Source organism: Microcoleus sp. N3A4, assembly GCF_036701805.1.
Lineage (GTDB): Bacteria > Cyanobacteriota > Cyanobacteriia > Cyanobacteriales > Microcoleaceae > Microcoleus.
The window spans coordinates 1-48,094 of the sequence record NZ_JAUBRJ010000062.1; the positions used below are offsets into that span (position 1 = coordinate 1).

General features: G+C 45.6%; 37 protein-coding genes. 20 read left to right on the forward strand and 17 right to left on the reverse strand.

The window, feature by feature from the left end:
- Positions 1 to 111: 111 nt before the first annotated feature.
- From QUA56_RS27450 to QUA56_RS27460, 3 genes are all read right to left on the reverse strand, one after another.
- Positions 112 to 5,307 (reverse strand): PAS domain S-box protein, encoded by a 5,196-nt coding sequence (locus QUA56_RS27450; RefSeq protein WP_333364362.1) that lies wholly within the window; start codon positions 5,305 to 5,307, stop codon positions 112 to 114.
- Positions 5,308 to 5,723: 416 nt separating this feature from the next.
- Complete coding sequence (locus tag QUA56_RS27455) at positions 5,724 to 7,016, reverse strand: ATP-binding protein (protein WP_333364365.1); 1,293 nt, start codon at positions 7,014 to 7,016, stop codon at positions 5,724 to 5,726.
- 172 nt (positions 7,017 to 7,188) lie between these two features.
- Entirely contained in the window at positions 7,189 to 9,507 is a 2,319-nt protein-coding gene (locus QUA56_RS27460; protein WP_333364368.1) for a tetratricopeptide repeat protein, read from the reverse strand.
- A gap of 160 nt (positions 9,508 to 9,667) precedes the next feature.
- On the opposite strand from QUA56_RS27460, the gene QUA56_RS27465 reads away from it, so the two are divergent.
- Positions 9,668 to 13,174 (forward strand): glycosyltransferase, encoded by a 3,507-nt coding sequence (locus QUA56_RS27465; protein WP_333364371.1) that lies wholly within the window; start codon positions 9,668 to 9,670, stop codon positions 13,172 to 13,174.
- A 136-nt stretch (positions 13,175 to 13,310) separates the two neighbouring features.
- Positions 13,311 to 14,639: a GH39 family glycosyl hydrolase gene (locus tag QUA56_RS27470; protein ID WP_333364375.1), complete on the forward strand. Its 1,329-nt coding sequence runs from the start codon at positions 13,311 to 13,313 to the stop codon at positions 14,637 to 14,639.
- A 132-nt stretch (positions 14,640 to 14,771) separates the two neighbouring features.
- On the opposite strand, the gene QUA56_RS27475 is transcribed toward QUA56_RS27470, so the two are convergent.
- Together QUA56_RS27475 and QUA56_RS27480 are read right to left on the reverse strand one after the other, a co-directional pair.
- Positions 14,772 to 15,071: a contact-dependent growth inhibition system immunity protein gene (locus QUA56_RS27475; protein WP_333364378.1), complete on the reverse strand. Its 300-nt coding sequence runs from the start codon at positions 15,069 to 15,071 to the stop codon at positions 14,772 to 14,774.
- On the reverse strand, positions 15,068 to 15,607 hold the full coding sequence (locus QUA56_RS27480; protein WP_333364381.1) for an RNase A-like domain-containing protein: 540 nt from the start codon (positions 15,605 to 15,607) through the stop codon (positions 15,068 to 15,070). The genes QUA56_RS27475 and QUA56_RS27480 overlap by 4 nt, the downstream gene beginning before the upstream one ends.
- 427 nt (positions 15,608 to 16,034) lie before the next feature.
- Here QUA56_RS27480 and rfbF point away from each other — a divergent pair, with 427 nt between their 5' ends.
- The 6 genes from rfbF to QUA56_RS27510 all read left to right on the forward strand — a co-directional run bounded on the left by rfbF (position 16,035) and on the right by QUA56_RS27510 (position 22,435).
- Positions 16,035 to 16,811 carry a glucose-1-phosphate cytidylyltransferase gene (rfbF, locus tag QUA56_RS27485; RefSeq protein ID WP_333364385.1) on the forward strand — a complete coding sequence of 259 codons (777 nt, stop codon included), beginning with the start codon at positions 16,035 to 16,037 and terminating at the stop codon, positions 16,809 to 16,811.
- Between the two features lie 241 nt (positions 16,812 to 17,052).
- Entirely contained in the window at positions 17,053 to 18,117 is a 1,065-nt protein-coding gene (locus QUA56_RS27490; protein WP_333364388.1) for an acyl-CoA dehydrogenase family protein, read from the forward strand.
- A gap of 118 nt (positions 18,118 to 18,235) precedes the next feature.
- Positions 18,236 to 18,967 carry a cyclase family protein gene (locus QUA56_RS27495; RefSeq protein WP_333364390.1) on the forward strand — a complete coding sequence of 244 codons (732 nt, stop codon included), beginning with the start codon at positions 18,236 to 18,238 and terminating at the stop codon, positions 18,965 to 18,967.
- A gap of 176 nt (positions 18,968 to 19,143) precedes the next feature.
- Complete coding sequence (locus QUA56_RS27500; protein ID WP_333364393.1) at positions 19,144 to 19,890, forward strand: DUF1995 family protein; 747 nt, start codon at positions 19,144 to 19,146, stop codon at positions 19,888 to 19,890.
- Positions 19,891 to 20,186: 296 nt separating this feature from the next.
- Positions 20,187 to 20,957 carry a metallophosphoesterase family protein gene (locus tag QUA56_RS27505; RefSeq protein WP_333364395.1) on the forward strand — a complete coding sequence of 257 codons (771 nt, stop codon included), beginning with the start codon at positions 20,187 to 20,189 and terminating at the stop codon, positions 20,955 to 20,957.
- A gap of 734 nt (positions 20,958 to 21,691) precedes the next feature.
- A complete protein-coding gene (locus QUA56_RS27510) occupies positions 21,692 to 22,435 on the forward strand; it encodes an HAD family hydrolase (RefSeq protein ID WP_333364398.1) in 744 nt (247 codons plus the stop codon).
- A gap of 7 nt (positions 22,436 to 22,442) precedes the next feature.
- Here the strand turns inward: QUA56_RS27510 and QUA56_RS27515 are convergent, their stop codons facing one another.
- The 3 genes from QUA56_RS27515 to tsaD all read right to left on the reverse strand — a co-directional run bounded on the left by QUA56_RS27515 (position 22,443) and on the right by tsaD (position 24,423).
- The gene (locus tag QUA56_RS27515) at positions 22,443 to 22,631 is read right to left on the reverse strand and encodes a hypothetical protein (protein WP_333364401.1); all 189 of its coding nucleotides are present in this window, start codon (positions 22,629 to 22,631) and stop codon (positions 22,443 to 22,445) included.
- An 82-nt stretch (positions 22,632 to 22,713) separates the two neighbouring features.
- On the reverse strand, positions 22,714 to 23,205 hold the full coding sequence (locus QUA56_RS27520; RefSeq protein ID WP_333364404.1) for an N-acetyltransferase family protein: 492 nt from the start codon (positions 23,203 to 23,205) through the stop codon (positions 22,714 to 22,716).
- A 144-nt stretch (positions 23,206 to 23,349) separates the two neighbouring features.
- Positions 23,350 to 24,423, reverse strand: a complete 1,074-nt coding sequence (gene tsaD / locus QUA56_RS27525; RefSeq protein WP_333364406.1) for a tRNA (adenosine(37)-N6)-threonylcarbamoyltransferase complex transferase subunit TsaD — start codon at positions 24,421 to 24,423, stop codon at positions 23,350 to 23,352.
- A gap of 332 nt (positions 24,424 to 24,755) precedes the next feature.
- On the opposite strand from tsaD, the gene QUA56_RS27530 reads away from it, so the two are divergent.
- The 5 genes from QUA56_RS27530 to QUA56_RS27550 all read left to right on the forward strand — a co-directional run bounded on the left by QUA56_RS27530 (position 24,756) and on the right by QUA56_RS27550 (position 27,951).
- Positions 24,756 to 25,244 carry a Photosystem I reaction center subunit III gene (locus QUA56_RS27530; protein ID WP_333364408.1) on the forward strand — a complete coding sequence of 163 codons (489 nt, stop codon included), beginning with the start codon at positions 24,756 to 24,758 and terminating at the stop codon, positions 25,242 to 25,244.
- A 117-nt stretch (positions 25,245 to 25,361) separates the two neighbouring features.
- Positions 25,362 to 25,490 carry a photosystem I reaction center subunit IX gene (gene psaJ / locus QUA56_RS27535; RefSeq protein ID WP_333364411.1) on the forward strand — a complete coding sequence of 43 codons (129 nt, stop codon included), beginning with the start codon at positions 25,362 to 25,364 and terminating at the stop codon, positions 25,488 to 25,490.
- A gap of 164 nt (positions 25,491 to 25,654) precedes the next feature.
- A complete protein-coding gene (locus QUA56_RS27540; protein ID WP_333364414.1) occupies positions 25,655 to 26,467 on the forward strand; it encodes a carbon-nitrogen hydrolase family protein in 813 nt (270 codons plus the stop codon).
- 473 nt (positions 26,468 to 26,940) lie between these two features.
- Positions 26,941 to 27,459 (forward strand): acetolactate synthase small subunit, encoded by a 519-nt coding sequence (ilvN, locus tag QUA56_RS27545; RefSeq protein ID WP_333364463.1) that lies wholly within the window; start codon positions 26,941 to 26,943, stop codon positions 27,457 to 27,459.
- A 126-nt stretch (positions 27,460 to 27,585) separates the two neighbouring features.
- On the forward strand, positions 27,586 to 27,951 hold the full coding sequence (locus QUA56_RS27550; RefSeq protein WP_333364417.1) for a four helix bundle protein: 366 nt from the start codon (positions 27,586 to 27,588) through the stop codon (positions 27,949 to 27,951).
- 57 nt (positions 27,952 to 28,008) lie between these two features.
- On the opposite strand, the gene QUA56_RS27555 is transcribed toward QUA56_RS27550, so the two are convergent.
- Entirely contained in the window at positions 28,009 to 31,554 is a 3,546-nt protein-coding gene (locus QUA56_RS27555) for an EAL domain-containing protein (RefSeq protein WP_333364419.1), read from the reverse strand.
- Between the two features lie 133 nt (positions 31,555 to 31,687).
- On the opposite strand from QUA56_RS27555, the gene QUA56_RS27560 reads away from it, so the two are divergent.
- Positions 31,688 to 32,707, forward strand: coding sequence for a zinc-dependent alcohol dehydrogenase family protein (locus QUA56_RS27560; RefSeq protein ID WP_333364422.1), 1,020 nt, complete (start codon positions 31,688 to 31,690; stop codon positions 32,705 to 32,707).
- A 47-nt stretch (positions 32,708 to 32,754) separates the two neighbouring features.
- Here the strand turns inward: QUA56_RS27560 and argJ are convergent, their stop codons facing one another.
- From argJ to QUA56_RS27580, 4 genes are all read right to left on the reverse strand, one after another.
- On the reverse strand, positions 32,755 to 33,996 hold the full coding sequence (gene argJ / locus QUA56_RS27565; RefSeq protein ID WP_333364425.1) for a bifunctional ornithine acetyltransferase/N-acetylglutamate synthase: 1,242 nt from the start codon (positions 33,994 to 33,996) through the stop codon (positions 32,755 to 32,757).
- A 313-nt stretch (positions 33,997 to 34,309) separates the two neighbouring features.
- On the reverse strand, positions 34,310 to 34,450 hold the full coding sequence (locus QUA56_RS27570) for a hypothetical protein (RefSeq protein WP_194009217.1): 141 nt from the start codon (positions 34,448 to 34,450) through the stop codon (positions 34,310 to 34,312).
- A 60-nt stretch (positions 34,451 to 34,510) separates the two neighbouring features.
- Positions 34,511 to 34,705, reverse strand: a complete 195-nt coding sequence (locus QUA56_RS27575) for a hypothetical protein (RefSeq protein WP_333364429.1) — start codon at positions 34,703 to 34,705, stop codon at positions 34,511 to 34,513.
- 24 nt (positions 34,706 to 34,729) lie between these two features.
- A complete protein-coding gene (locus tag QUA56_RS27580) occupies positions 34,730 to 34,927 on the reverse strand; it encodes a hypothetical protein (RefSeq protein ID WP_333364432.1) in 198 nt (65 codons plus the stop codon).
- 1,316 nt (positions 34,928 to 36,243) lie between these two features.
- Between QUA56_RS27580 and QUA56_RS27585 the strand changes: the two genes are divergently transcribed.
- Positions 36,244 to 38,373 (forward strand): tetratricopeptide repeat protein, encoded by a 2,130-nt coding sequence (locus tag QUA56_RS27585; protein WP_333364435.1) that lies wholly within the window; start codon positions 36,244 to 36,246, stop codon positions 38,371 to 38,373.
- Positions 38,374 to 38,441: 68 nt separating this feature from the next.
- On the opposite strand, the gene QUA56_RS27590 is transcribed toward QUA56_RS27585, so the two are convergent.
- Both QUA56_RS27590 and QUA56_RS27595 read right to left on the reverse strand, forming a co-directional pair.
- A complete protein-coding gene (locus tag QUA56_RS27590) occupies positions 38,442 to 39,176 on the reverse strand; it encodes a hypothetical protein (protein WP_333364437.1) in 735 nt (244 codons plus the stop codon).
- On the reverse strand, positions 39,173 to 39,499 hold the full coding sequence (locus QUA56_RS27595; RefSeq protein WP_333364440.1) for an MgPME-cyclase complex family protein: 327 nt from the start codon (positions 39,497 to 39,499) through the stop codon (positions 39,173 to 39,175). Before QUA56_RS27595 ends, QUA56_RS27590 begins: the two co-directional genes overlap by 4 nt.
- A 114-nt stretch (positions 39,500 to 39,613) precedes the next feature.
- Between QUA56_RS27595 and QUA56_RS27600 the strand changes: the two genes are divergently transcribed.
- Positions 39,614 to 39,838: a hypothetical protein gene (locus QUA56_RS27600; RefSeq protein ID WP_333364442.1), complete on the forward strand. Its 225-nt coding sequence runs from the start codon at positions 39,614 to 39,616 to the stop codon at positions 39,836 to 39,838.
- A gap of 1,522 nt (positions 39,839 to 41,360) precedes the next feature.
- Here QUA56_RS27600 and QUA56_RS27605 read toward each other — a convergent pair.
- Together QUA56_RS27605 and QUA56_RS27610 are read right to left on the reverse strand one after the other, a co-directional pair.
- Entirely contained in the window at positions 41,361 to 42,314 is a 954-nt protein-coding gene (locus QUA56_RS27605; protein ID WP_333364445.1) for a PIN domain-containing protein, read from the reverse strand.
- 240 nt (positions 42,315 to 42,554) lie between these two features.
- Positions 42,555 to 44,186, reverse strand: coding sequence for a site-2 protease family protein (locus tag QUA56_RS27610; protein ID WP_333364448.1), 1,632 nt, complete (start codon positions 44,184 to 44,186; stop codon positions 42,555 to 42,557).
- 542 nt (positions 44,187 to 44,728) lie between these two features.
- Here QUA56_RS27610 and QUA56_RS27615 point away from each other — a divergent pair.
- The 4 genes from QUA56_RS27615 to QUA56_RS27630 all read left to right on the forward strand — a co-directional run bounded on the left by QUA56_RS27615 (position 44,729) and on the right by QUA56_RS27630 (position 47,880).
- Complete coding sequence (locus QUA56_RS27615) at positions 44,729 to 45,940, forward strand: tyrosine-type recombinase/integrase (RefSeq protein ID WP_333364451.1); 1,212 nt, start codon at positions 44,729 to 44,731, stop codon at positions 45,938 to 45,940.
- Between the two features lie 260 nt (positions 45,941 to 46,200).
- Positions 46,201 to 47,091, forward strand: coding sequence for a BRO family protein (locus tag QUA56_RS27620; RefSeq protein WP_333364454.1), 891 nt, complete (start codon positions 46,201 to 46,203; stop codon positions 47,089 to 47,091).
- Complete coding sequence (locus QUA56_RS27625) at positions 47,088 to 47,519, forward strand: hypothetical protein (protein ID WP_333364456.1); 432 nt, start codon at positions 47,088 to 47,090, stop codon at positions 47,517 to 47,519. Before QUA56_RS27620 ends, QUA56_RS27625 begins: the two co-directional genes overlap by 4 nt.
- Entirely contained in the window at positions 47,512 to 47,880 is a 369-nt protein-coding gene (locus QUA56_RS27630; protein WP_333364460.1) for a hypothetical protein, read from the forward strand. Before QUA56_RS27625 ends, QUA56_RS27630 begins: the two co-directional genes overlap by 8 nt.
- Positions 47,881 to 48,094: the final 214 nt, after the last annotated feature.

Sequence of the window (48,094 nt, forward strand, 5' to 3'; positions counted from 1 at the left end):
TAATAACTAATAACTAATAACTAATAACTAATAACTAATAACTAATAACTAATAACTAATAACTAATAACTAATAACCACTGACCACTGACCACTGACCACTGACCACTGACTACTGACCATCGATATATTGCTTTAAAATATTCCGAATTTGTTTGAGCTGAAATCCCTTAGCAAGTTGGCGCAGCCTCGTGACAAACGGCAATAATTTTTGATCTAAACTCTCCAGCTTAGCACTCTCCTCAAAAATTTCTTCAATGTCGCCCATAGCTGCGAGTTTCAAAAGTTTTGCTACCGACTCAGAAGCCGCAGGTAACAGAGAAGAATAAGCAGGAAAATCAGATGCTGGTGACAAACTGGGAGTTTTGCGCTTTTTGTTTTCCGAAGATTCCCCGTAAATCCATTCTAGTCCCAAATGCACGCGCAACTGTGCCAAAAAGTGATTTGCTTCGATCGGCTTGGGAAGAAAAGCATCGCACCCTGCGAGGAAGCTATCTTGCTGCGTAGCCTCGAAAACGCTAGCTGACATAGCGATTAACACGACATCTTTTAATTCCGGCAACTGCCTCAGTCTCCTTGCAGTTTCTAAGCCATCCATTGCAGGCATCTCCAAGTCAATTAAAATCATATCGGGTTGAAATTCAACTGCTTTGCAGAGGCATTCTTGACCGTTTTGGGCCTCTGCAACTTCAAATCCCAAACGCCTCAGCAGCCTGCACAACAAATCGCAATTTAGTTGATTTTCCTCCGCGACTAGCACTTTCCGCTTGTTGCCGACAAAACCGACAATCCAGCGTTTTTCCCGCAAAGGAGACACATCCAAGTACCGTTTTGCTGCGGGCAATTCTAAATCCAGCCAGAAAGTGCTGCCTTTTCCCAAAGTGCTGTTGACGCCAATTTCGCTGCCCATCATTTTCGCTAATTTCTGGCTAATAGAGAGTCCGAGACCCGTACCTTCAACAAAGGTATTGCCTCCTACTTGGTGGAATGGCAAAAATATTTCTTCTAACTTGCTTCGGTCTATTCCAGTGCCGGTATCCTCGACTTGAAAGCGGATTTTTAAAGCGTGTTTAGCTGCGATATCATTGTGGGCGAAGCGTAGATAATTTTGTTTTAGTTCCGAACTCAAAATCGATAAGTCAGAATTTTCGCCTTGCCCTCGACTCCAGGCCCCTGTGCCGACATAGCCGACTTTGAAAGTCACACCGCCGCTGTTAGTAAATTTAACGGCATTGCTGAGTAAATTTATGAGAATTTGGCGCAATCTTTTTTGATCTACACGAACGCAGCTAGGCAGGGGAGATACTTGTTCGTAATTGAAGGAAATTTGTTTTTGCGATGCCCGCATCTGAAAGAGATCGGCAATATTTTTCGTGAAATTTAGAAAATTCAACTCTTCCAGGTAGAGTTCCATTTTTCTAGCTTCGATTTTGGAAAGGTCTAAAACATCATCGATTAACATCAGCAGGTGTTGACCGCACTGTTGAATATTGCTGAGACTTTCTTGCTGATCTAAGCTTAAGTCTTTGTCGGTTTTGAGGATTTGAGCGTAACCTAAAACGCCGTTTAAAGGCGTGCGAAGTTCGTGGCTCATGTTGGCGAGAAATTCGCTTTTGGCGCGGTTGGCGCTTTCTGCGGCTTCTTTGGCTTGTTGGAGGGCGGATTCTGCAAGTTTGCGATCGGCAATTTCGGTTTGTGCTTGTTCAAATAGCGTCGATTGCTGGATCGCGATCGCCAATTGGACGCACAATTGCCGGAGGGATTCTATTTCTGAGGAATCCCAGGGACGGGGGCCTCTGCAATCCTGGGCGATCAGCAGTCCCCAGAGCTGATTTTCTGCGGTCTGTTGGGTCTGGGAAATGCTTTCTCGTGCTTTTAAAATCGGCACTATTAAGTTAGCTTTTACTTCAAATCCTTCGAGAAATTTCATGTGGCATTCCGTCAAATTTTCCCGATAAATATCTTCCATAGATCTAATACAGCCTTGCTGATAAACCTCAATAAAATTTTCTTTAAAACAGCCATCAATATTGTTAAAATTTCGCAGCGAAATTCGATCTTTTGCCACGGATTCCACAACGACAAAGCCGCTCCAGTCGGGATTAAAACGGTAAATAACTGTGCGGTCTGTTTGCAAAAATTGCCGCACTTGTTCGACAGCAGTGCTGAGGACTTCTTCTAAATTGAGGGAGGAGCGAATGCGATCGAGCATGGCAACCACCAGCCGTTCTCGCCTTAATTGCAGCAGCAGCGCCATCTCAGCTTGTTTGCGTTCGGTGATGTCGGTAATTACTCCCACTAGCCCGATTAAATTGCCAGTTTCATCTTTAATGCAGTCGGCACGAAATAAAGTCGTTACCAGTTCGTTGCTTTTAGTTTTGATTTGGAGTTCGCCTTGCCAAGACTTGCCTTTACGGATCGTTTTCAACATTTCTACCAGCAATTGACTTTGGGGGTAAAGTGCCGTTGCTCCGCCTGCTGTGTTCAGTTCTTCTGCTGTGTAGCCGTACCGCTGAATAAAGGCTTGATTGTGGTAGCTCGATCGCCCTGTCAAGTCAGCAATGCCGATCGCGTCGCTGGTGCTTTCTACGGCTTGAGTAACTCGCAGCAAATCTAATTCTGCTTGTTTGCGATCGCTAATATCAGTAATAGTGCCGATATAGCCTTTAATTTCCTGCTTGTCTCCGATTTCTGCAATTGCCTGACCGATCACCCAAATTACACGACCGTCTGGACGCTGAAAGCGGTATTCTGATTTAAAAGTAATTTTCTCAATAATTGCTCGATGCCATTCATTTGTCACCCGTTCCGCATCATCGGGATGTATGGCATTCATCCAGCCATTTTCTGCTGCTAATTCTGCATTTAATCCCGTAATTTCGCTCCATTGCTGATTTACATAAAGGCAATTTCCCAAGGCGTCGGTGTGGAATATACAAACTGGCGATGATTCTGCTAAAGTTTGGTAGCGGCGCTGACTCGATCGCAGTGCTGATTCTACCTGTTTTCTATTAGTGATATCGCGGACTATAGAAATTATCTCGCCACCTGCAAGCATGGTCAGCGACATTTCTTGAGGAAAAAGAGTACCGTCTCGCCGCTGACCAGTTGCTTCTATGTTACAGTATCCTTTTTGATGGAACTCAGGCAGTATTTCTCGTTCAATTTCTTTAATATTTGCTTCTTCATAGAGGCTTTTCCAACTTTTTCCCAATAAATCGGAGAAATTTAAAAAGCCGTACATTTTGAGATAAGCCTGATTTAAATAAATATATTCTTCACTAGCGTTGAGGATGGCGATACCGTCGTAAGCAGCGGCCATTGCTACTGCTTGTTGCTGGAGTTGGGACTCGGCTTGTTTGCGATAGGTAATGTCGTGACCGACTGAGTAGATTAAACCTTCTTCACTAAATGGCGATGCCGTCCACAGCAGGCATTTGTAAGAACCGTCTTTGCAGATATAGCGGTTTTCAAAGGAGATACTGGACGTACCGGCTATTAGTTTTTCCCCTTCGGCTGCGGTGGCTTTTCGATCGTCTGGATGAACAAATTCGATCATCTGCTTGGCAAAAAGTTCGGCGTTGCTGTAGCCCAGGGCATTAGACCAAGCAGGGTTTAAACGTTTAAAATAGCCGTCGAAACCTACAATGCAAAGCAAGTCTAAGGAGATGGTAAAAAAGCGATCGCGCTCTGTTTGTGCCTGCTTTAATTCAGTGATATCCATGACTAAACCGTCCCAGAGAATATCGCCTTCGCTCCCAGATTTAATCTCATTATTGAGCCTTTCCGGTCTCGCAGCTCCTTGCAGCCACTTAACTTTTCCAGATGGCAAAGTCTGCCGCCACTGCTGCTGCCAAGGTTCCAGCGTAGCGGCTGAAATTGCGATCGAGGCTTCTAAATCTAAGAGATCGTCTGCGTTAATTCCGCTGAACATCAGTTCCGCATTTTGCTCTATTGCTTCTGCTTCTAATTCGTACAGTTGGCTGCTGCCTGAAGAGACGTAGGGAAAAGACATCTTTCCAGTTTCTGACATTCGTAATTGATAAATGATTCCCGGCAGGTTAGCTACCAGTTTTTGAAATCGAGCTTCGCTTTTTTCCAGGGCTTTTTGCTGCCGTCTGTATTCGGTAAAGTCTCTAATTGTGCCCACTATTACTTTACTGCCGTCTGCTATTTGAAAAACACTTTTTTTGGTAGAAATGATGTGTTCTTTACCGGCGGTGTCTGTGAATTTTTCTTCAGTTTCCAAGCCGATACCCGTGGTCAATACTTCTTCATCTTTTGTCCAAAAAACATCAGCTTCTGATTTTGGGAAAAAGTCATAATCTGATTTGCCGATCAGTTCTTGCCGCGATTTGCCGAGCAACTGACAAAAAGCATCATTTAATATCATCCAGCGGTGTTGCTCGTCTTTGACAAAAATTGGGTCGGGCGTAGCATTTATGGTGTGGTTTAAAAATTCTTCTGACGCTTTCAGTTTGGCTTCGTAGCGGTAGCGATCGCTCACATCCAACACTACTTCGATCACCCGGTCGATCGACCCGTCCAGGCGGCGGATGCAGCGCAGGGAAACTCGCGTGTGAACTATTTCGCCGTCTTTTTTGAGCCACCTTTTGTCTGAGATGTAACCGTCGATCGTACCTGCTAACATCTGAGACAGTTTTTCAAAATTGGCATCAAAATCCTCTGGATGAGTCAACTCCAGCCAATTCTTTTGCACGAGTTCGTAGCGCTCATAGCCCAGCAAATTGCACAGCGCATCGTTAACTTCTATCCAGTTGAAATTTTGAGGAATTTCGCGGTCAATAATTGGAGCGATGATGGCAATTCCGATCAGGGAATTTTCCACCACTGAGCGATATTTTTCTTCGCTGTTTCGCAAAGCATCTTGACTGTTCTGGCGTTCTATGGCGTAACGGAGCGATCGAATTAACAGTTCGCTGTCGATTTTTCTTTTGACTAAATAATCCTGTACGCCGACCGAAATCAACCGCAGGGCAAGCTCTTCGTCGTTTTGGGCGGTCAGAACTACGATCGGCACATTTACTCCGTACTTTTGTACCCGAGCAACCGTCTCAATTCCCCGACTGTCTGGCAGTGAAAGGTCTAATAAAATTATGTCAAAAGTTTCTTGATTCAATTGCTGCTGCGCTTCGCTGAGGCGCTCTACTTTCGTCAGGAGTATACGCTGCACGCCACCAATTTCTGACAGCAAATCTTCAATAAGCTCAGCTTCATGAGGGTTGTCTTCTACTAACAAAATTTTTAAGCAGATAGGAGGTAAAGCTAAATTAAAAACTGCCTTCATAATAGTTGTTAATTAAAAAAAACTTAAACTAACTTGGATTTCACCTTTGATTTTCGGGGCAGTTATTCAATTGCACCTACACATACATCGGCGGTTAGATTGCGGTGTGAGCGATCGCTACAAAAATTGTGTTTAAGACTTATAATTATATCACTCACTAACTAGACTGTCAACGAAAAACATTTTTTATTCTAACTTGCTATTTATACCAGTTAACAAAAAAATGCAACTTTAGGCCCGCGATCCAAACCCCGATAGTCACCAGTGATTCCCAATTCTTCAATTCTTTAATCTCAAATCTAAAATGGTATTAACTTCTACCTTATACCTTCTAACTTCTGTCTTAAAATATAGAATTTCATTCAGATTCCGCGACCTTCTAGCTTCTAGCTTCTTCTGCCGAAAGGATGTCTCAATTAAGCGAGAGTAAAGTAAAAAGTTGAACCTTGACCCGGTTTCGACTCCACCCAAATAGATCCGCCGTGACGTTCCACAATCTTTTGACAAATTGCTAAACCAATACCTGTCCCAGAATATTCTTTTTGAGTGTGCAAGCGCTGGAAAATTTGAAAGATGCGTTCTTGATGCTGCGTCGCAATCCCAATTCCATTATCCGAGACAGAAAATAACCAGTCTTTCTCCTGTTTGCAAGCAGTAATATGAACCACTGGCGGTGCATCGTGGCGATATTTAATCGCATTGCCGACTAAATTTTGGAAGAGCTGTACGAGCTGAGAAATATCCCCCATTACCGCTGGCAATTTGCTGTAGGTAACAACTGCTTGAGTGTCCCGGATCGCCCCTTGCAAGTTGGCGATTGCTTGCTCGACTGCGTAATTGCAATCAGTCATTTGAAAAGGTTTCTGACTCCTGCCAACTCGCGAATATTCGAGTAAATCGTCAATTAAATTTTGCATTCTAGTGCAGCCGTGAACGATATTGCCAATAAACTTATTAGCTTGGCTGTCGAGTTGGTCTTTGTAGCGTTTTTCTAAAAGTTGAGCATAACTGGCAATTGTTGCTAAAGGCGCTTGCAAGTCGTGAGAAGCCACATAAGCAAATTGTTCTAGTTCCGCATTTGAACGCGCCAATTCTTGGTTGGATTTTAAGAGAGCCGATTCGGCGCGCTGGCGGTTTGATATCTCTTGTTGAAGGAGCAAATTTTGCTCTTGCAAAGCTTTTTCAACGGCGCGGCGGGTGCTAATTTCTTGTTGCAGAATATGGTTTTTTTCCTGAATGGCTTTTTCAACGGCTAAGCGGCTGTTGATTTCTTCTTGAAGTAGCATATTTTGTTGTTTTAGCTGCTTTTGTAAATTCCGCAGAGTGAGGTGACTTTCGATGCGGGCGAGCACTTCTTCAAACTGAAATGGCTTGCTGATGTAGTCAACGGCTCCAACAGCAAATGCGTTTACTTTGTCGAATACTTCATCTTTAGCGCTAATAAAAATTACCGGAATTTCGCGAGTTTTCGCTTCGGATTTCAGGTGCTGACAGACTTCGTAGCCGTTCATTTCCGGCATCATTATGTCGAGCAAAATCAAATCCGGCGGATTAGAATTGCAGGCTCTCAGAGCCATTTTTCCGTTAATCACGCAGCGGGGCGCGTACCCCCGATGAGTAAGCATCGTAGACAACAGGCGCAGGTTTTCTGGCGTATCGTCTACTACTAAAATGTTGCCTAATGCCGTCTCTGGTTGGTGATTGTTCATTAATTATTTTCCAGTTTTCACAAAAGATGTTTGCAGCTATTTTATTTAGAAATTACGAAAAAAACCAGGTTTCTAGTAGGAATATTGGGGAAAAGAAACGAATAATCCGCTCAGAAACCTGGTTTTTAACAGTTTGGCGCGTCGGGCACTGTTATTGTTTGTTTACCAATCCTCAAATCCCTAGCTGCAGAGTCATAGCATTATTGTTCCAAGTCAATCTTTTATCTAAAACCTTAAATCCAGCTACTTTGCACATAGATTCTAAAGCAGAACCTGTCGGCAGCCACCACCACGGCCCAAAGTCGTTGATGTCAAAAACTGCTTTCTGAATTACTCCGAAAATTGGTGCGCCGTGGGTGTGCTGCTGCCAGTAAGCAGTTAAGATAGCTCGTTCTGCTTCGCCTAAAGCGGGAATGAATATTACTCCAGAAGCTGGAATTTCGTAGCGTCCCCGCTCGTTTTCTATAACCTCTTGAGTAATAGCTGAAGTTAAGATTAAATAATCCCCAGTTATTTGACGCAAGCTAATTAAAATTTGCAAAGGGTGGGGGTGATGGTACAAAACTCCTGCACAGTGGACGACATCGTAAGGCTCGCCAATTTCTGCAAGCTGAATCTGAGTTATATCTCGACTGATACAATTATAATTAGCAATATTTAAACTTGCCATGCGTCCGCGAAAATCTTGCCAAAGTTGTGCGGATGGGGGTATAGCATCAATCATTGTCAGAGAAACTGCACCGTATTTGCTAGCTACAGAAACTTTTTCGTTGACAGTTCCCCACAAGCCGCCGACTTCTGCAAAAGTCTTGCCTTTGACGACTCGGGCAATGTAGCGATCGCGAATATCGTGAGTCTCTAACTCTAATAATAGACTGGATTCCCCTGTTTGACGCTGTTTTTCTAAAATCCCCTCTAATTTTTGGGAGATTTCGGGATCTTTTGGTCTAATTTCTAATGCCATCAAGTACAACATTATGGCTGCGTCAAGCCGATCGCGCTCGGCAAACTTTTGGGCGATTTCGCAGTAAAATTCAGGAGCGTGCAGCGGCTGCAATTCGTGGTGATAGTAGCTGGTTGCTGCGTCTAAATCTGCCGGAGTTTTTTTGATGAGAGCCTCGCCTAACTTGCTGTAAATTTTCGGGAGATCGGGCTCGATTTGCAGCGCGCAAAGATAAGCGGAAACAGCCTCATTCCACTCGTGCATCTCAGTCAAAGCATCGCCTAAATTGTAATAAGACCAAGAAAGATTTGGGTTGAGTTCAATAGCGCGCTTGTAGGCGACAGCGGCTGCTTTCCACTGCTGGGTTTTTAACAGTGCTTCTCCTAAATTGTGGTAAGTCCAAGAAAAGGTTGGATTGAGTTCGATCGCCCGCTGGTATGCGCTGGTTGCTGCCAACCAATTTTCGAGTTTAACTAAAGTTAAAGCTAAATTATAATGAGACCAAAAGAAGTCTGAATCGAGTGCGATCGCCCTTTGATATGCAGCCTCAGCTTCCGACCATTCTTGTAGTTGAAAAAAAGCATCTCCCAATTTATGAAAAGAGCCGGAACAATTAGGGTCTAAGTCAATAGCTCGCTGGTAAGCAGCGGCGGATTCCGACCATTTTGCTAATTTGCCGCAAGCTTCCCCGATGCTGTAGTAAGACCAAGAAAAATCCGGGTTAATTTCAACAGCCGTGCGGTAGGCAACGACGGCTTCTTGCCATTTTTCTAACTCGATCAGCACACTACCTAAATTGTAGTAAGACCAAAAAGAATTGGGATTTAACTCAATACTTTCCCGGTAGGCAGCCTCCGCTTCGCGCCAGAGTTCCTTGGCTTGCAAAACATTGCCTAATTTGTAATGAAACTCCGAAATATCCGGCTGGAGTTGAATAGCTTTGCGGTAGTGAACAATAGCTTCGTCCCACTGTTTCAGATTGCTAGCAGCTTCGGCTAATTGGCAGTAAGCTTCGCAAAAACTAGAGTTTAAATAAATGGTGCGGTGGTAACAAATTAGCGCTTTTTCTGGCTTGTTTTGCGCCAATAAAGTATTACCTAAATCGAGGTATTCTTCGGCTATTTCTATCGGTTCCACCATGAGTGCTTGATACCAACAGTCTGCCGCTTCCTCAGCTTGACCGACTTGGGTAAATATCCGGCTCAAATTTCGGTAAAATCCTGCAAAATCCGGTTGCAGGGAGATAGCTTTTTGGTAACAGGCGATCGCCTCTTGCCACTGTTGCAATGTAGCGCAGAGAGTGCCGAGGTTAGCAAAAGCTTCGGCAAAATCTGGTTGCAGGGCGATCGCAACTTTATACCAATACCTTGCGTCTTCTAGCTTACCCTGAGCTTGCAGCGCCTTCCCCAGGGTCTTGCAAGTCTCGGCAGAATTGGGGTGGGATGCCAAAACTTTTTGGCAAAGTGCGATCGCCTCATCCAACTTCCCTAAAGCTAAATATATTTCTGCCTGTTGTTGATAATCAACCGCTGCTGTTTCTGAATTCACTTCTTGCGTTCCTGTTGAGTAATAATTCCATGTATGATTGTATGGTACAACTTGTCAAAGTTCAAATTCAAGTAAGTACATCTGCCGAACGGCAAATAGTGCTAAATGTCAGCGACATTAATATAAACTAGACAGTAATAGGTTAACAGCGAGCTCAATAATGTCAACAGTCAATCGAACACCGCTAATCAGCGTAATTATACCTGCATATAATGGCGATCGCTACATCGTGCAAGCCGTAGAAAGCGTGCTAGGTCAAACTTTTACTAATTTGGAAATTATCGTTGTAAACGACGGTTCTAAAGATGAGACGCATCAAGTATTGCAGCCTTATATTGACAGAATTCGCTACTTTTATCAGGAAAATCAAGGAGTAGCAGCCGCCCGCAACCGAGGAATTCAGGAAGCCAAAGGCGAATTAATCGCTTTTTTAGATCAAGATGACTTCTTTTTTCCCGATAACTTAGCAGCAAAAATAGCATTATTTCGCTCATCACCTTCATTAGGAATTGTGAATAGTGGCTGGCGTTTAGTTAACGAGCAAGGCGACGCTATTTCCGATATAACACCTTGGCTGTATTTCCCCAAATTAGACTTAGAAACCTGGATAGTACAAATGCCCGTACTTCCCAGCGCCATGATGTTTTCGCGCCAGTGGCTAGAACTTGCAGGCGGGTTTAATTCAGACTTTGATTCAGTAGACGATTCAGATTTAGTGCTACGTTTAGCAGTGTTGGGTTGCGAAGCAGCTTGGCTGCCTCAAGTGACAGTATCCTACCGCCAGCACGACCAAAATGTATCAATAAAAAAAGCCATAAAACAAGCAAATCTTTTTATTACCTTAAAACAGAAATTTTTCCAGCTTCCCGATTTGCCGCAGCACATCCGCGAGTTAGAAAATCCGGCTTTCTACGAAGCATTGACGTGGATGGCCTGGCAACTGTACTATAGTAGCTATCCAGTAGAAGCGGTTGATTTTTTCCAAAAATCTCTCCGCTACAGTCCAGATTCGGCAAAACAAACAGTCACAGATTGGCTGAAACGTCTGACTGCTATTTCTCAAGTTTACGGATTTACAAGTGATTTTAAACTATTAAGAAACCTATCACAATGGAAACAGTTAATGGCTAGCATACTTCCCTCAAAAACACCGCGAGTCAGCGTCATTATCCCAGCGTACAACTGCGAGCGCTACATTAGTAGAGCCGTAGAAAGCGCTGTCAATCAAACGTACCAAGACTGGGAAATTATTGTCATAGACGACGGTTCTACAGACAGCACGAGCCGAGTCTTAGATGCTTACCGCGATGTAATTCAGTACGTCTATCAGGAAAATCAAGGAGCAGCAATTGCTCGGAATCGGGCTTGCGAACTGGCCAAAGGCGAATTTTTAGCTTTTCTGGATGCCGACGACTTTTTTCTGCCAGAAAAACTCGCCAAACAAATTGCTTGTTTTGAAGCTGACCCCTCTTTAGGGATGGTACAAAACGGCTGGTTGATGGTCGATGAAACAGGAAAAGATATCTGCGCGGCGATGCCTTGGGAAGCCGCCCCCAACTTAGATTTAGAAACCTTTGTGGTCTACAAAAATGTGCGTCCCAGCGCGATGATGCTGCGGCGCGAGTGGTGGGAGCGTCTGGGCGGTTTTGACCATCGCTTTCCGCCAACAGAAGATTTAGATTTTGCTTTGCGCTTGGGTTTAAAAGGCTGCAAATGTGTTTGGTTGAAAGAGATATTAACCTGCTACCGGCAGCACGATAAAAATCTCATGTCGGGCGGGCCAAAAGTGATGACAAGTATGGAAACAGTGATGGAGCAATTCTTCTCCAGACCGGACTTGCCAGATCGCATACGCAAATTAAAAAAGGCAGAACGTTACAAGTGTCTAGTGTGGATAGCGTGGCGGATGTACCGCGACGGATATTTAGCAGAGATGGTCGAATGTCTGCAAAAATCTCTGTACTATACTCCTTTTACTGGCACAGAAACTGTTTTTAAATGGTTGGAAAATTTTAGAGTTGCTTCCGAAGAATACGGCAGCAACTTTGATGCTTATGCCTTAACTAATTTACCAGAATGGCAAGACATAGTAGTGGAGGCTGCCAACAAGACTTATCAATTTAAATCAGCGCCTAGTTCAATTTACCGCAAGCTTGCAGGGCACGTACTTTTGTACGCAGAAGACCACGGAATCGGCGGTTTAGCGCAATTCAACCACTCGCTGCTTTGTAAATTAGCAGCCGACGGCTACCGAGTTACTAGCGTGCAAACTAAAACTTCTAATCCTTTAATTACCGAACAGCAGCAGCTAGGTATAGAGCATATTTGGCTGGAGTTCGACACGATGAAAGAGTTTTTGCGTATTGCTTACAATTGTACGGATGCTGAAAGAATTTACGCGCAAGCTAAACCGGATTTAATTATATTTAGCGACGGCTGGCCGATGGCAAACTTTGCTGCGAAACAAGTTGCTATCAAACAGAACATACCTTACGTAATTACTCTCGGTTATATCGATCGCACTTATCGAACTTTCAACCGCGGCGATCAGATTCCCTATTTCGATGCCGTGTCCTATCAGTACGATTTAGCCAAAGCAGTCATAGCTGTTTCCCACGAGAATCTCAACTTGTTCAAGAGTCTGTTTAAAGTGCCTCTGGAACGGGGAAAAGTCATCTATTACGGCAGACCGAACAGTTATTTTGAACCGCCCAACCTTTCAACCCGTCAACGCCTGCGTCTAGAACAAGGAATCCCCGAAGATGCTGTCGTTTGTTTCACGGCGGCGAGATTGACTCCAATTAAAGGATATCAGTATCAATTGCAGGCGATCGCCCAACTGAAAAATCGTCCAATTTGGTCGCAGCTATACTTTGTTTGGGCCGGCCCCGGTTCTACCACTCACGATAATATGGAACCAGAATTGAGAGCAACTGTTAGCGAATTAGGAGTCACCGAACAGGTTAAATTCTTAGGTCAGCGGTGGGATATTGCCGATTGGTTAGACGCCAGCGACATCTTTATTTTATCTTCCGAAGCAGAGGGAATGCCGCTAGCAGTAATGGAAGCAATGGCGAAAGAATTGCCCGTAATTGCTACAGCAGTCAGTGGCATTCCCGAAGAGTTGGGAGACACGGGAAAGTTAATCGCCGATCCCAAAAATGACCCGAAACAGACAGCGCGAGAGTTAGCTCAAACGGTAGAACTATGGGCCGAAAATCCCGAATTGCGGAGGCTTGCAGGACAAGCTTGCAAACTGCGGGCCGAAGAACTGTTCAAGGAAGAACGGATGCTTTTGGAATACGCAGAAGTGATTCAACAAGTCTTATCTGCTAGCAGCAATAGAGAAAAATTCTCGATCGCCCCCAAAGTCCAAAAGCAGATCCAGCAAGTTGACAGTATGCTCTACTACTATTACCTAGTATGGCAGGCATGGCAAGCTTTCGATCGCGGGGATGTATCTGGGATGGTTGAGAATTTGCATTCATCTTGGAAATGCACGCCACTGTTGACAACCGAAACTATTTTGAGCTGGATCACAAATTTTGTGATGTTATCTTCAGAAAAGGGCGTTAAACTTGATACTTACTCACTAACTCATTCAGAAGCGTGGCAACAATTGATAGAATCCATACAGGGTTTGGAAGCTGCATTTTCTGTTCGTTAGAACTGGCTGCGATCCCCTTACTAAAAAACTGTTTTTAGTAAGGACTTTAGTCCTTATTGGCTCAAGTAAGGTGCGTAGTGCACACCCTGCAAACAAGTGATTAATTCCTGTTTCTCAATTAGCCAGCAAATACAATATGCAATTCACCTTCAAGTTCCAACCTATTAATAAGCTGCTGCCAATTTGCTTAGCTGTGCTAACTGTCCTGTTAATCGCGTATTTTGGGCAGCAACCAACTATTGCCCAAATGCGATCGAACGTCACAGTCGATTTTGGACAGCCAGCCACCGGTATAACGTCCATGAGCGGCATCTTGCACGGCATCGACCCCAGCAAGCCCCCAGACAACTTAATCAAACCCTTACAGCCGAAGCTGTGGCGGGCGGGAAGACTCGATGTTTACGATCGAGTAATCGCCAGCGGAGCCGAATTTCAACTATTAGTTAGCGACCTCTGGGGCTACGGTAGCAACCCCAAAGGCTGGCCCTATCAAAATTACCCCGCGTGGGAAGCATTCATCCGACAGTTAGCCCAGCAAAATAAAGGCAAGAAAATTATTTGGGATATCTGGAACGAACCCGACTTAAAAAATCCGTTTTGGAAGGGAAGCAGAGAACAATTCTTTGAAACTTACAAAAGGGCTTACAAAATCTTGCGGGAAGAATTGGGGCCGTCAGCGGTGATTGGCGGGCCGAGTATCAGCACTTACAACAAAGAATACCTCGCCTCCTTTTTGGATTACTGTAAAGCGAACAAACTAGAAGTAAATTTCTTAGCTTGGCACGAACTCAACGATACCATAATTTTATTTGTTGACGACCACGTGATCGATGCCAAGCGCAATTTTCAGCAAAGTCCCTCTTACAAGGAACTGAAATTGCAAAAAATTTACGTCAACGAGATTGTCGGGGAATTAGCTCAATATCAGCCGGGGGAAATTTTAGGTTATTTGTATAACTTAGAGTATGCAAAAGCTGATGGTGCTTGTAGGGCTTGTTGGGATACAACCGGAGTTCAAAAAGTTAGCAATTGCTTCAACAATACGCTGACTGGGATGGTCACGCCTAATACTTTTGAGCCGAGAGCAGCTTGGTGGACTTACAAAGCTTATGCTGACGGAGTTAATTCGCGGGTGCTGAGTCGCTCAGATAACGATCGCCTTGTCGCTTTAGCCAGCAAGTCAAATCCTGAAGGTAAAGCACAGATACTTTTAGGTTATTTCGACCGCAATTATTCCTCAGCAACAACGGTGACATTAAACCTCGGAAATTTGGAGCAGCTAGGTCTTCAAAGGGGTCAGAAAATCACTCTAAAATTAGAAAAAATTCCCAACAATCAAGAAGGAGCGGTGCAGAAGCTTGTCACGGTTAAAGAAGAAAACTTTTCGGTTGGTAGCGGCAGCTTGGCTTATGTTATCCCTAATTTCAACGTCCACGAAGGCTACTTATTGACGGTTAGCAAGTGATATAGTTTCTGGTTGCACCGGAATTATATAGAGGACACGGCAGTGCCGTGTCCCTACCGCGATTAATTGTAGGGACACGGCACTGCCGTGTCCTTACAAATATATAGCCGTGTTATTACAAATATATAGAATTTAGCTGGGATTTTTCAAAGATTTTTGCACGGCTTCCAACCATTCTCTGACTGTTTGATTTTCTGATTTTGGATCGTAGTAACACCCTAATTCATCGAGGATGAATGCTTCTAAATCGGCTGGGGCGATCGGCATTTTTAGCAGTTTGTCGAGTTCTTGCGATGCAGCTTCAACACTTGCGGGCGATTCGCTATTGCGGTAATCTTCAACTACATCACTGGGACTGTTAGCTTCTAGCGGCCAGTCTTGGTGAAAGTAGGAACTGAAAAATTGGGTTAAATGAGGAAATTGATTTATCATTCGGGATAGGCTGTGAGAATAAAGTATCCGGGAGGTAATTTGGCGCTGCGCTGGAGGACGATTTTCAGGCGAGATGCTGAACTTGCTTTGGATGCGCGGCGACGCATAGTAATGCCAATTATTCTGTTGGCGTTGTAGTCGATCGTATAACGATTACCTCGACTTTTCACCCAGGAGTCGATCGCCTTTTGATTTCTGTTCATTGCTTCCCCAATAGCCGCTTCGGCGACGGAACGGTCAGTAAAGGAAGATGCGGCAGAAATTCTCGTTTCGCTTGCGAGTCGCTGTGCTAGTTGTGCTTCTGTTTTGCCAACGTGTCTCTCTAAAGTGTGTCCTCCTGCTGCTTCGTGAAAGTCTAATCCGCCGCCCGGTATGTTGGGTACAAAAGCTACGGTGGTTTGTGGTATTGTTGAGCCTTCCGGTGCAACAACCGTGGCGTAAACACCAGGTATTGCCGATTGGAATAATATAATTATTGAGGCGATCGCACACAGGACACCTAAAAACTTTTTTAGGCGATCGAGTTGATTTTTCATTGCTGTTGAATTTCTTTCTTATATTTAGTATAGGTGTTTGCTGTTTTTTTGTCTATTTCCTAATTTACAATTAGTAATACCAATTCTCGCCTCCAGAAAGCAACAATAATGAGTGTGGGTTTGTTTACCCTCACCTGAGTGTAGGGTGCGTCGCTCAAAAATTGTGGATATTCTTTAAGATTTACGGGTGGCGACGCACCCTACAAATACTGTTGCATGAGTTTTGAGAATTAGTATAAGTTATAAATTACGCGCAGCATTTAAATATACGGTACGCACCCCACACCCTACAATTATTGAGAATAGGGCATGATTTTTGTTGTGGTTTACAAAGCTTCACTCAATATGAGAAAATGTTAATAATTCTTTGAAAAAATTACTGATGATTAATGATAAATTAATTGATTATCATTAAAAATGTGAAAAAATGCAAGTAGTTATCCTAGCCGGCGGTCTCGGTACTCGTCTCAGAGAAGAAACAGAATTTCGTCCCAAACCCTTAGTTGATGTGGGGGGGTATCCGATTCTTTGGCACATCATGAAGACCTATGCCCATTACGGTTTCCAAAACTTTATTGTTTGCTTGGGCTATCGCGGCAACATGATTAAAGAATATTTCCTCAATTATGAAGCCATGAACAATGACTTTACTATCTGCTTAGGCCGCAACAATACCATCACTTATCACGAGGAACATCGCGAACAAGATTTTAATGTTACCCTGGCTGAAACTGGCGCGGCAAGCCTGACGGGAGGGCGGGTAAAACGGATCGAAAAATATATCGATCGCGATAATTTCATGGTGACATACGGCGATGGAGTTGCTGATGTCGATATTGAGGCACTTGTGGATTTCCACAAGTCTCACGGTAAGCTGGCAACTGTCACTACATTTCGCCCGATTTCTCGCTTTGGAATTTTGGATGTAGACAGCGACAGCCGCGTAGTAGAATTTTCTGAGAAACCTCAAATAGACGGCTGGATTAGTGTTGGATATATGATATTTAACCGCCGGGTATTTGAGTATTTGGGGGGAGATGATTGTATTTTAGAACAGGAGCCGATGCAGCGTTTGGCCGCAGAGGGAGAGTTGATGGCTTACCGTCATGAGGGCTTCTTCTTTGCGATGGATACTTATCGAGAATACAAGTATTTAAACGAGCTTTGGGATGAAGGGAAGGCTCCTTGGAAAGTGTGGGAATAAGTTAATTGTTGCATTCTTAACAAGCCTTTTATGAACGGGCAAGATGCCCGTTCCACAATAAATAGAATTTATTTGTTGTGGAACAGGCAAGATGCCTGTTCCACAATAGATATAATTTATTTGTTTGTTTGTTGTGGAACGGGCATCTTGCCCGTTCTTGATAAGGGTGCACAATGTGAGGAAATAAGTAGGGACACGGCACTGCCGTGTCCCTACCTCTGCTATAAAATAATTATAAAAAATGGATTCCCAAGAGATTCTCAACAGCACAGAAACTTACCTACAAAAGTGCGTTGCACCCCACGCGGATATTATCGACAGCGACTCGGAAGCGCTGAAAACAGCAGTTACTGGATTGGAAGATCGATCGCTCTTAGCATTGCGAGTTCCCCAAAAATGGGGCGGCGCCGAAATTGCACCGGAGATTTTTTACCAATATCAGGAATTGACGGCTCGATATTCCGGCGCTTTATCTTTCCTGCAAACTCAGCACCACAGCGCAACTGCCATGCTTGCCAACAGCGACAATGAAATGCTAAAAAGCAGATACTTGCCCGCGATCGCCCAAAAAGAGTTACGCTTGGGTATTGGGTTTTCGCATTTGAGGCGATCGGGCAATCCTGCCGTCACCGCAACTCCCGCAAAAGATGGCTATTTACTGTCAGGAAAAGTTTCTTGGGTAACAGGTTTTGGCTTGTTTCAAAAGTTTATTGTAGCTGCGGTACTTCCTGACGATCGCGCTGTTTTCGGTTTGCTACCTTTTGTCAAAATTGAAGGCGAATATGGTAAAATAACATTCAGCGAAATCATGCAGTTAATCGCCATGAACTCGACTAATACTGTGACAGCAACTCTCGATAATTGGTTGCTGCGCGAATCGGAAATAATTTCAGTTAAACCTGTCGGCTGGATTGCGGAAAACGACAGCAAAAATATACTGAATTTTCTTCCCGGTACTTTTGGCTGTATTCAAGCGGGATTGGATGTAATTGTAGCAACCGCGAAAGCTAAAAATTCACCTTTGATAGCGGAGGCTTGCCAAAAATTAGAGCAAAAGCTCGATTGGCTAAAACAGAATTTGCAACAATCTCAACATAGCTCGAAAGCAGAACAATTAGCACTGCGAGCTCAAGCCATTGATTTAGCGGTGCGCTGCGGACACGCTGCGGTTGCAGTTTCTGGCGGTGCTGCTAACGGTACGGTGCACCCGGCCGGGAGAGTTTATCGAGAAGCTTTGGTGTATACTGTTTCCGGGCAAACAAAGGATGTGATGGCAGCAACGCTCGATCGACTAATCGAATTTTAGATTTTAGATTTTAGATTTTAGATTGAGAGCGCAGACGGTCAATCGATTTTAGATTTTAGATTTTAGATTTTAGAATTGAAGAAACTGTGTTTAATAAATAATAGATATATTTTACCTGATGACAAACCAATTAAACTCAAACAATCTAAAAACGATCGCCTACAGCGAAATTATAGACTTAACCCATGCAATTCACCCCAATATTCCCATCTGGCCGGGCGATCCGGCGACAGAATTTGAAACAGTATCTCAAATAGAAAAACACGGCTATTTCCTGCGAAAATTCTCAATGGGAGAACACAGCGGCACTCACATCAACGCACCCAACAGCTTTTATGCAGGAGGCGCCAGCATTGATAGTTATTCGCCGCAGTCGCTAGTTTCCCCTGCAATTGCGATCGACATCCGCGAGCAAAGTATTGCCAATCCCGACTACACTTTAACAATTGATGATATATTGGCTTGGGAACGGCAGCACAAACTTATAGAACCGGGAAATCTAGTTTTATTGTATACTGGCTGGCAAGAAAAATGGGATGACGAGGAAGCATTTTTTAACCGAGACGATCGCGGAATTTGCCACTTTCCCGGATTTGGCAAAGCAGCAACTCAATTTTTGCTAGAAGAACGCTCGATCGCCGGAATTGGAACCGACACTCACGGAGTTGATACCGGGCGAGATGAAAGCTTTGCCGTTAACAAACTGGTATTGGAAAAGCAGCGAATAGTGCTGGAAAATCTGGCAAATCTCGACTTGTTACCTGCCGCTGACATCACTTTAGTTATCGGAATATTGCGTCTTTTAGGAGGTTCCGGCTCGCCTGTGTCGGTGTTAGCTTTTGTTGCTTGATGGGGTAAAACTTACATCTTGCACCATGATCGAGAACAGGCAAGATGCCTGTTCCACAAAGAGTGAATTTTATTGTGGAACAGGCATCTTGCCTGTTCCTAAATAGGTAATTGAAAATGGTGCAATATCTCAGGTAAAATTGGATTGAGAAAAGTCGAGCCAAAACAATAAGATTAATGACAGAACTGCCCAAGGATCTCAACGAGGCGATCGCCCAATCCAGGATTGCAACCGCCGCCGCCCTCTCGGACGGCCAAACTCTACTGCAAGTCGAATTAATATTTCCAGAAATCGCCCTGCAAGCACAGTCTATCACCCAACAATTCCTCCCAGAATTTGAGGAAATTTACCCCGGAGTAAAAGTCTTTTTTCCCGACACCGGTGCTGCCGCCCTCGCGCGCCGCGACTGGGGAGAAACACCGTTTAAAGTCACTGATTTGGGCAGCAGTCGCACCCCTGTTGAAGAGAAAATAGCACCGGAAGATGAACTGTTCCTGCTAGTGAACCCGGCGGCTGTAGAAGTGGCCCAAGTCGAAAAACTTTACATAGCTGCGGCGGGTCGCCCAGTAATTCTACTCAACCCGCGCCTCGAAGATGTTGCCACCATAGGTATAGGCTATGCGGCCCGCCAACTGCGCGATCGATTCCTCAGCAAAATCGAATCCTGCTACTACATCAGACCCCTAGACAGTGCGGCCCTATTCCGCTGCTACCCCCAATCCTGGCAAGTCTGGGTGGAAACAAACGACGAATACGAACTAATTTCTGAAACCGCCCAAAAACCTGTCGGAGACGATTTAGAGCGGATTTTAGCCGCTTCTCTCCCAAGCGCCGATCCTGACTCCACCACACCTGCAAAACCGCTAAAAAAGAAAGGTTTTTTGGCAGAACTCCAGACATTCCTCAAAGCTTTGACTCAGTAACAGCAGTTGCCAAAGCACAATTGACAAGAAATTGTCGGGGCGGGTTAAGGGCAGGATCTGTACTAGAAGCAAGTCGATCGTTGCAAAACCCGCCCTTTCCCACGTGATATTTATTTTTACCCGCTTACCGATCGGTAGCTACGGAAACAGATACTGGTGAGCTTTCCCAAATTTTGATACAAAGCAGTATAATGGGTGACACCCCTCCTCCGCAAAACAGGGGAGGAAAATAGCAGCAAAATCAGATGCTATAAGCTAAAAATTTGGCTTTTGAGTCAGGAAAGCGCATAAGCACAATGGAGCATCGGCGCATTGTTATCGGCGACGTACACGGGCATTACGACGGTTTAATGACCCTGCTAGAGGCACTGGCCCCCAGCTCGGACGATCGCGTCTATTTTTTGGGAGACTTAATCGATCGCGGCCCCAAAAGCGCTCAGGTATTAGATTTTGTCCAGCACAGCCCCTACCAAACTCTGCTGGGCAACCACGAACAACTGATGCTGGAGGCGTTGTCGGGGGTGCCGATGGATATGCGAGCGTGGCAATGTTGGCTGTACAGCGGCGGCGATGCGACAGTAGCGAGCTACAGAGATACAGGGATGATGCCGTACAAACACTTAGAGTGGCTGCGATCGCTCCCCACGCACTTGGACTTAGGGGACATCTGGCTGGTTCACGCCGGCGTTGACCCCCATCTGTCGATCGATGAACAGTCGATCGAACAATTCTGCTGGATTCGCAAAGAATTTCACACCATATCGAAACCCTATTTTGCCAATAAATTAATTATCACGGGTCACACGATCACTTTTACCTTTGAAGGCGTCAGGCCAGGCGAATTAGTCAGGGGTGAAGGGTGGTTGGATATTGACACGGGTGCTTATCATCCCAAAAGCGGCTGGCTGACAGGATTTGACCTCAGCTACCGCAGAGTTTATCAAGTAAATGTATTTAACAATCAAGTCCGAATTTTGCCGTTTGACGAAGTTGTCAGACAATTGAAGCCGCTGCAGATTGCACCCCCGGAACCTGAGATGAGCGAGGAAGCGCTTTCAAAAGCTTGACAATCTCTTCCTCAAACCACTTCCCCGCGAGGGGATTGAAACTCACAGCACACGAATTCATCAATGCAGCCCTGGTAGTCCTACACAGTCAATCGATTTTAGATTTTAGATTTTAGATTTTAGATTGACCCCACGGATAAATGCGGGGGCTTGAGGATTTTCGATTTGAGATTTTGGATTGATTCCACGGATAAATCACGTGGCGGGTACCACCTTTGAAATTCGTGGTCAGGACAATCAGTGATAATTTTAATTCACGACTTACGCATCGGGGCCGGTGAAACCGGGTTTTTTAGCGAATCGGCGGTCTACAACGCATCTTTTCCTAAAAAAAACCGGTTTCTAAACAATCGTGCGTAAGTCTTATTTTGGCTAAATTACTACCAATTTTAGTCGTTCACAAACACATAATTTCCGTGACTGTATTTGGCAGTTTATCGCAATAAAAAAATGCAATTAACTGGTATTTTTCTAGAGAAAACAATATTATTTAAGTATTCTCTAGTCAATTTTATGAGGTTATTTGCGGGCATTGGTTGATTGCAAATTGACTCTCTTGGGTAAAAGATGTGACGTTAAATAAATTAGGATAATTGTATTCATGGTGGTGGCAACGCACCTGCGGTTATTGGGCAACGATCGGACAATCAAGTGACAATTGCTAAAAATAATTGCTAAAAAGAGCGCAATATGAGAAAATAGAAAAAAATATAGAAATTCGGGAGTTATGATTCTTGGTAACTATAAAATGTCGGGGCATTACATTCTCAAATATCCAAGCCGTGATTTTTGACAAAGACGGCACTCTAGAGGATTCTCAGGAGTTTTTGAGACTGTTGGGGATTAAGCGATCGCGCCTCGCAGACGCTCAAATTCCCGGCGTTGGAGAGCCGTTACAAATGGCTTTCGGTATCGAAGGCGGCAGCATCGACCCCGCAGGCTTGCTTGCAGTGGGCAGCCGCAGGGAAAATGAGATTGTTGCAGCGGGATACATCGCCGAAACCGGCAGGGGATGGTTGGAATCTTTAACTATTGCACGCCGCGCTTTTGACGAAGCAGACCAAATGTTTAAAAATAGTGCTGTTTCTCCTTTATTTGTCGGCAGTTTGGAAGTGCTGAAATATCTTTCGGAAGCGGGTTTGAAGCTGGGAATTCTTTCGGCGGCTACGACTGCTGCGGTGCAGAAGTTTGTGAAACACCACGCATTAGCCGACTACATTCAGTTAGAAATGGGAGTTGATTCAACGGATCTTAATAAACCCGATCCGAAATTGTTTTTGCAAGCTTGCGAGAAACTCGGAGTTGAGCCCGCAGCAACTTTGATGGTGGGAGATTCAGGGGGCGATATTCAGATGGGTAAAAATGCGGGGGCGGCGGGCTGTATCGGGATTTGTTGGGGGAATGCGGAGGTTCGCCATTTGGAAAAAGCTGATGTGGCGATCGCATCTTTGGATGAAATTACAATTTTAGCAGATTGAGCAAACATCACATCAATTCCGGTTGTACCGTCAGGTGATTGTTGACTGTTGACTGTTGACTGTTGACTGTTGAAGGAGGGGTCAAAAAACTGAATGGTTGAGTGTTAAGCTGTTGACTCGATTTGATTGTTCCGATGCAACCGGAAACGATATGAGATGTTGCAGCATTGTCAATAATCCTTTTATGAACAGGCAAGATGCCTGTTCCACAAGAGATGAATTTTCTTGTGGAACAGGCATCTTGCCTGTTAAGCGAGAATGGTGCAATATCTCAGTTCCTACAGACAACGCAAGCCCAGAATTATCACATCTCTTTCAATCCCGTCAAGTTCGGCAACTTGCGGCAGATATCCCCACCGCTGAAAGCCAAATTTCTCAAACAATCTTAAACTCGGCTGATTGTGAGCAAAAATTATTCCCATAAGAGTTTTAATTTTCAATTCTGGACTCCGCCCAATTGCCGATTGCAATAATTTTTGTCCGATTCCGCAGCGCTGGCGATCGGGTGCGACGTAGATGCTAACTTCTGCTGTATGCTGATAGGCGGCGCGCCCGTAGAAAAGCTGAAAACTCAGCCAGCCAACGATATTTTGTTCTGATTCGATTACCCAAATCGGCAAGGAATTGGGGGAGTGTATTCTGTACCACTGAAGGCGGCTTTCGACTGAGACTGGTTTTAAATCTGCTGTGGCCATTCTACCCGGTATTGCTGCGTTGTATATTTGGACAATAGCTGGCAAATCGCTTTCTACTGCGTCGCGGATTTTCATCGTTTGGTTGACTGTTAACTGTTGACTGTTAACTGTTGACTGTTAACTGTTGACTGTTGACTGTTGACTGTTGACTAATGACTGTTGACTGTTAACTGTTAACTGTTGACTAATGACTAATGACTAATGACTAATAACTAATAACTAATGACTATTGTACAGTTCCATAATATCGCTGACAGCCATTCTTGAATTTGCTCCCAAAGTCAGCGGCGATGTGTGTCCTCGCTGCAAGTGTTCTGCCGCCGCACAGCCGATCATTGCTGCGTTGTCTGTGCAATATTTTAATGGGGGAAACAATACTCGCAAATTGTGTTTAGCTGCTGCCGTTTGTAAGTGTTTTCGCAGTCCGCTGTTTGCTGCAACTCCGCCACCGACTACAATAGTGGTAAGCCCGAAATTTATGGCGCAGTCGATCGATCTTTTTGTTAAACCCTTGGCTACTGTTTCTTGAAAGCTGGCCGCAATATCATTAATTGTAGAGGCAGGCAAGAAGCCTTCCTCACTCACATTGTTATTTTGTTTTTTGAGTTTCTGCACTAATTGCAAAACTGCTGTTTTCAACCCGCTAAAGCTGCTGTCGTAGGGATGGTAGCCGCCACCTGGCAGCGAAATTCTGCCTTCTGGCAGGGGATATGCTTGGGGATTGCCAAGGGCCGCCAATTTGTCAATCAGCGGCCCGCCGGGATATCCTAGCTGCAACAGTCTCGCCACTTTATCAAAAGCTTCGCCGGCCGCGTCGTCGCGCGTTTGTCCTACAGTTTCGTAAACGCCGCAATCTTTGACGTAAATTAAGCTAGTATGTCCCCCGGAAACTAACAGGCACAAAAACGGCGGCTGCAAGTCGGGTTCGGTAAGGTAAGAAGCGTAGATGTGTCCTTCGAGGTGGTGGACGCCTAAAAAAGGTTTTTGGCGGACTATTGCCAAACTTTTCGCCGCTGTCAGCCCGACTAACAAGGCACCTACTAAACCGGGGGCACAAGTCGCTGCAATGCCGTCAATTTCTGACCAACTGAGGTTGGCTTCACAAAGACACTGGGCAATGACCTGATTTAGCATTTCTAGGTGACTCCGCGAAGCGACTTCGGGCACTACCCCGCCATACTGCTCGTGGATTTTAATTTGCGATGCTACAACATTGCTGCAAACTTGACGATTCTTAACAATCGCTGCTGCTGTTTCGTCACAACTTGTTTCGATTGCGAAAATGGTTGCCATTAACTGGTAATTTTATTTGATAGGTTAGCTATTGCTAGCTTAACTAATTCGGCGCAAGTCCCCCGCTATACCTGTACTCAGGTTATTGTTGAGGGATATTTGCCCGATTCGGACAGGTAAGGTCCTCATCTGATGCAATGAAGGAATATCCTCGCGGTATTGCTAGCTCAGCATTGACCTATGAAAACGCGAATCGCTGATTTTATTGGGCTTTGTCGCATCAATGATGGATACTTGAGACTGTCAACAAACACGGTAATCTGGATTCCAGATCGGCAAGTTGAAATGCTTGTAAAAAAACTTATTGTTTTGTAACAAAAGGAAACAATTTCATGCGACGATTGTTTGCTGCACTTTTAGTGTTGAGTCTGTGGATCAGTTTTGCTCCAGTTGCTTCGGCTTACAATTTAGTGCCGTGCAAGGACTCTCCCGAATTCAAGGAACTGGCTAAAAATGCGCGTTCTACGAATGGCGACCCGGCATCTGCGAAAGCAAGATTCGAGCGCTATTCTCAAGCTATGTGCGGCCCGGAAGGATACCCGCACTTAATCGTAGACGGCAACTTGAGTAAAGCAGGGGACTTTTTGATTCCCAGCGTGCTGTTCTTGTATATTGCTGGTTGGATTGGTTGGGTCGGCCGCGCTTATCTGCAAGCAATCAAAAAATCAGCAAGTCCAGAGGAAAAAGAGATTATTATCGACGTTCCTTTGGCAGTCACATTTATGCTGAGCGGCTTTTTGTGGCCTCTGGCAGCTCTCAAAGAACTCACCACTGGTGAAATGTTTGCGAAGGACGACGAAATTACTGTTTCGCCGCGCTAGCAATTGGGGATTTTAGATTTTAGATTTTAGTTGGTTTACAAATTCCAAGTCTAAAATCCTTAATCTAAAATCGGTTCGTATAATTTAAGTTGTCTCGACTTTTGAGGAGCAGTATTCATGCAATACTTTCTGAAGTATCTTTCGACCGCACCAGTATTGACAGCAGTTTGGATGGTGGTAACGGCGGGAATTTTGATTGAATTCAACCGTTTTTTCCCAGACTTGCTTTTCCATCCGATGCCCTAAAAAATCAGTGGATTTAGGTTGCAAAACCTAGGGTTAAAAAGTTGAGAGTTTTGAAGTTTGAGCGGTGATTTATCAAGTTATTTCAAAGCTCAAATATCAAAACTCTCAAATCGCAGGCTTCTAATGACTAATGACTAATGACTAATGACTAATATTGTGAATCGATGAAGTCTTATCTCGCCGCAGCAATTCAAATGACTAGCTTGCCTGACCTGCAAAAAAATTTGGTTCAGGCAGAGGAATTAATAGACCTGGCAGTGCGTCGGGGTGCGGAGTTAGTTTGCTTACCAGAAAATTTCTCGTTTATCGGAGAAGAGGAGGAAAAGATTGCTTCTTCAGAGGCGATCGGACTCCAAAGCGAAAAATTTCTCAAAACGATGGCCCAGCGGTTCCAGGTAACGATTCTCGGCGGCGGATTTCCGGTGCCGACGGAGGGGGGGAAAGTATACAATACTTGTTTGCTGGTAGACCCAAGCGGTACTGAAGTAGCAAGGTACAAAAAAGTACATTTGTTCGATGTGAATGTGCCAGACGGCATTACTTACAGGGAATCGAACACTGTGAAAGCTGGTGAAGATTTGCCGCCGGTTTATGTGTCGCCGGAGTTGGGGACGCTGGGACTTTCGGTGTGCTATGACGTGCGGTTCCCGGAAGTGTACAGGCATTTGTCGTACAAGGGGGCTGATGTTTTGTTCGTGCCGGCGGCGTTTACGGCTTACACTGGCAAGGATCACTGGAAGGTTTTGCTGCAAGCTAGGGCGATCGAGAATACTTGTTATACGATCGCACCGGCACAGACTGGCCGCCACTACGGCCGCCGTCAAACTCACGGTCACGCGATGATTGTAGACCCTTGGGGTGTGGTTTTGGCGGATGCTGGAGAGGAACCGGGAGTGGCGATCGCAGAAATTAATCCCGATCGACTAGAACAAGTCCGCCGCCAGATGCCGTCGCTGGAACACCGGGTTTTTCTGTGAAGGAATTTTGAGACCAATTGGTCTCAAAATTTCAGTCCCCGTCAATCGATTTTAGATTTTAGATTTTAGATTTTAGAGGTTGCAGGGCGATCGCGAACAATGCGAAAGCAATTTTAGAATTGAAGAATCGACCCCATACCTGCTCGTACAACATCAATATAGCAACCGCTACATCGGTCTTGACATAAATAACGTCATGAATAGATCCCGCGATCCCTTGCTTCATCAACGGTTTGAGTCGGATACTAGAGCCTTTCTCAGTAACATCAGGTGTTCTGGGATATAGGGCACCGCGGGCGTACCTCACAAAGCGATCGAACTGCTATATGTAACTGTCAACTGTCAACTGTCAACTGTCAACTGTCAACTGTCAACTGCTATATATTGTTTAATACAGGTTCAATGGACGTGCACTTCTGCTCAAAGGCGAATTGGCGAAAGTAGAATTGCACGAAATGCGTCTTTTTGGAGAAATGAAACACACTCTTTCGGTTTTAGTTGAAGATGAAGCGGGTGTCCTCACTCGAATTGCTGGTTTGTTTGCCCGTCGGGGTTTTAATATTGAAAGTCTGGCCGTTGGCCCGGCAGAGCAAGTGGGAGTATCTCGGATTACGATGGTTGTACCCGGAGATGACCAGATTATCGAGCAGTTGACCAAGCAACTGTACAAGTTGATTAACGTGCTAAAAGTTCAGGATATAACGGAAATTCCCTGTGTGGAACGGGAGTTGATGTTGCTGAAAGTTAATGCTGCTAGCGGGACGCGATCGGAGGTAATTGAGTTAGCTCAAATTTTCCGAGCGCGAGTGGTAGATATTGGTGATGATACGCTGACATTGGAAGTTGTCGGAGATCCGGGTAAAATGGTGGCGATCGTCCAGGTTCTGAATAGATTTGGGATTAAGGAAATTGCTCGGACTGGGAAAATTGCCCTGACGCGGGAGTCGGGGGTCAATACTGAGTTTCTCAAGTCTTTGGAAGCGAAAGTTTGAGTCAGTTGACGGTTGACTGTTGACGGTTGACTGTTGACTGTTGACGGTTGACTGTTGGCTGTTGACTGTTGACTGCTGACTGTTGACTGTTAATGGTTTGCCATCAACTATTTTAAAGGAGCTCAGATGGAAAGCTTCCAACAGCTACAAGTTTATCAATTAGCTGAAAAAATATCAAACGAAATATGGTTTATTGTTAAAAAATGGGACGAGTTTACGAAGGATACGATGGGCAAACAAATAGTGCGATCGGCTGATAGTGTTGGTGCTAATATTGCAGAAGGACATGGACGCTATAGCTGCCAAGATAATCAGCGTTTTGTGAAAATTGCCCGAGGTTCATTAAACGAAACAAGACACTGGTTAAGACTTGACGGAGCTCGAAATCTTTTAACTCAAGAACAGAGCGATCGCCTGCATCCCTTATTAAATGAACTTTCACCAAAACTTAATGCTTATCTTAACTCACTAAAACAAAAACCCAAAAGTTAACAGTCAACAGTCAACAGTCAACAGTCAACAGTTAACAGTCAACAGTCAACAGTAAAATTACCATTCAGGTTGACTTGCTATCAAAAGTGTGGCTGCGATGCTGTCTACCGGCTTTGAGAAAAAGTATCCTTGTCCGTATTCGCATTGCAGTGCTCTGAGTAAATTAAGCTGTTCGATGGTTTCGATTCCTTCAGCAATTACATCCATGCCTAAATGACTGGCTAAAATTAAAATTGTCTGTACGATGGCTTCGTTGCCTTCATCTTCAGTCATGCGGCTGACAAAAGCTCGATCGATTTTTAAAGCGTCAGTTGGAAAAGTGTGCAGGCGGCTCAAAGAAGAATAGCCAGTGCCGAAATCGTCAATATATAATTGAATTTCTAATTTTTTCAATTCCGCGAGGATAGCGACTGCTGATTCGGCATTCTCCATGATGACGCCTTCAGTAATTTCTAACTTGAAAGTGCGGGGGTCAAGCTGAGTTTCTTGTAAAATTTCGCGAATGCGATCGATTAAATCCGGTTGTTTAAATTGTTGATTAGAAAGGTTGACGCTGACAGTCAACGGCGGATTGGCTGGGAATTTTTGGTGCCACTGGTGGATCTGACGGCAAGCCGATCGCATCATCCACCAACCAATAGGTATAATCAATCTAGTTTCTTCTGCTACTAAAATAAACTCGCCGGGAGATACGACACCCCGCACCGGGTGATACCACCGCAGCAGCGCTTCAAAACCCCTGATTGTACCGCTAGTTAAAGAGACAATGGGCTGATAGTAAAGCTGAAATTCTTGGGAGTCTAAAGCGCGCCGCAGGTCGTTTTCCAGTTGCAAAAGGGCGACGGCGCGAGTGTGCATACTTAGGTCAAAAACTTCGTGGCGAGCTTTGCCCAATCCCTTAGCATGATACATGGCAGCATCTGCATCTCGGAGCAGTTCTTCTGGTCGATCGTACAATATTGGGAACTGGAAATTGGGAACAGGAGAGTCGGAAGATAAGGAAGACAAAGAAGTTTCCCGATCGATATTTCCCAGATTTCCGGGACTCGACAGTTTGCTGGTTTCCCTTGGATACGGAGGAAAACCAGAACAAACAATCCCAATGCTAGCACTGGTAAAAACTTGATACTCCTTAAGGTAAAAAGGCTGTGCCAGTTCCGCTTGCACTCGTTCGGCAATCTGGATCGCATCCTCGCTGCTTTTGATATTTTCCAGCAAAATAGCGAATTCGTCGCCGCCGAGACGGGCAACGGTATCTCCAGCGCGCAAACAGATTCCCAGGCGCTGCGCGATCGCGATCAGCAACCCATCGCCCACTAAATGCCCCAAACTGTCGTTAACAACCTTAAAGCGGTCGAGATCGATAAACAGCACCGCAAACAAAATCTCGGGACGGCGTTTTGAAAGCTCGATCGCGTGTCCCAAGCGATCCATAAATAAAGCTCGGTTGGGCAAACCGGTTAGCATATCGTGCAAAGCATCGTGTACTAACTTCTCTTCTGCTATTTTGCGGAGAGTAATATCTTCGACAGTGCCTTCGTAGTAAAGCAAATTGCCGCCAGCGCCGCGAACTGCCCGGCCGTTCTCGGAAACCCAGATAGTGGTGCCGTCAACGCGGTAAACTTGGGACTCGAACTCTGACACAAAACCGTGTTTTTCGATCGCGCGCAAAAACTCGACGCGGCGGTTGGGATCGAGGTAGAGTTGGCGGTCGATGTCGTGGATGTTTGCGATCAGTTCGGCTGGAGACTCGTAGCCGTAAATTCTCGCCAAAGCAGGGTTAGCGCTGAGGTAGCGCCCGTTGGGCGTGATCTGGAAAATTCCTTCGATCGCGTTTTCAAAAATGCTGCGGTATTTCTCTTCGGCCTGTTGCAGCGCGAATTCTGCCTGCTTGCGATCGCTGATATCGGTCAGCGTGCCGAGATAGCCCAGAACTTCCCCGCTTTTGGCAATTTCCGGGACTGCTTGCCAAAATACCCAGGTTGTGAGGTCGCCGTTGCAAAAGCGGTACTCTAACTTACAAGACAACTTCTCTTTGACAGCGCGATACCACAGTCTCAAAACGCGATCGCGGTCTTCGGGATGCAAACTTTGCGTCCAACCTTCGCCTAGTGCCTGTGGCGCCGTCAGCCCCGCCATCTCCAAAAATCGCTGGTTGACGTACAAACAATCTCCACCAGCGTCGGCGCGGAAAATCCCGACCGGCAGGATTTTTGCCAAGGTGTAATAGCGATATTCGCTTTCTAGCAGCGCGCTGGCAGCTACTTTAGTCTCCGTGATATCAAACATTGCGCCTTGAAGGATGACAGACTTGCTTGCTTCATCGCGAACTGCGATCGCTCGATCGCGGAACCAGACGACTCGGCCGTTGCGGGCGATCGCGCGGTATTCTGAAACCAGCGGCCCGTCGCAAAATATCTCTTCTCCACAGGTGAATTTCTGTGTGGCGTTTTCAACTAACACGCGGTCGCGGTCTTCTGGGTGAACGAGTTTCAGCCACAGGTCGGGGTCTGCCCGCCATTCAGCTACAGAATAACCAAGAAAAGTCTCGATTTGCGGGCTGATGTAAAGTTTGGCAGCGCTGCGGTTGAGGGGAGAAATGTAGGTGACAGCCGGCATTTGTTCTACAAGGGCGCAGTATTTCGCTTCTACAGTGGAAAGTGCTGCTTCTAGGCGCTGCCGCTCTAATTCGGCGGCTGCCCGTCCGGCAAAAATGCTGAGAATTAGTCGGAAGTTGGCAAGATGTGCTTCCGGCAGGGGTCGATCGTGGAAAATACAAATAATGCCTAAAGGTTCGCCGTAAGAGTTTTTGAGCAAGACTCCCAGGAAACTCCGCGCACCTGTAATTATCGGTCTGCGGTCTTCTGGAAAGGTTTCCCGGAGGCAGTCGGAACAGGAGTACATTCCCCGCTCGAGCACCATCGCTTCGGGAGTATTGGCGGTGTCGCATTCAAAGTTTGGCTGCCACAGTCCGTTGCTCCAAAAACTGATAACTTGCAATCTATCGGGAGCAGCATCGGCCGGTTCGATCGACTTAATCGATTTGGCAGCGACGGCGCTGCGAACTCCGAGTGCTGAGGCTAAGTGGCGAACTAAGGCATCAAAGAATTCCGATCCCCCCGGCGAATCAGTACCTGCTAGGATGTCGCCCAGCAAATCTTCATCTAATTGCGGGGAAGCGGTGATTTTGGGAGGATTGCCGGCATTCGGGCGATCGAGATTTTCCCCCATCGAACCCGAAATGCTCAGACTTAGGGTTTTGCTGGTTCCAGACCCGACAACAGGCGAAGAATTCACAGTTGGGCGCTGTTGCTCGGTCAAGAATACAGCGTCGCCAATACCTAAAACTTTACCCAAGAAGCTGTCAGTTGCTGCCAACTGATTTGACTTAGGGAAAATCCAAAAGTTTTTCCGCTTTTTCAATCTCCCAGATAAATCGTCGGAGTTTAATTCTGCCAACTCCCGTGATTCTTCGGCTGACGGCAGACTGGAGGGCCTTCGCTGCCACTTGAGATAAATCGCGGACGCCAAGGCTAAAGTCGCCGATAATCCCAGAAGGTATGCAAGAATCTCAAAGTAAAAAAATAAATCTAGATTGAACATCGATTAGCACCGCTCGACAATTGTTGTAGTTATATGAAGCCAATCTATTTAAAAATAACTAAGTATCGTCACGGATGGGTAACGAATACAAGGTAGGATCGCAGTGAAGGCGACAAGTGAGTGAACACCCCTAATGAAAGCGATCGTTTTTGAAACGCCCGGAAGCCCGTCCGTATTGAAACTGCAAGATATCCCAGCCCCTACTATACAAACAGAAACTGAAGTTTTGGTACGGTTGCGGGCGGCGGGGATCAATCCAATAGATACTAAGTTGCGGGCGCGCGGCACTTTTTACCCGGAGAAAACTCCTCACGTTTTGGGGTGCGACGGTGCGGGAGTTGTAGAGGCTGTCGGTGCTGGTGTGCAAAGTTTCCAAGTGGGAGACGAGGTTTTTTTCTGCAACGGCGGTTTGGGCGGCTCGATCGGTACTTATGCTGAGTTTGCCGTTGTAGACCAACGCTTTCTCGCCCTCAAGCCTGCTGCTTTAAGTTTTGCTGAGGCTGCGGCTGCACCGTTGGTTTTAATTACAGCATGGGAGTCGCTGTACGATCGAGGGCGCTTACAAGCCGGCCAGGTGTTATCAAAGAAGGTGCTGATTCAAGCCGGTGCCGGCGGTGTCGGCCACGTCGCGGTACAGTTGGCGAAGTTGCATGGTGCTGAGGTTTGCACGACTGTGAGTTCTGAAGCAAAAGCCGAATTTGTAAGGCAGTTGGGTGCAGATTTAGTAATTTTATACAAAAATACCGATGTTGTCGATGAGATTTTGACTTGGACTCAAGGACAAGGAGTTGACTTGGCTTTTGATACAGTCGGGGGAGAAACTTTTTACCAAACTATTCCGGCTGTGAAAATTTATGGAGATTTGGTAACAATTTTGGAACCAGATCCAACTTTGGGCAATTTGAAAACAGCGAGAATGCGAAATCTGCGAATTAGTTTGGAATTAATGTTAACACCGATGCTGGAAGGTTTGGTGGAGGAACAGGAACACCAAGCTCATATTTTGCAGCAGTGTGCTCGTTTGTGCGATCGCAACTTGCTCAAAATTCACGTCAGCCAAACTTTCCCCCTCGAAGCAGCTCAAGCCGCTCACGAACTATTAGAAACAGGCTCAGTAACGGGTAAAATAGTGCTTGAAATTGCGGGCGGTTAAAATTGCGGGCGATTGAAATTGCGGGCGATTGAATCGCCCGCAATTCGTCAAGTCGTATACTCCGCATTAATCTTCACGTAGTCGTAACTCAAATCGCATCCCCAAGCTTTCGCAGAACCGCTGCCATTCCCGACGCTAACCTGAATTAAAACCGTGTCTTCCTTCAAATATTCCCCTTCCGCAGCCGCTTTCATATAATTACTCGCAGCAGCCCGATCGAACTCTTTAGGTTGGCCGTTTTCCATCATCAAAAAATCTCCCAATTGAATCCGCAAATTCTCTTGCTCGAAAGGTACGCCAGCGCGCCCCGCCGCCGCCGCAATTCTGCCCCAATTCGGATCGCGTCCGAAAATAGCAGCTTTCACCAAAGAAGAACCGACAATTGTTTTGGCAATTTTACTCGCAGAAACTTCATCCAGCGCGCCGCTAACTTGCACTTCCACCAAACAAGTTGCACCTTCGCCGTCGCGGGCGATCGCCTTTGCTAAATGCACGCAAACTTCTGTCAGCATCGCTTCTAATTTTTCAGCATCCGCCCCCATTTCTGTAATTGCGGGCGTGCGGGATTGACCGTTCGCCAAAGCAATTAGCGAATCGTTGGTACTGGTATCTCCGTCAACAGTAATTTGATTGAAACTTCTATCAGCCGCCCTACTCAGCATTTCTTGCCACAAATGCGACGACACTGCTGCATCGCAAGTTACAAATGCCAGCATTGTTGCCATATTTGGATGAATCATTCCCGAACCTTTGCAAATGCCGCCGATACGCACCGGTCGATCGCCAAACACGGTTTCCAGGGCGATCGTTTTCGGCACTAAATCAGTCGTACAAATAGCCTTAGCCGCCGCATCGGAACCAGTTTCCGATGCCTCAGCAACTAATCGCGGAATTCCCGCCCTCAGCGGCTCCATTTTAATCCGCTGTCCGATGACGCCAGTGGAGGCTAAAAGAATCGATTCTGGAGGAATATTCAGCGCTTCTCCCAACAATTTGGCACTTTCGAGGGCATCTGCCAAACCTTGTTCGCCCGTAGCAGCATTAGCTTGTCCCGCATTGCACAATATTGCTTTGGCGCTGGGTTTAGTTTGCAAAAGCTGGCGGCAGTAGTCCACGCAAGCTGCCCGGACAGTGGATGTGGTGAAGACTCCTGCGGCGATCGCGTCTACCTCTGACAAAATTAAACTTAAATCCGGCAAGCCTGAAGGCTTCAAACCCGCTGTAATTCCCGAGGCTCTATACCCTCTGGGTGCTGTAACTCCGCCGCCAATTTCTTTCCAGTCCGACATGATGACCTCCCTAGTAGCCTTCAATCTGCTGAAAGGGGATTATATCATTTTAGATTTTAGATTTTAGATTTTAGATTGCGAACAACTAATTTTCTAAGGGTTTGCTCGTTTTCTGGTTCCCCGGCGTGGAAATGCAGTTCAGGGAGGCTGTGACTCACTTTTTGTCTTTAACCAACCCCATAAAACTAATCGCGGCTTCCAATCTAGAGTTAGAACTCAAGAAGAAGTCGCGACGGTTTTGTAACTGACATGATTAATTTTTAGCTGGCAAACAACAAACTCGATTCAACTATCTCGCCGTTGAAAAAAGGAGTTATTTGCGATCGATACTCGCTGGAGAACCAGCATCTAAACCAACTTCAGCAGCCACACGGCTCAGCATGGATTCCTGACGGTTTTTGACGACGTGTTGGTGGCGCATCATCAGGCTGCGGGCTTGTTCTTGAGTAGACATAACTGGTTTCTCCAAATATAGGTAATAACTTTGCAGGAAATTGGGGAAATTGAGCTTGCTCTAGCTCATGGTGGCGTTGCTGCGATCGTAACTGGCTTGAAGGCTGGGCTGCGCTTTGCCTTGAATGTGACCCCAGTAGTGGGTATCTTCCATCCCGACTTCGGTGGCGGTGCGATTGAGCATGGATTGCTGCCGATTCTTCACCAAGTGGTGGTGGCGCATCATCAGAGAGCGAGCTTGATTTTCGGTAGACATATGCGGTTCCTTCCTATACTTTGATTAATGTTGGGCTGGTTTTTTCTTCTCTTCTATCACTATAACAGAGAATTCTGTATCTAAAGCTACCAAATCAAAAATGTCACAAAATTTTACAATTGGACGAGAAGATCGAGGGTGCAGGGAGTGCGATCGAGCTTTGGCTAGTTGATTCAGGCCCAAGCTCAGCAGCAGTTGGCAAAAATTGACAATATTTGCCATTTTTCAATTACAGATGTAAAACTTTACAAACTATGACAACACTCAAAATTTCGCGGCCCGAATCGATGGGGGACTCGGCGAACAAATTGCCAAAGGTGGCTACAGTACCGCTAGCGAATACATCCGACACTTGATTCGCCAACAACCACAACGAGTGGCAACAACACAACTTGAGACATTACTATTAGAAAGTTTAGATAGCGGTGAACCGATTGATACAGCAGATTTCACGTTTATGAAGGACACCCGCTGAGCGCTCAATCCTCGTAGGGACACGGCAGTGCCGTGTCCCTACTGCTGTTAATAAACCTGGGATACGCTGTAAGCTGTTCTGCATTTAAATTGTCTATCAAAAAACAATCCAACTCTTGTGGGGTGGGCGTCCCGCCCGCCCTGAATATGCAATTTAACTGCGCGACAGCTTATAGCAATCCTAAATGATTTGCTTGCATTATACGCGAGCTTTCTGGCTCGCACTGCAAGGATTCTGGTCTCGCTCGATTTTGCGGCTGATGCGAGGATTGCTATATTAGCGATGAGTGGTGGAAAAAAACGCACTGAACTTGTAGAAAAAGTCAGCAAACAAAAGACATTCCCAGACGAATTTTAATTAGACTAAGAGCTAATATTGACATTGACGAACAGTTTGCTTGTATCGCTAAAAATAATTTTAATGCGGCGTTGAGATTCTTGAGACGAGGCAAGGCAAACTTTCTCACAATTAGCACTAAGGTATGGTATTAGTAGCCTCGATCGTGTTGACAATTCGTGTTTGGTTTTTTTGCGGAAGTTGGCAGTCAAGGAATTTGACAAGCATCTAATTTTTTATGTATAGCGGTTCTCAGAAAGATGAGGTACGTTGTTGGGCTTCAGCCCTCAAGCGTCTGGCTGGTTATGTAAGCTGTCAGTCATACCTCATCTTTTTGAGAAAGGCTATATAAAGGGATGAATGTATTGAGATTGTCCGACTACTCCATGCTGCCCGCGATTTTCCTGGGATTTTAGGAGAGGAAGAATAGTTTTTAGAATTATCAATAAATTGACGGGCGATTCCCTACATGATAGCTGCGATCGCACGAAGTTTTGACTTTCATTGCCTGAAATACCCCACCCCAGCCCTCCCCTTGACAAAGAGAGGGAGCAAGATTGCTAGTTTATTTTTGTAAGCTGCCGGCCGAATTTGCTTGTAAGTTTACAGGCTGTGTGCTACAAAGGCGATCGCAAATTAGTTACACTTAATTAAATGCAAAACCTCTCCCCCAACCCTTGTTTTACTCCGAAAGGGGAGAAAGACTAGGAAATATTAGGTGAATTTCATGCTTGGAATAACACTCGGTACTCGCTACAGCATTATCCGTCACTTGGGAGGCGGCGGATTTGCTCAAACTTATTTAGCTGAAGATAAGCAGCTACCAGGCAATCACCTCTGCGTCGTCAAGCAGCTTAAACCTCAAGCAACCGATCCGGAAACTCTACAGGTAGCAAGACGTTTATTTGATACTGAAGCACAAGTTTTGTACAAGTTGGGAAATCACGATCGCATTCCCCGACTTTTTGCTTACTTTGAAGAAAATCAAGAGTTTTATCTCGTTCAAGAATTTATAGAAGGCCACGATTTAAGTCAAGAAATTATACCCCCCCAAACCCCCCCTTACCAAGGGGGGGCAGGGGGGGGTTCTCCGGGTACAGCAGGAGTCATGCAGGAAGATGCAGTCATTTGTATATTGCAGGAACTTCTCGAAATTTTAGATTTCGTACACCAGCAAAATGTGATTCACCGCGATGTCAATCCCCGCAATATCCTCCGCAGAGATCGAGATGGCAAGTTAGTTTTAATTGACTTCGGTGCAGTCAAAGAAATTACTACTCAAATCACCAATCCTCAGCCCAAAAATAGCTTGAGCGTGAGCATCGGTACACCCGGTTATATGCCCAGCGAACAAGCTCACGGCAACCCGAAACTCAGCAGCGATATCTATGCCGCAGGTGCGATCGCAATTCAATTCCTTACCGGCATAAATCCTCACCAAATGCCAAAAAATCCCGATACAGAGGAAATTATTTGGCAGGAAAAAACATCAGTCAGTCCTGAATTTGCGAAGATTTTAGATAAGATGGTGAGGTACGATTTTCGGCAGCGTTATTCTAGTGCCGGCGAAACGCTGCAAGCTATTAAAGAATTAAAAAATTCTTTCAGCGGTACAATTCCTGTATTGCCTCCGGTTGCTGCTGCGAATAAGCCAGTCAAATCCCGGAAAAAAATGTATTTTAAAATATTGTCGATCGCCAGTTTTATTGGCATCACTATTCTCGCATCAATTTATGGTGTAAATACTTTTAATTCTGCCAATGCAACTGACCTGCACAACCGAGGCAATACTCTTTACAATTTAAGCCGATTTGAAGAAGCTCTGGCAGCTTACGATCGAGCAATAATTCTCAGGCCTGACTACGCGGAAGTTTGGCAGGAAAAAGCCAAAACTTTGTACGAATTGAAAAAATACCAAGAATCGCAGTCATCTTACGATCGAGCAATAGAATTAAAGCCAGAATATTTGGAAGCTTGGACGGGACGCGGTTATGCTTTGGATAAGTTGCAACAGTCTCAAGAGGCGATCGCATCTTTTGATAACGCTTTGAAAATTCAGCCCGACTATCCCGCAGCTTGGCAAGGAAGAGGCGATGCTCTGTTAGATTTGCAGCGGTACGAAGAAGCGATCGCCTCCTACGAAAAAGCCGTACAATTTCAGCCAAATTTGTACCAAGCATGGTACAATCAGGGGCAAGCTTACCAAAAATTAAAACAGTACGATCGAGCTGTAGAATCCTATCAAAAAGCAGTTGAAATCAAATTCGATAATTCGGAAGCTTGGTACAATTTAGGCAATATTTTCCTAGAATCAAACAAAAACCAAGAAGCTGTTGAAGCCTACGAAAAAGCCGTGCGGTTCCAGCCGAATTTTTATCAATCGTGGTACAGTAAAGGCATCGCTTTGCTGAAAATGCGCCGACACGAAGAAGCCGTAGAAGCTTACGAAAAAGCTGTTAAATTAAAACCGGATTATTATCAAGCATGGTACAATTTAGGCTGGTCGTACCACGAATTAGGCAAATACGAACAAGCCATTGAATGTTACAATAGAGCCTTAGATTTAAACCCGAAAGAAGATCGAGCGTGGTACAATAGAGGCAATGCTCAGTACAATTTGAAACGGTACGAAGATGCGATCGCCTCTTACAACGAAGCCGTTTATGTTAAGCCAGATTACTCGGAAGCCTGGTACAGCCGCGGCAATGCACTTGTGGCGGTAAAAAGATACGAAGATGCGATCGCCTCCTATGACAAAGCAATTCGCTACAAACCGGATTACGGAGCGGCAATGGAAGCAAAAAAGCGGGCCGAAAGTCAGCTAGGAAGCAGCCCGCTAGAGCGCAAACAACTATAATTGTTATTAGTCCGCTTGGAGTGGACTTTGTTTGACAAGAAGCAATTTGAATTGCCAAGTTTTATCTTTTAGCGAACAGCAGGAGCAATTAAAGTAACGCGGCGGCTGTCTACTAACATCGGCCAAAAACCTCGATCGCTCAATGTTTTTACCGCAGCAGTAGCGGCGTTTTGATCCGTTGTATAAGCGACGAATAAAAAAGGACGCTGCCCGTAGGAAGCTAAGCCTACTTGCGTGCCTAATGCTTGCCTGACTTGGGCGGCTAATTCCGGTTGGTTGAAGTAATCTACTAACACTGCATAACCAGGGCCCAGGGGTCGGGGATTAAAGCCGAGATTGCCGCTTGGAGGATTGGTGATTGGTTCAGAATCGGGTGCTGGCTGAGGGTTGTAGACTGGCAAATTTTGGGGTAGTGCCGCTGCGGGCGATCGTACTACGTAAGCTTGCAATCCGACAACATCTTCGATGTATTTAACCCAATCGCTGGCGATTTGCGAGCTACGAAAGCCGCCCACTCGCGTCACCGTGTCGTTGATATACCGACAAACTGTGTTGTCAGTATTTCCGGGGAAAGAGCGTTTTGCTCTTTCTTGCTGTTCGGGTGTTTTGGTGACAATTAACAGTAAATATTCGTCGGACTGGGGCGGTTCGCAGCTCGACTGAGCTTTAACAGAACTCGATAAAATTGTCAAGGCAAAAAGAGCGATCGAAGTAGCAGAAAATAGGGGTACAGACAAAATAAATTTGTACAATTTACTTCTAATTTCTGTTAATTGTATTGTCGGTTTTGCAAGTTTCTTCATGCTGTCTGTAGGGAGGCGAGGGCATCTGGAATCGTTTCTGACGGTGCTTTAAATTCACCTGTCAGTACATATTCTAATCGCAGTTTCAACCAAGTGATGAAGACAGGATCTGTGGAAATAATGGCGGCGGCTGGCTGAGGGCATTTTGCTTTAGCTTCGGCCATTGCCGGTGCTTCTAAAAATGCTGGCTGTTTGACTAACCAGAAGTCTATTTGTTTTTCTTGTTCGTTGTAGTTGCGAGTTCTTTCTTTAAACACTTCATCTAGGGCTTCTTCTTCTAGCAAAAAGCGTTGGCTGGCTAAAACGTAGTAGTAGATTTGCATTTTTGTCAGTTGTTAGAGATTGACGGTTAGCGGTTAATGCCACCTGTACCGGGCTGTTTTGCTGGTCAAGGGCGGGTTTGCCGAGTTGCGGGCGTTCGAGAGTTCTAGACTCTTGTGCCGTTTACTTTACCTTATTTGTTGTCATCTTGGGTAGATACAGAGCAAGTCGCCTCAGAAAAATCATTAGTGGCGAGAGTTGGGGGAGTTGTGAGAGTTGGGAGAGTTGCCAGTTTTTTGGAGATTTGGGCGATTATTTTTCGGTCTGGTGATTTTATGGAAAATTTAGGTGACAATAGGAAATTAGATGGAATTGCACGTCGAATAATTACCAATTATTGAGGCAATCTGGGGGCGGTTCAACCGGATTGGGAGTGATTTGCATCTGAAAAGTTCTAATAGTTCGATCGCGATTGGTATTGCTTGGTGTCTGGCTTAGGGCGCAGAAGTGTGGGATATCATCACAAAAATTTACATTTAGGGAGTAATCCTGTAACTGTGTTAAATATCTAAAATATTTACATAAATTTTTAGTTGTATTGGGTAATCTTGGCGGTATTTTACTTTTAAATATCTTAATTTATTTAGTAGTTTATCTCCCAATAATTGACGTATTTATACCACAATACGCTTGGGTTAATGTTTTTTTGTCCGAAGAGAGCTTTGGGCTCAGCATAAGCCCGAAGGGCCCGCACGCGCCTTCGGAGTATCTATTTTTCACAGGGTTTTGTCTCCATGAGTGTCCGATCCCAAGCGTATTGGGTGATCAATAAGCAAGCTAACAACTTCTCTCTCATGGCATCGAAACTCCTGAATCCATAGCTTTGACGCAGAATTATAGCGGTTCTCAAGTAAGTGAGGTACGTAGTTGGGCTTTAGCCCTCTTAATTGTGCTTATGTAGTTAAGTGAGGTAAGCACCGCCATCAACTTCCATTACCAATTAATACTCATACCTCATCTACCTGAGAAAGGCTATAATTTGATTCTTGTATTGATAAGCTGTCGCGCATTTAAATTGCATATTCGACGCGGGCGGGACACCCCACTCATTGTTTGATTGTTTTTTGACAGACAATTTAAATGCCGCAACAGCTTAACCTGCCCAAAAATCGATAAATCTTTCACTAAAATTGGGCGAGTATGATGAACTATATCTGTATAAGCTGTGGAGCATTTAAACCATTAACGAGCTAGGTAAGGTGCGTCAGCTAGAACACTTACTATACATGGGAAACGCTTCTCTACTGACGCACCCTACTATCCTCCTTTAAATGCCGAACAGCTTATAGCAATCCTCGCATCAGTCGCAAAATCGAGCGAGACCAGAATCCTTGCAGTGCGAGCCAGAAAGCTCGCGTATAATGCAAGCAAATCATTTAGGATTGCTATAGTTAAGAATTTCAACCCCATCTTTTTTTAGCTTATACCAATTCTCGCCTCCAGAAAGCAACAATCATGAGTGTGGGTTTGTTTACGCTCACCTGAGCTCCGGGTGCGTCGCTCAAAGATTGTGGATATTCTTTAAGATTTACGGGTGGCGACGCACCCTACAAATACTGTTGCATGAGTTTTGAGAATTAGTATTAAGTCAGGTAAATCCGCCACAGATGGGTCTTTTGACTCTTGTTGTCACCCCCTGAAGCGTTCATCTTCTGTTGTGATAGTAACCGTTGAAAATTCCAAGCGGACTAAAGCCAGGAACTCTAACCGTATGGTGCGCCACAAGTACCTTACCGCTATATTTAGGGGAGCGAACCTATTTGTTAACAAATGGTGCTATCGCTGTTTCCGAAGGTGCAAGATTAACGATGACCGAAGGCACAAGTCAGCCGGATTTGAAGGTAGAATTTTCAGAAAACCAGATTATTTAGGGTCGATCGACTTAACAAATTGTTGCACAGGCTGCGGTAGAGCCGGCACAAAAGTCTTTCTAAAACCCTTAACATCGAACACTCGCCACAAAATACCCACCGCTACCGTCAAGAAAAATAACGCTCCCAAAAAATTGAACGCAGTAGACAGAAAACCGCTGTCCCTTTTTGGCGGAGGTGTAATATGTTTCATGCGATATACAGCCGGCTCGTAATCTCTCGGCTCCTCGCGACTGCGCCGCGGCGGCGTTTTGGGGCGCGAAGTCGCACTGCGACTCTCCGTCAAACCCGTTTTATTAGTTTTAGTAAAACTGCTGGGCGACTTCAATTCAGAAGTGCTGCGCGTCCCCGCGAACTTGCTAGCAGAAGTCCCCGTTTTGCCAACAGCAGTATCCTGAATTCTGCTGTTAGAGCGCTGAGTCGATTTGCGCTCGGCAAGGGTACGCATCAAACTTTGCAATTGCTGAGTCGCCGCCGCCGGACGTTCCCCTTTCCTCGCCCAATTTAACAGCATCGCCCCGGTAATCCCGCAGAGATTCGTAGCGCCTACAGAAGCCAGCCGCTTCAGCAGAGGCTGGCTGTTGGAGACAAACATCACCAATGCGTCCGGGTGTTCCTGAGCCAAACCGTAAACGCACTGAGCCGTCGCCACCACAAGCATTGCTTGCTTGCTTTGATTTTTGATCGAAGGTTCGAGAGCGCGGTGCGTCTCTTGAGCGTCTGTTGCAATCCAGCCACTGTCGCCAAAAAAGCGCATAAACTCCTTAGCGACTTGCTCGATCGCCGGTTCTACCGCTTGGTCAGTTAGACGATCTATTTCGTCGTATACTACTTCCGGGATATAGCAAGTTCCCACCTTGGCATATTCTTGCCACACTTGGGTTCTGCCAGCCATTAAAACATCTGCATCAAAAGTTACCAATACAGGAGGAAGTTGATTAGCCATGACTTTATCCTATATGCTCAGATAAGTTATTTTTACTTGATCTATCAAGTTTAAACAAAGTTTGGGTTGTAAAAAAATCAACTTTTGGTAATAGATAAATTGCCCAGGCCGGGGAGCTTAATTGAAAATTAGTAGTTAGGAACGCGATCGCCCGAAATTCCCCAGTTCGATCGCTCAATTCCTCTATTCCACTAATTTACTGCAACCCAAGAGCCTATTACCAAAGACGCCCCGCTACTGTTAGTTTCCGATTCCCAGACGGCCAGCCATTGCCGGAGTCAACGGCAACAGCACAGCAATCATCAAGAACAAAGCTAGCAAACCCAAAGCCGCGCGAGCGTCGTCAGGCTCAGTTAGCTCGTTGAGGCTCGGCCGCTCCAGATTCCGCTGTAAAATCAGAATCACGATCGCCCAATATAGAGCCAAAGGATTAACTAAAGAAGCGATCGCCAGCACCACAAACGTCGCCAAAGTCGCGCGACTTGCTATTTTCCGGCCGTAGATGGCTTGCACGATTCTACCCCCGTCCAACTGTCCCGCCGGCATCAAATTAATCGCCGTTATTACCAAGCCCAACCAACCCATAACTACCAGCGGGTGAACGTCAACAATCTGCTGCTGCAAAGCCGAACCCAAAACCACTTTTGCCAAAGTTCCCACCAAAACCGAGCCCTTGAAAAATTCCGTGGGAATTTGAAACAAACTGCCGGGGTGAGACAGCAGCAAACCCGTTACCAGCATTAGTAGAGAAACTATTCCCCCAGCGGCTGACCCGGCAAAAGCAATGTCAAACAAAATTTTACGGTTGGGCAACAGCGACTCAAAACGGTCGATCGCTCCAAAACAACCTATCTGCAAAGTTGGTATAAAAAATGGCCAACTCAAGCCAACATTATACCGATTTGCCAGCACTCGGCGAGCAATTTCGCCAGAGCCTAAAACCGCCCAAATTCCGGCTGCAATTGGCAGAACTTCTAGATATCTAGTCGGCGAGTTAAAGAAATCGAAACCTAGCAGCAAACCGCCTGTCTCTAAGCTAGTAGCAATTGTTGCCAGCAGCAGCACGACAGCTAAGATTTTTTGAGATACGGTAGTTGGCTGCGGGTCGTTGGTGCTGGGCAAGATAATAACTACTGGCTTGTCGTCCTGATTTTCTACTAAAAATAGGCGGTAGCGATCGTTTAATCTTTCTTGCAAACTTGCCGTCAAACCCGAGTGTACTTGTTCTGGATCTCCCCGGAGATTGCCTTTCAAGATTACCCCATCTTGATAGGGAATCGTTTCTGTGGCAAAGAAAGTATCAATGCCAAAGATGCCTTTAATTGCCTTGAGGTCTTCAACTGGAATGGGAATTATTTCTAATTCATTAGTTGCAGGCGACGGTGTGACGATCTTAATGGTTTCTTTAGGTGGTGTCGGCTGCGAGTCAGGGGCACAGAAACCATCGCTTTGGGACTTTACCTCAGCAGCATCCGGGCGCGATCGCAGCAGTGCATCGGATGCAGCCTTACGCAATTGCCGGCCCAGATAAATGTACAATCCCGTGGATGCCACCAGCAGCAACAATACCGCAACTAGATTGAGGTAAATTCCGGCGGCGAACAAACCAAAGAACAGCAGCCAGGGACTCATCAGCGCAACTGACTGCAACCAAGCCAAAATTCCCAGTTTGCCAAAAGGTCTGGCGCGATAAAATCCCCAACCCAGAATTCCCAGAGCAACCAATACGAGCGCAATTGTTGCCGTATTCTCCGATGCAACTATAGGCATTCCGGTTGCTTGTGCGAATAGGGGCTTTAATAGGTCGATCGCGCCGCGGTCGAGCAATAGCATTAAATTTTGGGGAATATGAAATAGAGTTGCTGGGAACATATCCAAACCTATCGGAAACTAGCCTGATTACTAAGGATAACCCCTGAAGGCTACTCGGCCCACAACCGACGGCTGCTGTTATTTTAACTTCAGGGCGATCGGCTATTGACATAATACACCTTTTATGATGTTAGCTCGGCTGTGGTAAACAGATGCTCAAAAAAATAGTAGTGTCAGTAGGGGGAAGCGGGAAGATTAGCCCGGTTTGGCTTTGGGCTTTTTCACGGATTTGAGTGTTTTTCGGATTCGGTCATCATAAACAAATCCGAAACAAATGCACAACAAATAAGGTTTGAGCCGCTCTCTCCTTTGTGGGAAAGAACGGCTCAAAGCATTGATGTTATTGGGTTTTATTAACGGGTACGGCAGGACTTGAACCTGCGACTCGCTGCTTAGAAGGCAGTAGCGTCAAATTATTGTATCACCCTGTGCGTAAGCTTCTTAGTTTTTTGTCATGCAAAATGCGAAACAAATGCGAAACAAATGCGAAACAAATGCGAAACAATTTGGTACTGTAGGTGTGCAGAGTTAATGACCTAACCATGCAAGTAAACAAATCTCAGCGTCGGAAAAAAGGGACTGTAGGGGTGATGGTAAGCCGAGGTCTGCTACGCCTTCATTTACCTCGCGAGCTTTACGAGGGTAGAAATAAGTTTGTGTGCATGGGTCTACCGGATACTTTGGAAAACCGGGCGATCGCAGAATGCAAGGCTAAGCAGATTGAGCTCGACATCCTTAGAGGAATGTTTGACCCAAATGATTTAAGCAAATACAAGCCTGTCCAACCCCACAAACACAGCAGTAATTTGGTACAGGCTAAATTTGGGGCAACAAGTCTGACGCTACAAGAGTTGTGGGACAAGTATTTAAACTACAAGCAGGACACGCTCAAGCCCAAGTCTTTGCACTACTTGCAGACTACGTTGGGGCGACACATAGTTAAGTGTCCTTCGGATATTCTGCAAGCGCTAGAAGTTCGCGAAGTTCTTTTAGGGGCAACAACGGGGGATATGACTAAGCGCATTCTCACCCACTTAAATGCTGCTGTTAATTGGGGTATCAAGCACAGGTTAATTGTTTTGCCTGTTAGTCCCTACAAAGATATGGCCAATGATTTGCCTAAGTACAACTGGCAAAACGACCCCGCCCCTAATGGTTTTGTCACTGAAGAAAAGTTGCTGGTGCTACAAGCTTTTGAGTCTCACAAAAATAAGCCCGGACACTGCTACAACACATACTACTCATTAGTAAGATTTTGGTTTTTAACGGGTTGCCGTCCTAGCGAAGCTATTGGCTTGACTTGGGGGAATGTCTCGCCAGACTGTTCTTACGTTTTGTTCAACAGCAGCATTCAGTTCATTGAGGGCAAAGCTGTTGAGAGCAAGGGTAGTAAAAATAACAAACACCGAAAATTCCCTTGTAATAATGAGTTGAAAGAGTTTTTAGTGTCAATTAAGCTCAAACAGTTTGATTCTAAAGAATTGGTTTTTTCTTCTCCAACTGGGGAGGCAATCAACTACAGCAATTTTTCTCAAAGAGCTTGGCACAAGATAGTTGTACCTATCACTGACAAGACGCGGGAACCTGGTTATAAACCTACTACTCCATATTCTTGTCGCGATACTTTTATTAGCGAACAATTGGCGCAAGGTATCCCATCTGCGGTAATTGCTCGCTGGTGTGATACGTCGGAAAGTATTATTAATTCCCACTATTTAGACAACAAAATATTGGAGCATTTACGCCCGCTTTGATGTTGTTAGGATGTTGATTCTAGGGGCAACATTTGGGACACAAAACTTTACAGCTAGCTATTGACACGGTGGCTGTAAACCTGCACTCTAAAGGTAAGGAAGATTGATGCGCGACTGACAAGCACTTGCAATGCTGGTCAAGTCACGACTTCCCCGACGATGACCTACCACCGACGGAGCATAAATAATTATGACAGCCCCAGCCGATTGTCTTTACAGACGATCGCAACTCTTCACGATTGAGTTTGCGAGGTTTTGTAATGACTGAACTATCAATTTTCGATTTTGAGGGTCAAGAAATCCGAGTTTGTGGCTCTGCTGAACAGCCTGAGTGGGTAGCCGCTGATGTGGGCGCTGTTTTAGGGATTGGTACAAGTTCTTTGTATGAACGCCTAAGCAAAATGCCTGAAAGTTGGAAAGGGACTTTCCGGTTGAACCGGAATAACTTTTCGGAAACTGGGAAGGGTGAGCATTCAATGATCACCCCTGGTGGCCCTCAACAAGTTCTCACCGTAACTGAGCCAGGTTTGTACGAGCTCATTTTCCGATCGGACAAACCCGCAGCCCAACGCTTTCGAGTTTGGATGTTTGAGGAAGTGTTACCCAGCATCCGCCGGACAGGGAGCTATTCTCGTTCCACCTCTGAACAGGTTTTTGACCCCCAAGTATCTCAACTAATAGAACTTGCACAGACCCAAGTTGAGGTCATCAACGAACAGCAGAAAATGCTGGCAGCAGCACTAGCTAGTCTCGGTAAGACCAAGGCAAAGGACAAGAAGCAACCCAAGTGGACACCGCGCAGCACCAGTCATTTGATGGAATTTGTTCGTGAAGTTGGCTTGGAACCTCAGCCCGATAACCGGATTGACCTTCTTGACCTCTGGCAGCAATTGCAAGAGTGGTACGTCAAAACTGGGGTATTGAAGGTTGAGATTGTCAAGGGCAAAGAGAAGTTGACTTGGCGGGATTTGGCAAACAAACGGGACTGTCCTGTAAAAGCCATTAACCAGGTTTATCGGCGGTTTTGTGATATTTTCCCCAAGCTTCGGAGACAGCGTTACACCGAGCGCGGCGCAACAGAGCGACATGGCTGCACCTATTTGACGGGAATCGGCTACACGCAACAAGTTTCTGAGGAAAACACATTATGAAATCCTCAGAGAACTTTTCGGCGCGATACCCTAATGGACGATCGCAACACTTTACATTTCCCCGGCGCGAACTTTTACAGAAAGTTGTGTCGGTCGCTCTGCTATTTGCGATCAAACCAGCCACTGAGCCAGCTAAACCAGTGGCTGAGTCAGTCGAAAAAGATTACCCATATCCTGCCCCAGCTTTCAGTATTGGGGACAAAATCCGCAGTCCGTGGCTAGATGAAGACTTGGACGACGAAGATGCCGAAGGTGAAGAAGTTGAGGACGAACTTGGCGAAGTAATGGGAGTCTGCTGGCATCCACGTCGCCACTGCTGGGAATATCTCGTCAACTGGACTGGGGGCAGTGCTTCTGAGATTTGTTACCCCTGCTTTGATGAAAATATGATATCGGGCAATGATTTGAGGCTTGTCACCGATGTCTAAGCCTCCCGCTTCTTGCCGCCGTATTGACCACCTAAAAACAGTCGCTTACGCTTGCAGGTTCTGCGACGATGACGCTCGGAAGTTCGGGAAGCTCACAAAAACTTCCACGTGGGAAGCGTTATTAAACCTGCACGGACTAGAGTTTGAGCCGAAGTCTGAAATACTCCCTAGCACCGTAGCGCCCGCTAACAACATTCAACAAAACTCATCCTGCAACCTTTTGGAATGGGTTGATTTTGGGCAAGCCGTCGCTCTGGCTCTTGCGTCGGTTGGCTTTGCCGTGCTGGTTTTGGGGTTGTTCCCCCGCATCAATCCCCTCAACTTACTCCCGGTAAAAATCACAATTCAGGTAGGTAAATAATGTCACTACAGCTTCGACTATTCGGCGGCGGTCAAGACGCTGCTGGAACCCACATTCCGCAGGTCTTTAAATAGAATTGATGGTTATAAATTTTAAAAATTCAACCCTGAAGTGGTTGCCCAGTAATCACTTCAGGGTTTTTTGAGTTACAATGAACGAATTAGGAGCCAAGAGGAAAAAACCATGAATGAGCATCAAGAAGCCATAAAAGTCC

Coding starts and splice junctions, on each gene's coding strand:
- QUA56_RS27605 (WP_333364445.1), bottom strand. CDS start 42,314: ATGGCTAATCAACTTCCTCCTGTATTGGTAACTTTTGATGCAGATGTT.
- argJ (WP_333364425.1), bottom strand. CDS start 33,996: ATGTCGGACTGGAAAGAAATTGGCGGCGGAGTTACAGCACCCAGAGGG.
- QUA56_RS27450 (WP_333364362.1), bottom strand. CDS start 5,307: ATGAAGGCAGTTTTTAATTTAGCTTTACCTCCTATCTGCTTAAAAATT.
- QUA56_RS27560 (WP_333364422.1), top strand. CDS start 31,688: ATGAAAGCGATCGTTTTTGAAACGCCCGGAAGCCCGTCCGTATTGAAA.
- QUA56_RS27610 (WP_333364448.1), bottom strand. CDS start 44,186: ATGTTCCCAGCAACTCTATTTCATATTCCCCAAAATTTAATGCTATTG.
- QUA56_RS27580 (WP_333364432.1), bottom strand. CDS start 34,927: ATGGCAAATATTGTCAATTTTTGCCAACTGCTGCTGAGCTTGGGCCTG.
- QUA56_RS27520 (WP_333364404.1), bottom strand. CDS start 23,205: ATGAAAATCCGCGACGCAGTAGAAAGCGATTTGCCAGCTATTGTCCAA.
- QUA56_RS27530 (WP_333364408.1), top strand. CDS start 24,756: ATGCGACGATTGTTTGCTGCACTTTTAGTGTTGAGTCTGTGGATCAGT.
- QUA56_RS27570 (WP_194009217.1), bottom strand. CDS start 34,450: ATGTCTACTCAAGAACAAGCCCGCAGCCTGATGATGCGCCACCAACAC.
- QUA56_RS27615 (WP_333364451.1), top strand. CDS start 44,729: ATGCAAGTAAACAAATCTCAGCGTCGGAAAAAAGGGACTGTAGGGGTG.
- QUA56_RS27470 (WP_333364375.1), top strand. CDS start 13,311: ATGCAATTCACCTTCAAGTTCCAACCTATTAATAAGCTGCTGCCAATT.
- rfbF (WP_333364385.1), top strand. CDS start 16,035: ATGCAAGTAGTTATCCTAGCCGGCGGTCTCGGTACTCGTCTCAGAGAA.
- QUA56_RS27620 (WP_333364454.1), top strand. CDS start 46,201: ATGACTGAACTATCAATTTTCGATTTTGAGGGTCAAGAAATCCGAGTT.
- QUA56_RS27505 (WP_333364395.1), top strand. CDS start 20,187: ATGGAGCATCGGCGCATTGTTATCGGCGACGTACACGGGCATTACGAC.
- ilvN (WP_333364463.1), top strand. CDS start 26,941: ATGAAACACACTCTTTCGGTTTTAGTTGAAGATGAAGCGGGTGTCCTC.
- QUA56_RS27595 (WP_333364440.1), bottom strand. CDS start 39,499: ATGCAAATCTACTACTACGTTTTAGCCAGCCAACGCTTTTTGCTAGAA.
- QUA56_RS27625 (WP_333364456.1), top strand. CDS start 47,088: ATGAAATCCTCAGAGAACTTTTCGGCGCGATACCCTAATGGACGATCG.
- QUA56_RS27555 (WP_333364419.1), bottom strand. CDS start 31,554: ATGTTCAATCTAGATTTATTTTTTTACTTTGAGATTCTTGCATACCTT.
- QUA56_RS27540 (WP_333364414.1), top strand. CDS start 25,655: ATGAAGTCTTATCTCGCCGCAGCAATTCAAATGACTAGCTTGCCTGAC.
- QUA56_RS27495 (WP_333364390.1), top strand. CDS start 18,236: ATGACAAACCAATTAAACTCAAACAATCTAAAAACGATCGCCTACAGC.
- QUA56_RS27500 (WP_333364393.1), top strand. CDS start 19,144: ATGACAGAACTGCCCAAGGATCTCAACGAGGCGATCGCCCAATCCAGG.
- QUA56_RS27455 (WP_333364365.1), bottom strand. CDS start 7,016: ATGAACAATCACCAACCAGAGACGGCATTAGGCAACATTTTAGTAGTA.
- QUA56_RS27630 (WP_333364460.1), top strand. CDS start 47,512: ATGTCTAAGCCTCCCGCTTCTTGCCGCCGTATTGACCACCTAAAAACA.
- psaJ (WP_333364411.1), top strand. CDS start 25,362: ATGCAATACTTTCTGAAGTATCTTTCGACCGCACCAGTATTGACAGCA.
- QUA56_RS27550 (WP_333364417.1), top strand. CDS start 27,586: ATGGAAAGCTTCCAACAGCTACAAGTTTATCAATTAGCTGAAAAAATA.
- QUA56_RS27465 (WP_333364371.1), top strand. CDS start 9,668: ATGTCAACAGTCAATCGAACACCGCTAATCAGCGTAATTATACCTGCA.
- QUA56_RS27490 (WP_333364388.1), top strand. CDS start 17,053: ATGGATTCCCAAGAGATTCTCAACAGCACAGAAACTTACCTACAAAAG.
- QUA56_RS27575 (WP_333364429.1), bottom strand. CDS start 34,705: ATGTCTACCGAAAATCAAGCTCGCTCTCTGATGATGCGCCACCACCAC.
- QUA56_RS27475 (WP_333364378.1), bottom strand. CDS start 15,071: ATGATAAATCAATTTCCTCATTTAACCCAATTTTTCAGTTCCTACTTT.
- QUA56_RS27590 (WP_333364437.1), bottom strand. CDS start 39,176: ATGAAGAAACTTGCAAAACCGACAATACAATTAACAGAAATTAGAAGT.
- tsaD (WP_333364406.1), bottom strand. CDS start 24,423: ATGGCAACCATTTTCGCAATCGAAACAAGTTGTGACGAAACAGCAGCA.
- QUA56_RS27480 (WP_333364381.1), bottom strand. CDS start 15,607: ATGAAAAATCAACTCGATCGCCTAAAAAAGTTTTTAGGTGTCCTGTGT.
- QUA56_RS27585 (WP_333364435.1), top strand. CDS start 36,244: ATGCTTGGAATAACACTCGGTACTCGCTACAGCATTATCCGTCACTTG.